The organism is Blastococcus sp. URHD0036 (assembly GCF_000701365.1).
In the GTDB taxonomy this organism is placed as follows: Bacteria; Actinomycetota; Actinomycetes; order Mycobacteriales; family Geodermatophilaceae; genus Trujillonella.
Window position 1 is genome coordinate 113,189 of the sequence record NZ_JNIK01000003.1, and the last position, 55,071, is coordinate 168,259.

60 protein-coding genes (2 of these 60 only partly in view) are annotated in these 55,071 nt (G+C 75.2%); 33 read left to right on the forward strand and 27 right to left on the reverse strand.

Annotation, left to right across the window (positions count from 1 at the left end; genetic code table 11):
• The 3 genes in view from N555_RS0103090 to N555_RS0103100 are tightly spaced (at most 9 nt apart) and all read left to right on the forward strand, a layout consistent with a single transcriptional unit that may run on beyond the window.
• Positions 1 to 661, forward strand: the 3' portion of a protein-coding gene (locus tag N555_RS0103090) for a prenyltransferase (RefSeq protein ID WP_231502576.1). It extends 446 nt beyond the left edge of the window; the window shows 661 of its 1,107 coding nt (coding positions 447–1,107); the start codon falls outside the window, past its left edge; its stop codon occupies positions 659 to 661.
• A gap of 9 nt (positions 662 to 670) precedes the next feature.
• Positions 671 to 1,519 (forward strand): glycosyltransferase family 2 protein, encoded by an 849-nt coding sequence (locus N555_RS0103095; protein WP_029430037.1) that lies wholly within the window; start codon positions 671 to 673, stop codon positions 1,517 to 1,519.
• Complete coding sequence (locus N555_RS0103100) at positions 1,516 to 2,415, forward strand: glycosyltransferase family 2 protein (protein WP_029430038.1); 900 nt, start codon at positions 1,516 to 1,518, stop codon at positions 2,413 to 2,415. The genes N555_RS0103095 and N555_RS0103100 overlap by 4 nt, the downstream gene beginning before the upstream one ends.
• A gap of 61 nt (positions 2,416 to 2,476) precedes the next feature.
• Here N555_RS0103100 and N555_RS0103105 read toward each other — a convergent pair whose 3' ends face one another.
• Genes N555_RS0103105 through N555_RS0103120 form a run of 4 tightly spaced genes read right to left on the reverse strand, consistent with a single transcriptional unit; the run spans position 2,477 to position 5,092 of the window.
• On the reverse strand, positions 2,477 to 2,806 hold the full coding sequence (locus N555_RS0103105; RefSeq protein ID WP_029430039.1) for a TraR/DksA family transcriptional regulator: 330 nt from the start codon (positions 2,804 to 2,806) through the stop codon (positions 2,477 to 2,479).
• A complete protein-coding gene (locus N555_RS0103110) occupies positions 2,796 to 3,419 on the reverse strand; it encodes a class I SAM-dependent methyltransferase (RefSeq protein WP_029430040.1) in 624 nt (207 codons plus the stop codon). The genes N555_RS0103105 and N555_RS0103110 overlap by 11 nt, the downstream gene beginning before the upstream one ends.
• Positions 3,416 to 4,717, reverse strand: a complete 1,302-nt coding sequence (locus N555_RS0103115; RefSeq protein ID WP_029430041.1) for a YibE/F family protein — start codon at positions 4,715 to 4,717, stop codon at positions 3,416 to 3,418. Before N555_RS0103115 ends, N555_RS0103110 begins: the two co-directional genes overlap by 4 nt.
• 9 nt (positions 4,718 to 4,726) lie before the next feature.
• Positions 4,727 to 5,092, reverse strand: a complete 366-nt coding sequence (locus tag N555_RS0103120; protein ID WP_051683664.1) for an anti-sigma factor antagonist — start codon at positions 5,090 to 5,092, stop codon at positions 4,727 to 4,729.
• Between the two features lie 192 nt (positions 5,093 to 5,284).
• Between N555_RS0103120 and N555_RS0103125 the strand changes: the two genes are divergently transcribed.
• The 7 genes from N555_RS0103125 to N555_RS0103155 all read left to right on the forward strand — a co-directional run bounded on the left by N555_RS0103125 (position 5,285) and on the right by N555_RS0103155 (position 10,866).
• Entirely contained in the window at positions 5,285 to 5,785 is a 501-nt protein-coding gene (locus N555_RS0103125) for an Hsp20/alpha crystallin family protein (protein WP_029430043.1), read from the forward strand.
• A 71-nt stretch (positions 5,786 to 5,856) separates the two neighbouring features.
• The gene (locus N555_RS0103130) at positions 5,857 to 6,216 is read left to right on the forward strand and encodes a helix-turn-helix domain-containing protein (RefSeq protein ID WP_231502577.1); all 360 of its coding nucleotides are present in this window, start codon (positions 5,857 to 5,859) and stop codon (positions 6,214 to 6,216) included.
• A 32-nt stretch (positions 6,217 to 6,248) separates the two neighbouring features.
• Complete coding sequence (locus N555_RS0103135; RefSeq protein WP_029430045.1) at positions 6,249 to 6,554, forward strand: metal-sensitive transcriptional regulator; 306 nt, start codon at positions 6,249 to 6,251, stop codon at positions 6,552 to 6,554.
• 48 nt (positions 6,555 to 6,602) lie between these two features.
• On the forward strand, positions 6,603 to 6,818 hold the full coding sequence (locus N555_RS0103140; RefSeq protein ID WP_029430046.1) for a heavy-metal-associated domain-containing protein: 216 nt from the start codon (positions 6,603 to 6,605) through the stop codon (positions 6,816 to 6,818).
• Between the two features lie 7 nt (positions 6,819 to 6,825).
• Entirely contained in the window at positions 6,826 to 7,695 is an 870-nt protein-coding gene (locus N555_RS0103145; protein WP_029430047.1) for a hypothetical protein, read from the forward strand.
• A gap of 34 nt (positions 7,696 to 7,729) precedes the next feature.
• Positions 7,730 to 9,976, forward strand: coding sequence for a heavy metal translocating P-type ATPase (locus N555_RS0103150; RefSeq protein ID WP_051683700.1), 2,247 nt, complete (start codon positions 7,730 to 7,732; stop codon positions 9,974 to 9,976).
• Complete coding sequence (locus N555_RS0103155; RefSeq protein ID WP_029430049.1) at positions 9,973 to 10,866, forward strand: oxidoreductase; 894 nt, start codon at positions 9,973 to 9,975, stop codon at positions 10,864 to 10,866. Before N555_RS0103150 ends, N555_RS0103155 begins: the two co-directional genes overlap by 4 nt.
• Positions 10,867 to 10,936: 70 nt before the next feature.
• On the opposite strand, the gene N555_RS0103160 is transcribed toward N555_RS0103155, so the two are convergent.
• From N555_RS0103160 to N555_RS0103170, 3 genes are all read right to left on the reverse strand, one after another.
• Positions 10,937 to 11,860: a TIGR03619 family F420-dependent LLM class oxidoreductase gene (locus N555_RS0103160; RefSeq protein WP_029430050.1), complete on the reverse strand. Its 924-nt coding sequence runs from the start codon at positions 11,858 to 11,860 to the stop codon at positions 10,937 to 10,939.
• A 77-nt stretch (positions 11,861 to 11,937) separates the two neighbouring features.
• Positions 11,938 to 12,870 (reverse strand): M56 family metallopeptidase, encoded by a 933-nt coding sequence (locus N555_RS0103165; protein ID WP_029430051.1) that lies wholly within the window; start codon positions 12,868 to 12,870, stop codon positions 11,938 to 11,940.
• A gap of 1 nt (position 12,871) precedes the next feature.
• Positions 12,872 to 13,231, reverse strand: a complete 360-nt coding sequence (locus N555_RS0103170) for a BlaI/MecI/CopY family transcriptional regulator (protein WP_029430052.1) — start codon at positions 13,229 to 13,231, stop codon at positions 12,872 to 12,874.
• A gap of 119 nt (positions 13,232 to 13,350) precedes the next feature.
• Here N555_RS0103170 and N555_RS0103175 point away from each other — a divergent pair, with 119 nt between their 5' ends.
• Genes N555_RS0103175 through cydC form a run of 3 tightly spaced genes read left to right on the forward strand, consistent with a single transcriptional unit; the run spans position 13,351 to position 19,327 of the window.
• The gene (locus N555_RS0103175) at positions 13,351 to 14,910 is read left to right on the forward strand and encodes a cytochrome ubiquinol oxidase subunit I (RefSeq protein ID WP_231502582.1); all 1,560 of its coding nucleotides are present in this window, start codon (positions 13,351 to 13,353) and stop codon (positions 14,908 to 14,910) included.
• A gap of 14 nt (positions 14,911 to 14,924) precedes the next feature.
• Positions 14,925 to 15,941: a cytochrome d ubiquinol oxidase subunit II gene (gene cydB / locus N555_RS0103180; RefSeq protein WP_029430054.1), complete on the forward strand. Its 1,017-nt coding sequence runs from the start codon at positions 14,925 to 14,927 to the stop codon at positions 15,939 to 15,941.
• On the forward strand, positions 15,938 to 19,327 hold the full coding sequence (gene cydC, locus N555_RS0103185; RefSeq protein ID WP_029430055.1) for a thiol reductant ABC exporter subunit CydC: 3,390 nt from the start codon (positions 15,938 to 15,940) through the stop codon (positions 19,325 to 19,327). The genes cydB and cydC overlap by 4 nt, the downstream gene beginning before the upstream one ends.
• Here cydC and N555_RS0103190 read toward each other — a convergent pair.
• The 3 genes from N555_RS0103190 to N555_RS0103200 all read right to left on the reverse strand — a co-directional run bounded on the left by N555_RS0103190 (position 19,324) and on the right by N555_RS0103200 (position 21,277).
• Positions 19,324 to 19,596 carry a hypothetical protein gene (locus N555_RS0103190; RefSeq protein WP_029430056.1) on the reverse strand — a complete coding sequence of 91 codons (273 nt, stop codon included), beginning with the start codon at positions 19,594 to 19,596 and terminating at the stop codon, positions 19,324 to 19,326. The two genes, cydC and N555_RS0103190, sit on opposite strands and share 4 nt — an antisense overlap.
• Before the next feature lie 136 nt (positions 19,597 to 19,732).
• The gene (locus tag N555_RS0103195) at positions 19,733 to 20,590 is read right to left on the reverse strand and encodes a hypothetical protein (protein WP_197028890.1); all 858 of its coding nucleotides are present in this window, start codon (positions 20,588 to 20,590) and stop codon (positions 19,733 to 19,735) included.
• 45 nt (positions 20,591 to 20,635) lie between these two features.
• Positions 20,636 to 21,277, reverse strand: coding sequence for a hypothetical protein (locus N555_RS0103200; protein WP_231502578.1), 642 nt, complete (start codon positions 21,275 to 21,277; stop codon positions 20,636 to 20,638).
• Positions 21,278 to 21,296: 19 nt separating this feature from the next.
• Between N555_RS0103200 and N555_RS0103205 the strand changes: the two genes are divergently transcribed.
• A complete protein-coding gene (locus N555_RS0103205) occupies positions 21,297 to 21,557 on the forward strand; it encodes a hypothetical protein (protein WP_029430059.1) in 261 nt (86 codons plus the stop codon).
• Between the two features lie 125 nt (positions 21,558 to 21,682).
• Positions 21,683 to 22,075 (forward strand): nuclear transport factor 2 family protein, encoded by a 393-nt coding sequence (locus tag N555_RS26555; RefSeq protein WP_051683666.1) that lies wholly within the window; start codon positions 21,683 to 21,685, stop codon positions 22,073 to 22,075.
• A gap of 6 nt (positions 22,076 to 22,081) precedes the next feature.
• On the opposite strand, the gene N555_RS28920 is transcribed toward N555_RS26555, so the two are convergent.
• Positions 22,082 to 22,213 (reverse strand): hypothetical protein, encoded by a 132-nt coding sequence (locus N555_RS28920; protein ID WP_255347332.1) that lies wholly within the window; start codon positions 22,211 to 22,213, stop codon positions 22,082 to 22,084.
• A 107-nt stretch (positions 22,214 to 22,320) separates the two neighbouring features.
• Here N555_RS28920 and N555_RS0103220 point away from each other — a divergent pair, with 107 nt between their 5' ends.
• Positions 22,321 to 22,713 carry a nuclear transport factor 2 family protein gene (locus tag N555_RS0103220; protein WP_051683668.1) on the forward strand — a complete coding sequence of 131 codons (393 nt, stop codon included), beginning with the start codon at positions 22,321 to 22,323 and terminating at the stop codon, positions 22,711 to 22,713.
• 2 nt (positions 22,714 to 22,715) lie between these two features.
• On the opposite strand, the gene eutC is transcribed toward N555_RS0103220, so the two are convergent.
• From eutC to eat, 3 genes are read right to left on the reverse strand one after another with little or no spacing between them, the layout of a single operon-like run.
• Positions 22,716 to 23,453: an ethanolamine ammonia-lyase subunit EutC gene (gene eutC, locus N555_RS0103225; RefSeq protein ID WP_029430062.1), complete on the reverse strand. Its 738-nt coding sequence runs from the start codon at positions 23,451 to 23,453 to the stop codon at positions 22,716 to 22,718.
• A complete protein-coding gene (locus N555_RS0103230) occupies positions 23,450 to 24,874 on the reverse strand; it encodes an ethanolamine ammonia-lyase subunit EutB (RefSeq protein WP_029430063.1) in 1,425 nt (474 codons plus the stop codon). Before N555_RS0103230 ends, eutC begins: the two co-directional genes overlap by 4 nt.
• Positions 24,871 to 26,310: an ethanolamine permease gene (gene eat / locus N555_RS0103235; protein WP_029430064.1), complete on the reverse strand. Its 1,440-nt coding sequence runs from the start codon at positions 26,308 to 26,310 to the stop codon at positions 24,871 to 24,873. Before eat ends, N555_RS0103230 begins: the two co-directional genes overlap by 4 nt.
• A 196-nt stretch (positions 26,311 to 26,506) precedes the next feature.
• Here eat and N555_RS0103240 point away from each other — a divergent pair, with 196 nt between their 5' ends.
• Positions 26,507 to 27,241: a GAF and ANTAR domain-containing protein gene (locus N555_RS0103240; protein WP_051683670.1), complete on the forward strand. Its 735-nt coding sequence runs from the start codon at positions 26,507 to 26,509 to the stop codon at positions 27,239 to 27,241.
• Between the two features lie 4 nt (positions 27,242 to 27,245).
• Here the strand turns inward: N555_RS0103240 and N555_RS0103245 are convergent, their stop codons facing one another.
• A complete protein-coding gene (locus N555_RS0103245) occupies positions 27,246 to 28,148 on the reverse strand; it encodes an SDR family NAD(P)-dependent oxidoreductase (RefSeq protein ID WP_029430066.1) in 903 nt (300 codons plus the stop codon).
• A gap of 10 nt (positions 28,149 to 28,158) precedes the next feature.
• A complete protein-coding gene (locus N555_RS0103250) occupies positions 28,159 to 28,560 on the reverse strand; it encodes a hypothetical protein (protein WP_029430067.1) in 402 nt (133 codons plus the stop codon).
• A 43-nt stretch (positions 28,561 to 28,603) separates the two neighbouring features.
• Here N555_RS0103250 and N555_RS0103255 point away from each other — a divergent pair, with 43 nt between their 5' ends.
• From N555_RS0103255 to N555_RS0103270, 4 genes are all read left to right on the forward strand, one after another.
• Complete coding sequence (locus N555_RS0103255) at positions 28,604 to 29,032, forward strand: DUF6157 family protein (protein WP_029430068.1); 429 nt, start codon at positions 28,604 to 28,606, stop codon at positions 29,030 to 29,032.
• A gap of 41 nt (positions 29,033 to 29,073) precedes the next feature.
• Positions 29,074 to 29,343, forward strand: a complete 270-nt coding sequence (locus tag N555_RS0103260; protein WP_029430069.1) for a DUF2277 domain-containing protein — start codon at positions 29,074 to 29,076, stop codon at positions 29,341 to 29,343.
• 81 nt (positions 29,344 to 29,424) lie between these two features.
• Positions 29,425 to 29,961, forward strand: a complete 537-nt coding sequence (locus tag N555_RS0103265) for a hypothetical protein (protein ID WP_029430070.1) — start codon at positions 29,425 to 29,427, stop codon at positions 29,959 to 29,961.
• Positions 29,962 to 29,986: 25 nt separating this feature from the next.
• Entirely contained in the window at positions 29,987 to 30,490 is a 504-nt protein-coding gene (locus N555_RS0103270) for a PGPGW domain-containing protein (protein WP_029430071.1), read from the forward strand.
• A gap of 45 nt (positions 30,491 to 30,535) precedes the next feature.
• On the opposite strand, the gene map is transcribed toward N555_RS0103270, so the two are convergent.
• Positions 30,536 to 31,318, reverse strand: a complete 783-nt coding sequence (gene map, locus N555_RS0103275; protein ID WP_231502579.1) for a type I methionyl aminopeptidase — start codon at positions 31,316 to 31,318, stop codon at positions 30,536 to 30,538.
• 161 nt (positions 31,319 to 31,479) lie between these two features.
• Between map and N555_RS0103280 the strand changes: the two genes are divergently transcribed.
• From N555_RS0103280 to N555_RS0103300, 5 genes are all read left to right on the forward strand, one after another.
• A complete protein-coding gene (locus N555_RS0103280) occupies positions 31,480 to 32,013 on the forward strand; it encodes a DUF6328 family protein (protein ID WP_197028891.1) in 534 nt (177 codons plus the stop codon).
• A 163-nt stretch (positions 32,014 to 32,176) separates the two neighbouring features.
• Positions 32,177 to 32,860, forward strand: a complete 684-nt coding sequence (locus tag N555_RS0103285) for an ATP-binding cassette domain-containing protein (RefSeq protein WP_051683672.1) — start codon at positions 32,177 to 32,179, stop codon at positions 32,858 to 32,860.
• Positions 32,861 to 32,904: 44 nt separating this feature from the next.
• On the forward strand, positions 32,905 to 33,345 hold the full coding sequence (locus N555_RS0103290) for a GNAT family N-acetyltransferase (protein WP_034508669.1): 441 nt from the start codon (positions 32,905 to 32,907) through the stop codon (positions 33,343 to 33,345).
• Between the two features lie 31 nt (positions 33,346 to 33,376).
• On the forward strand, positions 33,377 to 33,682 hold the full coding sequence (locus N555_RS0103295; RefSeq protein ID WP_029430076.1) for a hypothetical protein: 306 nt from the start codon (positions 33,377 to 33,379) through the stop codon (positions 33,680 to 33,682).
• A 32-nt stretch (positions 33,683 to 33,714) separates the two neighbouring features.
• Entirely contained in the window at positions 33,715 to 34,131 is a 417-nt protein-coding gene (locus N555_RS0103300; RefSeq protein WP_029430077.1) for a MarR family winged helix-turn-helix transcriptional regulator, read from the forward strand.
• A gap of 3 nt (positions 34,132 to 34,134) precedes the next feature.
• Here the strand turns inward: N555_RS0103300 and N555_RS0103305 are convergent, their stop codons facing one another.
• The gene (locus N555_RS0103305; protein ID WP_231502580.1) at positions 34,135 to 34,761 is read right to left on the reverse strand and encodes a DM13 domain-containing protein; all 627 of its coding nucleotides are present in this window, start codon (positions 34,759 to 34,761) and stop codon (positions 34,135 to 34,137) included.
• On the opposite strand from N555_RS0103305, the gene N555_RS0103310 reads away from it, so the two are divergent.
• Positions 34,748 to 35,131: a PaaI family thioesterase gene (locus N555_RS0103310; protein WP_029430079.1), complete on the forward strand. Its 384-nt coding sequence runs from the start codon at positions 34,748 to 34,750 to the stop codon at positions 35,129 to 35,131. The two genes, N555_RS0103305 and N555_RS0103310, sit on opposite strands and share 14 nt — an antisense overlap.
• Positions 35,132 to 35,196: 65 nt before the next feature.
• A complete protein-coding gene (locus N555_RS0103315; RefSeq protein WP_029430080.1) occupies positions 35,197 to 35,478 on the forward strand; it encodes a DUF427 domain-containing protein in 282 nt (93 codons plus the stop codon).
• Between the two features lie 5 nt (positions 35,479 to 35,483).
• On the opposite strand, the gene N555_RS0103320 is transcribed toward N555_RS0103315, so the two are convergent.
• On the reverse strand, positions 35,484 to 35,906 hold the full coding sequence (locus N555_RS0103320) for a hypothetical protein (protein ID WP_029430081.1): 423 nt from the start codon (positions 35,904 to 35,906) through the stop codon (positions 35,484 to 35,486).
• 109 nt (positions 35,907 to 36,015) lie between these two features.
• On the opposite strand from N555_RS0103320, the gene N555_RS0103325 reads away from it, so the two are divergent.
• Positions 36,016 to 36,480, forward strand: a complete 465-nt coding sequence (locus tag N555_RS0103325; protein WP_051683674.1) for a GtrA family protein — start codon at positions 36,016 to 36,018, stop codon at positions 36,478 to 36,480.
• A 67-nt stretch (positions 36,481 to 36,547) separates the two neighbouring features.
• Here N555_RS0103325 and N555_RS0103330 read toward each other — a convergent pair whose 3' ends face one another.
• Both N555_RS0103330 and N555_RS0103335 read right to left on the reverse strand, forming a co-directional pair.
• Positions 36,548 to 37,519: a hypothetical protein gene (locus N555_RS0103330; RefSeq protein ID WP_029430083.1), complete on the reverse strand. Its 972-nt coding sequence runs from the start codon at positions 37,517 to 37,519 to the stop codon at positions 36,548 to 36,550.
• 122 nt (positions 37,520 to 37,641) lie between these two features.
• Positions 37,642 to 38,382 carry a TetR/AcrR family transcriptional regulator gene (locus tag N555_RS0103335; protein ID WP_029430084.1) on the reverse strand — a complete coding sequence of 247 codons (741 nt, stop codon included), beginning with the start codon at positions 38,380 to 38,382 and terminating at the stop codon, positions 37,642 to 37,644.
• Positions 38,383 to 38,476: 94 nt separating this feature from the next.
• Here N555_RS0103335 and N555_RS0103340 point away from each other — a divergent pair, with 94 nt between their 5' ends.
• Entirely contained in the window at positions 38,477 to 40,690 is a 2,214-nt protein-coding gene (locus N555_RS0103340) for an MMPL family transporter (RefSeq protein ID WP_029430085.1), read from the forward strand.
• Between the two features lie 46 nt (positions 40,691 to 40,736).
• Here N555_RS0103340 and N555_RS27745 read toward each other — a convergent pair whose 3' ends face one another.
• The gene (locus N555_RS27745) at positions 40,737 to 40,883 is read right to left on the reverse strand and encodes a hypothetical protein (protein ID WP_156036135.1); all 147 of its coding nucleotides are present in this window, start codon (positions 40,881 to 40,883) and stop codon (positions 40,737 to 40,739) included.
• Positions 40,884 to 41,005: 122 nt separating this feature from the next.
• On the reverse strand, positions 41,006 to 41,467 hold the full coding sequence (locus N555_RS0103350) for an NUDIX hydrolase (protein WP_029430086.1): 462 nt from the start codon (positions 41,465 to 41,467) through the stop codon (positions 41,006 to 41,008).
• Positions 41,468 to 41,925: 458 nt separating this feature from the next.
• Here N555_RS0103350 and N555_RS0103355 point away from each other — a divergent pair, with 458 nt between their 5' ends.
• The 3 genes from N555_RS0103355 to N555_RS0103365 all read left to right on the forward strand — a co-directional run bounded on the left by N555_RS0103355 (position 41,926) and on the right by N555_RS0103365 (position 50,336).
• Complete coding sequence (locus N555_RS0103355) at positions 41,926 to 48,159, forward strand: DUF4011 domain-containing protein (RefSeq protein ID WP_081865953.1); 6,234 nt, start codon at positions 41,926 to 41,928, stop codon at positions 48,157 to 48,159.
• A 35-nt stretch (positions 48,160 to 48,194) separates the two neighbouring features.
• A complete protein-coding gene (gene ilvA, locus N555_RS0103360) occupies positions 48,195 to 49,439 on the forward strand; it encodes a threonine ammonia-lyase IlvA (protein WP_029430088.1) in 1,245 nt (414 codons plus the stop codon).
• A gap of 69 nt (positions 49,440 to 49,508) precedes the next feature.
• Positions 49,509 to 50,336, forward strand: a complete 828-nt coding sequence (locus N555_RS0103365) for an META domain-containing protein (RefSeq protein ID WP_029430089.1) — start codon at positions 49,509 to 49,511, stop codon at positions 50,334 to 50,336.
• Between the two features lie 6 nt (positions 50,337 to 50,342).
• Here the strand turns inward: N555_RS0103365 and N555_RS0103370 are convergent, their stop codons facing one another.
• The 4 genes from N555_RS0103370 to N555_RS0103385 all read right to left on the reverse strand — a co-directional run.
• Complete coding sequence (locus N555_RS0103370; RefSeq protein ID WP_051683677.1) at positions 50,343 to 52,568, reverse strand: SpoIIE family protein phosphatase; 2,226 nt, start codon at positions 52,566 to 52,568, stop codon at positions 50,343 to 50,345.
• Between the two features lie 29 nt (positions 52,569 to 52,597).
• Complete coding sequence (locus tag N555_RS0103375; RefSeq protein WP_051683679.1) at positions 52,598 to 52,948, reverse strand: STAS domain-containing protein; 351 nt, start codon at positions 52,946 to 52,948, stop codon at positions 52,598 to 52,600.
• 175 nt (positions 52,949 to 53,123) lie between these two features.
• Positions 53,124 to 54,530, reverse strand: a complete 1,407-nt coding sequence (locus N555_RS0103380; RefSeq protein ID WP_029430092.1) for a cytochrome P450 — start codon at positions 54,528 to 54,530, stop codon at positions 53,124 to 53,126.
• Between the two features lie 83 nt (positions 54,531 to 54,613).
• Positions 54,614 to 55,071, reverse strand: the 3' end of a protein-coding gene (locus N555_RS0103385) for a cytochrome P450 (RefSeq protein ID WP_029430093.1). The gene runs 943 nt beyond the window's last position; only the last 458 of its 1,401 coding nucleotides appear in the window; its start codon lies off the right edge, out of view; the stop codon is at positions 54,614 to 54,616.

Genomic DNA, 55,071 nt, shown 5'->3' on the forward strand with positions numbered 1-55,071 from the left:
CATGCAGCTGCCCGGCGGGACCATCGGCTGGGCGCTGCAGCCGGACGGCACCCCGGACGACACCGCGCTGCTGACCGGCAACGCCAGTCTCTTCCAGGCGCTGCGCTGCGGAGTCGCCCTCGCGGACCTGCGGGGCGAGCCGCAGCCGGACTGGGAACTGGCCGCCGTCGACCTGGGCGCCGCGCTGCGCACCCGCCCGGAGGCCTTCGCCGACCGCTCGCGGTACTCGATGGACTGGTACTACCCGGTGCTCGCCGGCGCCCTGACCGGCGCCGCGGCGGAGGACCGGCTGGCCTGGGGCTGGGAGACCTTCGTGGTCCCGGGGCTCGGGATCCGCTGCGTGTCCGACCGGCCGTGGGCGACCGGCGCCGAGACGTGCGAGCTGGCGCTGGCGCTGAGCGCCGCGGGCCGTCCGGACGACGCGCTGGAGCAGGTGGCCGCCATGCAGCACCTGCGCGACGACGACGGCTCCTACTGGACCGGCCTGGTGTTCGCCGACGGGAAGCGCTGGCCGATCGAGCGCACGACGTGGACCGCCGCCGCCGTCGTCCTGGCCGCCGACGCGCTGTCCGGCGCCACCGGTGCCTGCGGTCTGTTCGCCGACCCCGCCGCCCTCCCGCCGGTGGGCGCGGACGAGGAGTTCCAGCCCCGTCCTGGGTAGGGAGGGGTCATGACCGGAACCGCAGACGTCACCGTCGTCGTCATGAGCCGCGACCGCCGGGAGGACCTCCTGGCCAGCATGCCCCGCCACGAGGCCGCGGTCGTCTTCGTCGACAACGGCTCGACGGACGGGTCGGTCGAGGCCGTCCGGGCGGTGCACCCGGACGTGACCGTGCTCCCGCTCGCCGAGAACGTCGGCGCGCGGGCCCGCACCATCGGGGCGGAGCGGGCCGGCACCCCCTTCGTCGCCTTCGCCGACGACGACTCCTGGTGGGCGCCGGGCGACCTGGCCCGCGCGGCCGGGATCATGCGCGGGCACCCCCGCCTCGCCGTCCTCAACGCGCGGATCCTCGTCGGCCCCGAGGAGCGCCTCGACCCGGTCTGCGCGGAGATGGCCGGCAGCCCGCTGGGCACCGAGCCCGACCTGCCCGGCCCCTCGCTGCTGGGCTTCGTCGCCTGCGGGGCGATGGTGCGCACCGAGGCCTTCCTCGCCGTCGGCGGCTTCGACGCCGTCGTGCGCTTCCCCGGCGAGGAGGAGCGGCTGAGCCTCGACCTCGCCGCGGCCGGCTGGGGACTGGCCTACGTCGACGCGGTGACCGTGCACCACCACCCGTCGGTCCGCCGGTCGGACCCCGCCGCCCGCCGCACGGCGATCTGGCGCTCGCGGGTGCTGACCGCGGTGATGCGGCTGCCGGCGGCAGACGTCGGCCGGGTCGCCGGAGCGGCGCTGCGGGCCGGCGCGGACGGGCGACGGGGACTGGCCCGGGCGCTGCGCGACCTGCCGCGGGCGCTGCGCTGCCGGCGCAGGCTCCCCGATGCCGTGCTGGCCCAGCGACGGCTGCTGGAGGGACGGCCGTGACGGAGGACCCGAGGATCGCCGTCGTCGTCATCACCCACCAGCGGCGCGACGAGGTCCTGGCGGCACTGGAGCGGCTGCTCGCCCTCCCGGAGCGACCGCACGTCGTGGTGGTCGACAACGGGTCGACCGACGGCACGGCCGCGGCGATCCGGTCGCGGTTCCCCTCCGTCGAGCTCGTGGCGAGTCCGACCAACCTCGGCGCGATCGGCCGCAACGTCGGCGTCGCCCGGCTGGACACCCCCTACGTCGCCTTCTGCGACGACGACACGTGGTGGGAGCCCGGGTCGCTGGCGACCGCGGCGGACGTCCTCGACGCCCATCCGCGACTGGCCGTGGTGACCGCGCGCATCCTCGTGGAGCCCGGCGGCCGCGAGGACCCGATCGTGCCGGAGCTGCGGGACTCCCCCGTGCCGGGTGCGGACTGGCTGCCCGGACCGGCGCTGGGGTCGTTCCTCGCCGGTGCGTCGGTCGTCCGCCGGGAGGCGTTCGACGAGGTCGGCGGCTTCTCCGAGCGGCTGTGGCTCGGCGGCGAGGAGGAGCTGATGGCCGGCGACCTGGCCGCCGCGGGCTGGGAGTTGTGCTACCTGCCGCAGCTGACCGTGCACCACCGGGCCAGCCGGGCCCGCGACGCGCACAAGCGCCGCCGGGACGGCATCCGCAACACGCTGTGGACGACCTGGCTGCGCCGTCCGCTGGTCCCGGCGCTGCGCCGGACCGCGCACCTGCTGCACACCCTGCCGCGCGACCGGGTCACCGCGGAGGGGCTGCTGGCCGCCGCGCGCGGGATCCCGTGGGTCGTGCGCGAGCGCCGGGTGCTGCCGCCGCACGCCGAGGCGAGGTTCGCCGCCCTCGACGACGTCCAGCGCCGCTCGACGGCCCGCCGCTACGTCAGCTAGGAGCGTTTCGCGCGCGAATGCCCCCCGGCGCCAGGGGACTCTCGCGCGCGAAAGGCTCCGTTCAGCGGGCGCAGGTGATGCAGGTGCGGGCCGCCGGACGGGCGGCCAGCCGCTCGGCCCCGATGGCCGAGCCGCAGCTCTCGCAGACGCCGTAGGAGCCGTCGTCGCGGCGGGCCAGCGCCGCCTCCGCGTCGGTCAGCCTCCGGCGGGCGGCCTCCAGCAGGGCGGCGACCTGCTGGCGCTCGAAGGCGATGGTGGCGCCCTCGGGGTCGTGCTCGTCGTCGGCGTTGGAGGCCTTCGACGCGGCGACGACGGCGTCGAACTCCCCGGTCAGCGCGGCGATCGAGGCGAGCGCCGCGTCCCGCTCGGCGACGAGCGGGTCAGCGGACACGCTTCAGCAGCCGCAGCGAGCCGGTGGCCGAGAGCTCCGCGAAGTCCCCGGAGGCGACGACCCGCTGGTAGACCCCGAACGGGGCCTGGCCACCGTCGGCCGGGTCGGGGAACACGTCGTGGATGGCCAGCGTCCCGCCGACGGCGAGCTTGGCGACCCAGGCGTCCTGGTCGCGGCGCGCGGACTCCTCGGTGTGGCTGCCGTCGAGGAACAGCAGCGCCAGCGGCGCGGTCCACAGCGGCGCGAGGATCTCCGACCGCGTCACGATGGCGATCACGACGTCCTCGGCGCCGGCCTCGGCGATCTGCCGGCGGAACCGCGGCAGGGTGTCCACCAGCCCCACGTGCGGGTCGACCAGCGCCGGGTCGTGGTACTCCCAGCCCGGCTGGTGCTCCTCCGAGCCGCGGTGGTGGTCGACGGTGACGACCTGCCGGCCGGTCTCCCGGGCCGCGGCGGCGAGGTAGAGCGCCGACTTGCCCATCCAGCTGCCCACCTCGAGCAGCGGTCCGGGCACGCCCACGGTGCGGGCGGCCTCGTACAGCGCCCGCCCCTCGTCGGCCGGCATGAACCCCTCGGCCGCCTCCGCGGCCGCGAGCAGGTCCGTGGCGGTCATCGGGCGAGCCGCGACCGCAGGGCGCCCAGCGCCTTGGTGGGGCCCGTCGTGCTCATGGATCCGGTCTCCGTTCCCGAGGCCGTGGCGAAGAACGCCCCGACGGCTGTCGTCACCGGCACCGCCAGGACCAGCGCGATGCCGCCGACCAGCGTACGGACGACCTCCTCGGCCAGGACCGAGCTGGTCAGCGTGGTGCCGGCCGGCCGGGCGTAGAGCTCGAAGAGCAGCAGGAGCGGGAGCGCGGCACCGGCGTAGGCGAAGACGACGGTGTAGACGGTCGAGGCGATGTGGTCGCGGCCGACGGACATGCCGCGCCGGTACAGCTGCCGCCAGCCCATCGACGGGTCGACCTCGTGCAGCTGCCAGATCGCCGAGGCCTGGGTGATCGTGACGTCGTTGAGGATGCCCAGCCCCGCCACGACGACCGCGGCGATCACCAGCCCCGAGAAGTCCAGGGACGGGTCGAACGTCTGCAGCTGCACGGTCTCCTCGGTGGTCAGCCCGGTGAGCCGGGCCGCGGAGACCCCGATCGCCCCGAGCACCGTCACCAGGGCCAGGCCGAACAGGGTGCCGACCAGCGCCGTCGTCGTCCGGGCGGAGAAGCCGTGGGCCAGATAGAGGACGACGAACATGATCGCCGCGGAGCCGACGAGGGTGACCAGCGTCGGCGAGGACCCCGACAGCAGACCGGGGAGCACGAACTCCAGCAGCACGAGGAACGCGAAGCCGAGCCCCAGCAGGGCCGCCAGGCCCCGCAGCCGGGCCACCGCGCCCACCACGATCGCGAACGCGATGGCGAAGAGGACCAGCGGCGTGGTCCGCTCGTAGTCGGAGAACGCGTAGGTGGGTCCGCCCTCGGCGCCGGGGTCGCGGCTCAGCACCAGGACGTCGTCGACCTCGACGCCGGCGGCGTAGATCTCCGCGGGCAGTTCTAGCTGCTGGTACTCCCCCGCGCCCTCGCCCTCCAGCACCTCCACGACCACGGAGGCGCAGGTGAGCTCCTGGACCGCGCCGGAGGCGTCGGCGATCGAGCAGTCGAACGGGTCGACGGACACCACCCGGCCGTCGGGATAGGTCGTGCCGGCGGGCAGCTGCACCTCGGCGGCCTCCTGCGCGCGGCTGGGCTCCCCGGAGGGCCACAGGACGATCAGCCCGATCACGGTGGCCAGGCCGACCGGGACCAGGAGGAAGAGCATGAGCCGCACCGCCTGGCGCCGGCGGGCGAGCACCTCCGGCGTCGGCGGCGGCGCATCGGGATCGGGCCCGTGCGCGTGGTCGTGCGAGTGGCTGGGCGGCACCCGGCCAGGCTAGGTGCCCGGCTCCTCCGAGACCGTGAAGCGGTGCCAGAGCCCCGACAGCTGCAGCGGCCGGGCGACGACGGGGCGCGGGCGCACGAGGACGACCTCCACACCCCGCGACGCCGTCATCTTCTGCACCTGCACGAGCACGGCCGTGCCCGCGGAGTTCATGAACGTCACGTCGCCGAGCACCAACTCCAGCCGGCGCAGCGTGGGCATCTCGAGCAGCGCCTCGGTCACGGCGCGGACCAGCGGCCGGCGGGCGGCCTCGGTCAGCTCTCCGGCGAGGGTGAGCGTGCAGGTGTCGCCGTCCCGGTGCTCTTGGACGTCCAGGACCTCGTTCCCGGCGGCTGCTGTGCTGGGGGTCTCCTCCACGCCCACCTCCTGCCCCGGCCGGGGTCATCCGGAACCTCTCCGCACCGCCGTCCCGGCCCGTCAGGGCGACGGGAACATCTCCGGCAGAGGGACGTTTACATCGGTGCACGACCGAGGTAATCTCCAGTTGCCACTAGAGGTACTACCTCGGGCAGCGAACACACCACCGCACGACCAGGAGGTCGACCAGCCATGATGCTGACCGCCTACGACCCGTTCGCCGCCACGTCCGCCGCCTTCCGGGCGCTGGACCAGCTGACCGGCCGCGCGGGTCCGGCCACCGCCCGACCGCTGTCGGGCATGCCGATGGACGCCTACCGCGTGGGTGACAACTTCGTCGCCCACTTCGACCTGCCGGGCGTCGACCCGGGGTCGATCGACCTGTCGATCGAGGGCACCACGCTGACGATCAGCGCGGAGCGCTCGGTACCGCAGCTCGAGGGCGCGGAGTGGACGGTCGCCGAGCGGCCGTTCGGGAGCTACACCCGCCAGCTGGTGCTCGGCCGGAGCCTGGACACCGACCGGCTGGACGCCAGCTACCACGACGGCGTGCTCACGCTGAGCATCCCGGTGGCCGAGAAGGCCAAGGCCCGCAAGATCACGGTGAGCCGGGCCGACGCGCCGGCCGCCGTCGAGGCGCGCACCATCGAGGGCGAGCACGCGGAGTCCCAGCCGCAGGCCGTCGAGAGCTGATCGGCGCCGATCGACGACGGGGGCCGGACCGCGAGGTCCGGCCCTCCGTCGTCTCCGAGGAGAGGAACACCGTGGCCGCATCGACGGGGACCGGCGGCGATCCGCTGCGCCGACTGGACGACCCGGACTACCCCGCGCTCACGATGAGCCAGGCGGCCGACCTCCTCGGCGTCCAGGCCGCGTTCCTCCGCAGCCTCGACGGCTCCGGGGCGCTGCAGCCGCACCGCTCCCCCGGCGGCCACCGCCGCTACTCCCGCGCCCAGCTCGCCCAGGCCGCCCGGCTGCGCACACTGCTCGACCAGGGGCACAGCCTCGCCTCGGCCGGGGTCATCGCCGGCCTGCAGGACGAGCTCGCCTCCGCCCGCGAGGACACCGCCCGGCTCCAGGGCGCCGTCGAGCGGCTGCGCGCGGAGCAGGACCCGCAGGGCTGACAGGCATACCCAACGGGGGTATGGTCTTCGGCATGGACGACGGCACGACGCACGCCCCGCACGGGTACATCTCCCGCAAGGACGACTACCTCAAGCGGCTGCGTCGCATCGAGGGCCAGGCCCGCGGCCTGCAGCGGATGGTCGAGGACGAGAAGTACTGCATCGACATCCTCACCCAGGTCTCGGCGATGACCAGCGCGCTCCAGTCGGTGGCCCTCGGGCTGCTCGAGGAGCACATGTCGCACTGCGTCGTCGCCGCCGCGCAGGCCGGTGGCCCCGAGGCGCAGGAGAAGGTCCGCGAGGCCTCGGCCGCCATCGCCCGGCTCGTCCGCAGCTGATCCCGCACCGAGCAACCGACCCACCCACCACCCCCGGAGCCACCCCTCATGAGCACCAGCACCAGCACCTACACCGTCACCGGCATGACCTGCGGCCACTGCGTCTCCGCGGTGTCCGAGGAGGTCGGCGCGCTGCCGGGCGTCACCGAGGTGCACGTCGACCTGCCCACCGGCGCCGTCACCGTCACCAGCGAGACCCGGCTCGACGACGCGGCCGTGGCCGCCGCCGTCGAGGAGGCCGGGTACGAGCTGGCCGGGCGCTGACACCCCCGTGAACACCCCCGCCAAGGTCGCCACCTTCGCCCTCGGGCTGGCCGCCGCGTTCGGCGCCGCCCTGGGCGTCGGCGCGGCGGTGGGGCCGGTCGACGACCCCGCCCCGGCGATGGCCGGCCACGGCGGGGACGCGCACGGAGAAGAGACGACGTCCGCCGAGGCGCTCCTCCCCGCCGGGCTCGCCGTCTCCACGGACGGCTTCACCCTGGCGCTCGACTCGGCCGAGGCGCCGGCCGGTCCGGCGACGCCGGTGTCGTTCCGGGTCCTCGACGCGGACGGTTCCGCAGTCACCGACTTCGCGGTCGCCCACGAGCAGCGACTGCACCTGATCGCCGTCCGCCGCGACCTCTCGGGCTACCAGCACGTGCACCCCACCCTGGCCGCCGACGGCACCTGGACGACGTCGCTGTCGCTGACCCCCGGCAGCTGGCGGCTGATCGCCGACTCCGAGCCCGAAGGCGCGGAGGGCAGCGTCGTCCTCGGCGCCGACCTCGCCGTCCCCGGCGAGCACTCCCCCGTCCCGCTGCCCGCACCGGCCCACACCGCGGAGGTCGACGGGTACACGGTCGCCCTGAGCGGGGACCTCACCGCCGGGCAGGAGACGGAGCTGACGCTGACCGTGAGCCGCGACGGCGTCCCGGTGACCGACCTGCAGCCCTACCTCGGTGCGGCCGGCCACCTCGTCGTGCTGCGCGCCGGGGACCTCGGCTACCTGCACGTCCACCCGGTGGACGAGGGCGCCTCCGGTCCGGACGTCGCCTTCGCCACCACGGCCCCGGCCGCGGGCACCTACCGGCTGTTCCTCGACTTCCGGCACGGCGACGTCGTCCGCACCGCCGAGTTCACCGTGGAGGCGACCCGTGGCTGACTCCCCCGCCCAGGTCGAGCTGCTGATCGGCGGCATGACCTGCGCCTCCTGCGCCGCCCGGGTCGAGAAGAAGCTCAACCGGATGGACGGCGTCACCGCCACCGTCAACTACGCCACCGAGAAGGCCCGGGTGACCGTCGAGGGCGGCGTCACGCCCGAGGACTTGATCGCCACTGTCGAGAAGACCGGGTACACGGCCGCGCTGCCCAGGCCGGAACCCGAGGCGCCGGCCGAGGAGGACCCCGACACGGCCCTGCGGACCCGACTGCTGGTGTCGGTCGCACTGAGCGTGCCGGTCGTCGCGATGGCGATGGTCCCGGCGCTGCAGGTCGAGTACTGGCAGTGGCTCTCGCTGACCCTGGCCGCGCCGGTCGTCGTGTGGGGCGGCCTGCCGTTCCACCGCGCCGCGTGGACCAATCTGCGGCACGGCGCCGCGACCATGGACACGCTGGTCTCCCTCGGCACCCTGGCCGCCTTCGCCTGGTCGCTCTACGCCCTGTTCTGGGGCACCGCCGGGACGCCGGGCATGACCCACCCCTTCTCGTTCACCGTGGAGCGCGGCGAGGGCAGCGGGAACATCTACCTCGAGGCCGCCGCCGGCGTGACGGCGTTCCTGCTCGCCGGCCGCTACGCCGAGGCGCGGTCCAAGCGGCGGTCCGGCGCGGCGCTGCGGGCCCTGCTGGAGCTCGGCGCCAAGGAGGTGTCGGTCCTCCGCGACGGGGTCGAGCGTCGGGTGCCCGCCGCGCAGCTCGGCGCCGGGGACCTCTTCGTCGTCCGTCCCGGGGAGAAGATCGCGACCGACGGCGTGGTGACCGAGGGCAGCTCCGCCGTCGACGCCTCGATGCTCACCGGCGAGCCGGTGCCCGTCGAGGTCGGGGCCGGCGACGCGGTCACCGGCGGTACCGTCAACGCCGGCGGCCGGCTCGTCGTCCGGGCGACCCGGGTCGGCGCGGACACCCAGCTCGCCCAGATGGCCCGGCTGGTCGAGGACGCGCAGAACGGCAAGGCCGACGTCCAGCGTCTGGCCGACCGCATCTCCGCGGTCTTCGTCCCGATCGTGCTCACCCTCGCGGTGGCCACCCTCGGTTTCTGGATCGGCGCCGGGGCCGGCCTGCCCGCCGCCTTCACCGCCGCGGTCGCCGTCCTGATCATCGCCTGCCCGTGCGCGCTGGGGCTGGCCACGCCGACGGCGCTGATGGTCGGCACCGGCCGCGGGGCACAGCTGGGCATCCTGGTGAAGGGCCCGGAGGTCCTGGAGTCCACCCGCCGGGTCGACACCGTCGTCCTCGACAAGACCGGCACGGTGACGACGGGGCGGATGACCGTGCACGACGTCGTCGCGGCCGACGGGGAGGACGCCGCGACCGTGCTCCGGATCGCCGGGGCGCTGGAGGCCGCATCCGAGCACCCGATCGCGCAGGCCGTGGCCCGGGCCGCGGCCGACCGGGGTCCGCTGCCCTCCGTCGCGGACTTCGCCAACGTGGCGGGCCTGGGCGTCACCGGGACCGTCGACGGGCACGCCGTCGTCGTCGGCCGGCCCCGGCTGCTCGCCGACTGGTCGGTGGCCCTGCCCGACGAGCTGGGCGCGGCCCGCGCCGCCGCGGAGGCAGCCGGCCGCACCGCCGTGGCCGTCGCCTGGGACGGCGCCGCCCGCGGGCTGGTCGTCGTCGCGGACACGGTGAAGCCGACGTCGGCCGCCGCCGTCCGTCAGCTGCGCGACCTGGGGCTGCGACCGGTCCTGCTGACCGGCGACAACGAGCGCGCCGCCCGCGCCGTCGCCGCCGAGGTGGGCATCGACGAGGTGGTCGCCGAGGTGCTGCCGCAGGACAAGGTCGACGTCGTCCGGCGGCTGCAGGACGAGGGTCGGGTCGTCGCCATGGTCGGCGACGGCGTCAACGACGCCGCCGCCCTGGCCCAGGCCGACCTCGGCCTGGCGATGGGCACCGGCACCGACGTCGCGATCGAGGCGAGCGACCTGACCCTGGTCCGCGGGGACCTGCGCGCCGCCGCCGACGGGATCCGGCTGGCCCGCCGCACGCTCGCCGTCATCAAGGGCAACCTGTTCTGGGCGTTCGCCTACAACGTGGCCGCCATCCCGCTCGCGGTGGCCGGTCTGCTCAACCCGATGATCGCCGGTGCCGCGATGGCGTTCAGCTCGGTGTTCGTGGTGACCAACAGCCTCCGGCTGCGCGGCTTCGCGCCGCTGGCGGAGAACCGGGACGCCGCCCTGCCGCTGCCCGGGGGCCGCCCGGCCGACCCCGCCTACGCTCGGTCGGCATGACGAGCTCCTGGACTCCCCGCGACATCCCCTCGCAGGCCGGCCGCACCGCGGTCGTGACCGGCGCGAACAGCGGACTGGGCCTGGAGACCGCCCGGGCGCTGGCCGCCGCCGGGGCGCACGTGGTGCTGGCGGTCCGCGACGTCGCGAAGGGCGAGACGGCCGCCGCCGCGCTGCCGGGCTCGACGGAGGTCCGGCGCCTCGACCTGGCCGACCTCGCCTCGGTGCGCGAGTTCGCCGCGGGGTGGAGCGGCCCGCTCGACGTGCTGGTCAACAACGCCGGCGTGATGTGGGTGCCGGCCGGCGAGACCGTCGACGGCTTCGAGAGCCACCTGGGCACCAACCACCTCGGCCCGTTCGCGCTGACCAACCTGCTGCTGCCGCACCTCACCGATCGCGTCGTCACCGTCTCCTCGGCCACCCACCTGACCGGCCGGATCGACCTGGCCGACCTGCACTGGCGCACCCGCTCCTACTCCCCCACCGCCGCGTACGCGGCCTCGAAGCTGGCGAACCTGCTGTTCACCCTCGAGCTGCAGCGCCGGCTGACCGCCTCGGGCTCGACGCTCCGGGCGCTGGCCGCCCACCCCGGCTACTCGGCCACGAACCTGCAGAGCCACACCGGCAGCGCCGCCTGGAACGCGGTGATGTCCGTGGCCAACCGGGTGGTCGCCACGAGCGCCGCCGAGGGCGCGCTGCCCACGCTGTTCGCCGCGACGCTGGAGCTCCCCGGCGGGGGCTACGCCGGGCCGAGCAAGCTGGGCGGGACCCGGGGCCGGCCCACGCTGGTCGGCCGCAGCCCCGCCGCGAGCGACCCCGACCTGGCCGCCGGGCTGTGGACCGCGTCGGCGGAGCTCACCGGCGTCGACTTCCCCGCCGCCCTCCCCGTCTAGGAGCGTTTCGCGCGCGAAAGTCCCTGCACTTTCGCGCGCGAAATGCTCCTCAGGGGACGGCGGGACCGCCTCAGGCGATCGCGGGCATGATCTCCTCGGCGACCCACTGGGTGTGGTCGAGGTACTCCTGCACGGAGGCGACCTCCGCCGGCATCGGGACGCCACTGATCGTGACACCCAGCCCGGCCAGCCAGCCGAGCTGGTCGATCAACTCCTCCTTGGACATCCCGTCGTGGACGTAGGGGTTGTCCTCGACCGTGTGCCCGTCCCCGACGGACCGGGTGCTGACCGAGTAGAAGACCTCGTCCAGCCGGCCGTTGTAGTCCGGCTGCGACCGGATGTAGTCGAGCTTCTCCGGGATCTGCTCCGGCGGGGTGAGGAAGGGCCACCAGCCCGACGCGTGGCGCGCCGTGCGGCGCAGTACCGCATCCGCGTCGCCGCCGAACCAGATCGGCAGATGCGGCTGCTGCACCGGCCGCGGGGCGAAGGCGACGTCGCGGAAGGACACGTACCTCCCCTCGAACGCCGGCTTCTCCTCCGTCCAGAGCGCGATGATCGCCTGGACGTACTCCTCCGCCCGCGCACCCCGCTCGCCGAACGGAACGCCCAGGAGGTCGAACTCCTCCTTCAGCCACCCCACCCCGAAGGTGACCGTGACCCGGCCGCCGGACAGGAAGTCGATGCTCGACAGTGCCTTCGCGGTGACGATCGGGTGCTGCAGCGGCAGGAGCGCGATGGAGGAGTTGACCCGGATCCGCTCGGTCGCCCCCGCCAGGTACCCCATGCTCGAGTAGGCGCTGAAGTAGTGCTCGCCCGAGAGCTCGACGTGGTCGGCCGGGATGACGTGGTGCTCGGGCACGGAGATCATCTCGTAGCCCAGGGAGTCCGCCCAGCGGGCCAGGCGGGTCTGGTCGGCGCCGGTGACCCCGTACTCCCACGGCCGGGTCAGGGCCTTGAGCTGGATGAGGTTGGGCAGGCCGAAGGCGAGCTTCACGAGACATCTCCAAGATCCGGCAACGGGGCCCGGACCCTAGTGACCTCCCTCACCTCCGTGGCCCGCCTCGGCCGGTCCTAGGCCAGAGCGGGGAGGAGCAGCAGCGCGGTCGGGACGGCGAGCAGCAGCCCGGCCGCGGTCAGGACGGCGGCGCGGACGGCGTCCGGCAGCGGCGCCGGCGGCTCCAGCAGCCTGCGCACCCGCGCGGCGACGGCGCTGCCGGCGGCCGCCAGCGCTCCCGACGGCACTGCCGTTCCACCCGCGGTCCCGGCGGCCACGATCGCCCGGGCCAACGTCCTCCGCGGATCGCGCCCCGGGAGCGCGGCGAGGGCGACGTCGTCGGCCCGCATCTCCACCAGGGTCCGCACCGCCGCGTGGGCCCGCCCGGCCGCCGGCAGGACCGGCAGCGCCGCCTCCCAGGCGAGGAACGGCAGCAGGTAGAGGTGGTGGTGCTCGCGCAGGTGCGCCCGCTCGTGGGCGACGACGGCGGCGAGCTGGTCGTCGTCGAGCTCGGCGACCATGCCCGCCGACAGCACCAGCAGCGGGCGGGCGCCCGGGATGCAGAACGCCACCGGCGCGGGGGTGTCCAGCAGCCGGGCGTCGGGCACCGTGGCGGCCGGCCGGACGACGACCTCGAGCAGCTCCCGGTGCCGGCGGCGGGTCCGCGCGGTCCGCCACCACGACAGCGCCAGCACCCCGAGCAGCTCGACCACGAGGACCCCGGCGAGGGTCAGCGCCACCCAGTGGTCGCCGCGCACCTCCCCGCTCGCCGGGACCCCGGTGACCACGTGCCACGCCGCCTCCGGCAGCGAGTGGCCCCAGGGCGCCAGGCCGTGCACCAGCAGCGCGCCGACGATCGACAGCCCACCGGCCAGGCCGATCGCCTGCCAGCAGATCAGCGCGGCCAGCGGGTCGCGGGCCGGCCAGCGCGCCCGGCCGAGCAGCGCCGGCACCGGCCACGCCAGCAGTGCGGCGAGCACCGCGAGGGCGACCGCCGTGGCGGGCAGCACGTCAGGCCGGGGTGGGGTCCGTGCCGGCCAGAAGCCGGCGCAGGAGAGCGGCCTCCTCGGCGTCCACGCTGCCGACGAACCGGGCCAGCACCGCCTGCCGGTCCCCGGCCTGCCCCAGCACCTCGTGCATCAGCTCGGCCGCGTGCTGCTCGCGGGTGGCGGTGGGCCGGAAGCGGCGTGGGCGGGCCTCGTCGTGGGCGACGAAGCCCTTCTGCTCCAGCCGACCCAGGACGGTGTGCACGGTGGTGAGCGCCAGCCCGCGGTCGGCGAGGGCATCGCGCAGGTCGGTCGCGGCCAGCGGCCCGGCGGCACCCCACAGGTGCTCCATGACCGTGCGCTCGAGGTCGCCCAGCGAGGCCATCGGCTCCTCCTGTCCGCCGGATCACACCAGCAATTTCTACGGCGTGTAGAACTCGACTTCTACGCGGCGTAGAAATAGTACGTCGGATCGCAACGGACGAGGAGACCCCGGTGGACCTGATGGGGATGGACACCCTGGACGTGGCCCGCTGGCAGTTCGGGATCACGACCGTCTACCACTTCCTGATGGTCCCGCTGACCATCGGGCTCGGCGTCCTGGTCGCGGTCATGCACACGATGTGGGTGCGCACCGGCAGGCCCGAGTGGCTGCGGATGACCCGCTTCTGGGGCCGGATCTACCTCATCAACTTCGCGCTCGGCGTGGCCACCGGCCTGGTCCAGGAGTTCCAGTTCGGCCTCGCCTGGAGCGAGTACTCGCGCTTCGTCGGCGACGTGTTCGGCTCGCTGCTGGCGCTGGAGGCCCTGCTGGCCTTCTTCCTCGAGTCGACCTTCCTCGGCCTGTGGATCTTCGGCTGGGGCCGGATCCCGAAGAAGCTGCACCTGGCGGCGCTCTGGGCCGCGGTGATCGGCTCGATCGTGAGCGCGTACTTCATCATCGCGGCCAACTCGTGGATGCAGCACCCGGTCGGCGTCGAGGTCGGCGACGACGGACGCCCCGTGCAGGTCGACTTCGGCGCGGTCCTGACCAACAACACCGCGCTGGCCGCCTTCAGCCACGCGATCGTCGCCGCGCTGATGGTCGCCGGCGCCCTGCTCGTCGGCATCGGCCTGTGGCACCTGCGGAAGCGCAAGCTCGCCGAGCGGCCGACCACGGACGTCGACCACTCCGTGTGGCGGAAGTCGGTCCGGCTCGGCGGGTTCGTGTCGCTGGCCGCCTTCGTGCTCGTCGCCGTCACCGGTGACTGGCAGGGCAAGCTCATGTACCAGCAGCAGCCGCTGAAGATGAGCTCGGCCGAGGCGCTCTGCGAGACCGAGGCGCCCGCGTCGTTCTCGGTCTTCGCCTTCGGCAAGGCCGGCTCCAACGAGTGCGACGACGTCCACTCGTTCACCGTCCCCTACCTGCTCAGCTACCTCGCCCACGGCGACTTCTCCACCGCCGTGCCGGGCGTGAACGAGCTGCAGGAGGAGTACGCCGCCGTCTACGGCGAGAACTACCCCGACGACCCCTCGTTCGGCGACCGCGCCGGCCGGCCGATCGACTACACCCCGCTGCTCGCGGTCACCTACTGGAGCTTCCGGCTGATGATCGGCATGGGGGCGGTCTCGGCCGGGGTCGCGGCCTACGCCCTGTGGGCGACCCGGAAGGGCCGGGTGCCCACCTCGCGGATCGGTGTCTACGGCTCGCTGCTCGCCGTCGCCGCACCGTTCGTCGCCAACGCGACCGGCTGGATCTTCACCGAGATGGGCCGCCAGCCCTTCGTCGTCTACCCGAACCCCGACGTCCCGGTCGGCGAGCAGGTGTACTTCTTCACCGCCCAGGCCGTGAGCCCCGGAGTCAGCACCGGCGAGGTGTGGACCTCGCTGATCGGGCTGACGCTCGTCTACGGCGCACTGGCGGTCGTCGAGCTGTGGCTGATCACCCGCTTCGTCCGCCGCGGGATCACGACCGGCGACGGCGCCCCGGTGCCGGGCTCGCCGCCGGAGGGCCCGCCGGACGACGACGTCCCCGGCGGCCGCGACTCCCGCGCCGACGACGACGTCCTCTCCTTCGCGTACTGATCGGGGATCCCACCATGGACCTGCAGACCGTCTGGTTCGCCGCCGTCGCCCTGCTGTGGACCGGCTTCCTCCTGCTGGAGGGCTTCGACTTCGGCGTCGCGGCCCTGCTCCCGGTGCTCGGCCGCCGGACCGCCGACCGGCACGTGATGCTGCGCAGCATCGGCCCGCTCTGGGACGGCAACGAGGTCTGGCTGATCACCGCCGTCGGCGCGGTGTTCGCCGCCTTCCCCGGCTGGTACGCCACCTGGCTGCCCGCGCTGTACCTGCCGTTCGTGCTGGTGCTGTTCGGGCTGATCATCCGGGCGGTCGCCTTCGAGTGGCGGCACTCGCACCACACCGAGGCCTGGGACGCGACGTGGACCCGGGTCATCACCGCCGGCTCGCTGATCGCCGCCCTCGGCATCGGTGCCGCGCTCGGGGCCACCACCCTGGGCCTGCCGATCGACGTCGACGGCACCCGGGTCGGCGGTCCCTTCGCCGGCCTCGGCTGGCCGGCCCTCCTCGGCGCGGTGGCGGTGCTCGGCTACTCGCTGGTGCACGGCGCGGTGTTCCTCGCGCTCAAGACCGACGGCCCGATCCGGGCGGCGGCGCACGCCTTCGCGCTGCGCTGGGCGCCGGTCGCGGCCGTGCCGCTGCTCGCGTGGGCCGGCCTGGTGCACCTGCGGTACGGCACGACCGCCACCGCGGTGCTCTGGCTGGTCGCCGCGCTGTCGGTCGTCGTCGCCTGGACGCGGCTGCGGGTCGGCCGCGAGGGGCAGGCCTTCGCCGCCTGGGGCGCGATGCTGGTCGCGGCCGCCGCGACGATCTTCGGCGCGGCCTACCCCGTGGTCGTCCCGTCGACGGTCGACGCCGCCTTCGACGTCACGGTCGCGAGCGCCTCGGTCAGCGACTACACGCTCACGGTGATGACCTGGGCCGCCGGGATCGGGCTGCCGGTGGTGCTCGGTTACCAGGCCTGGACCTACTGGGTGTTCCGGAAGCGGCTGACCGCCGAGCCGCAGCACACCGCCGACGCCGAGGTGCCCGCGTGAGGAGCGTTTCGCGCGCGAAAGGCTCTTCTCGGGGACCGCTGGCGGCGCTCGACGGCGTCCCCGGGGTGCGCGGCACGCTGGTCCGCTCGGCGCTGGCGGCACTGGCGCAGACGGCGGGTTTCGTGCTGCTGGCGACCGGCCTCGCCCATGCCGTCGCCCGGGCGGCGGGGTTCGCCGACGGCGGTGTGCTGCCGCCGCTGGTCCTCGCCGCCGCCGGTGCGGCGCTGCGGGCGGGCGCCGGGGCGGTCGGCGAGCTGCTGGCCGCCCGTGACGCCCGCCGCGCCGAGCAGGAGCTGCGCGCGCGGCTGCTGACGCGGCTGGCCGGCTCCCCCGCCGCCGTCGAGGCCGCGGGCGGCGCCGGACCGGCCGCGGTCCTCGCCACCACCCGGCTGGCCGACCTCGCCCCGGGCCTGACCACCTACCTGCCGGCGCTGGCCCAGACCCTCGTCGTGCCCCCGGCCCTGCTGGCCGTGCTCGCCGCGACCGACCTGCTGTCGGCGGCGCTCGTGGCGGTCACCCTCCCCCTGGTGCCGCTGTTCATGGTCCTGGTCGGGCTGACCACCCGCGACGGGACGACGGCCTCGGCACGGGCGCTGGACCGCATCGCCGCACACGTCGCCGAGCTGGTCCGCGGCCTGCCGGTGCTGGTCGGGCTCGGCCGCGCCGCCGACCAGGTGACCGCGCTGGCCGAGCTGGGCGAGGCCGCCCGGCGCCGGACCCTGGCCACGCTGCGGCTGGCGTTCCTCTCCTCGCTCGTCCTGGAGCTGATCGCCACGCTGTCGGTGGCGCTGGTCGCGGTCACGGCGGGCATCCGGCTGGTCGACGGTTCCCTCCCGCTGACCGTGGCCCTGACCGCGCTGCTGCTCGCGCCCGAGGCGTTCGCCCCGCTGCGCGCGCTGGGCTCGGCGCACCACGCCACCGAGGCCGCCACGCTCGCCGCCGCGGAGGCCCGGGCAGTGCTCGCGGCCGACGACGGGGAGTCCGTGCCCGCTCCCGCCGGACCCGACGACGACCCGCGCGGCGCCGACGTCGCGGTCCGCGGGCTGACCGTCCGCTTCCCCGGCCGCGGGGTCCCCGCCTTGCCGCCCGCCGACCTCGACGTGCGACCGGGCGAGCTCGTCGCGCTCCGCGGCCCCAGCGGCTCGGGCAAGTCGACGCTGCTCGCGGCGCTGGCCGGGGTGCTGCCGCCGTCCGCCGACGTCGCGGGAACGGTGGCCGGGGTGCCCGCCGACGCCGTCGCCTGGGTCCCCCAGCACCCGCGCACCACCGCGGCCACGGTCGCCGACGAACTGCGCCGCCACGCGGGCGCCGAGCCGGGGATCGACGAGGTCGTCGCCGAGGCACACGTCATCGAGGCGCTGGCCCGGGTGGACGCCACCCCGCTGGCCGGCCGGGCGTGCGAGACCCTCTCCCCCGGCGAGCTGCAGCGGGTCGCGCTCGCCCGCGCCCTGGTGCGGGTCCGCCGCGGCGCCCGGCTGCTCCTCCTCGACGAGCCGACGGCGCACCTCGACGCCGCCGCCACCGAGCGGGTCGCCGCCGTGCTCGCCGCGCTGCGGGGCACCGTCACGGTCGTCCTGGTGACCCACGACCCCGTCCTGGCCGCGCTCGCCGACCGCACGGTGGAGCTGTCGTCCCCCGCCGGCGCGCCCGCTGCTGCCCCGGCCGTCCCCTCGACGAGATCTGCACAGTCGTCGGCATCAGCCCCTCATGACGACGAGAGTGCAGATCTCGTCGAGGAGACCGGGCGGGACCAGAGCGGTGGATGGCCGCGGACGGCGCTGCTGCGCGCAGTGCTCGCCGGGACGGCATCGGCCGGCGCGGGCGTCGCGCTGACCGCGGTGTCGGGCTACCTCATCGTCCGGGCGGCCGGCATGCCGCCGATCCTCACGCTGATGGTGGCGATCGTCGGCGTCCGCCTGTTCGGCATCGGGCGCGCCGTGCTGCGCTGGCTGGAGCGGATGACGGCGCACGACGCCGCGCTCCGCCAGGCCGCCGACCTGCGGGTGCGGATCTGGCGGGCACTCGCGGCTCAGGGCATCGCCGCGGAGCGGACGCCGGGCACCGCCCTGGCCCGCGTCGTCGGGGACGTCGGACTGGTCCAGGACCTCACCGTTCGGGTGCTGCCCCCGGCGCTGGTCGCCGGCACGGTCACCGCCGGCACCGTCGCCGCCCTGGCGCTGCTCTCCCCTCCCGCCGCGGTCGTCGTGGCAGCGGTCGTGGGGATGACGGTGGTGGGGGTGCTGCTGGCGCACCGCCGGGTGGACGCCGGCGCGGCCCGCGAGGAGGGCGACCTGCGGGTGGCGGCCCTGCGCGAGGCGACGACGGTGCTGGTCGGCGCCCCCGACCTCCGGGCCCACGGCCTCGCCGCCCGGACCGCGGCCGACCTCGGCGCCCTCGACCTCCGGCGCGGACGGGTGTCGGCCACCGCGGCCCGCGCGGCCGCGCTCGGCACCGCCCTGGTGGGCCTCGGCACCGGCGGCGCCGCCGTCGCCGCCGCCGCGGTCGCGGCCGCGCAGGGGGTCGCCGGACCTGCCCTCGCCGTCCTCGCCCTGGCTCCACTCGCTCTGGCCGAGCCGCTGTCGGGCCTGGTCGGGGCACTGCAGCGGCGCGGCGCCCTCGCCGACGCCCACCGCCGCCTCGACGCGGTGCTGACCGCACCGGTACCCACCGACCCCGCCGATCCGGCTCCTGCCCCGGCGCGGCCGCGGGACCTCGTCGTCGACGAGCTGCGCGCGGCTTGGCCGGGCGGCCCCGACGTCCTGCGCGACCTCGACGCCCGCGCCGGGACCGACGGCTGGCTGGTCGTCCGCGGACCGTCGGGCTCGGGCAAGTCGACCCTGCTCGCCGTCCTCATGGCGGCGCTGCGCCCCCGCAGCGGGCGGTACGCGCTCGGCGGCGCCGACACCGCCGGCCTCGCGGGGGACGACGTGCGGTCCTCGATGGCCTGGCTGCCGCAGGAGGCGCACGTGTTCGCCTCCTCGATCCGCGCCAACCTCGCGCTCGCCGCGCCGCGCGGGGAGCTGACCGGCTCGGCCGGCGAGGCCCGGATGCGCGCCGCCCTGACCGCGGCGGGCCTCGGCGGGCTCCTGGCGACGCTCCCCGACGGGCTCGACACCCCGGTCGGCGCCGGCGGGACGGCGCTGTCCGGCGGGGAACGGCGGCGGCTGGCCGCGGCCCGGGCGCTGCTGGCCGAGCGGGACGTGGTCCTGCTGGACGAGCCGACCGCACACCTCGACCCGCCGACCGCTGCCGCGCTGGTCGCCGACCTGCGGACCGCGCTGGCCGGCCAGGTCGTGGTGTGCGTGACCCACGACGACGCGGTGACCGGGCCGGACGACCGGGTGGTCCACCTCGGGGAGCCGGCGCTCGTCCGGCCCCGGCTCTAGGCGGCGGTGGCCCCCGGCCGGGCGCGGACGACCTCGAAGCCCGGGGCCTCCGGGAGTGCGGGGTCCACGACCACCGGCACGCCCGGCCAGGCGCCGATGAGGTGCCGGTCGGCCACCGTCGGCCGGATCCCCGGCGGCAGCTGGGCGACCATCCGCGCGTAGAGCTCGGGCCGGATGCGGATCTCCCGGGGGGCCGCGGCGCCGGTGGTGTACGCGACGGCGACCAGGTCACCGGCGATGTCGGGACCGAACCAGTGGACGCTGCTCATGGCGACCTCCCGCGGTGCTCCTGCCGCACTCTGGTCAACGCCGGGAGGAGCCTCGATGTGCCGTACCCCTGCAGGACGAGACTGGCACCCGGGTACGACGATTTCCCCACCCCGTGCGGAGGATCGCGGCCCCGGCCTAGGCCCGCGCGGGAGCCAGGACGAACGCGGCCGAGGTGACCGCACGGTCGCCGTTGCCCTCGTCGTGCAGGGTGAGCTGGACGCCGATGCGGTCGCTGCCGTCGCCGCCGCGCGACGTCGTGCCGTCCACCCGGAACGGGCCCACCTTGCCGCGGGCCAGGTGCATGACCGTCTTGCTCCAGACCTGCAGCCGGTCGGTGCCGGCGGCCTGTGCCGCGAGGTCCACGGCGGCCGCCTCGAGGATCACGTGCTGGGGGCCGATGTGCAGGGCCGCGTCGGGTGAGGCCAGTTCGACGGTGAGCTCGCCGAGGACCCAGTGCCCGTCGGCGCGGCGGCTGCCGCCGAAGACCTGCCACAGCGGCGGCAGGTCGGGCGAGTCCTCGATGTGGTCGACCGGGTCGTCGTCGAAGCGGCCCAGCCCGGCCGGCACGTCGCCGATCGAGGCGCCCTGCGACTCGATGAGCGCGATCACCCGGTCGCGGTCGTCGGCGTCCACGATCTTGGTCCGCGAGTACCCCATGCGGCGGCCCTCGTGCAGGCTCACCGAGTCGACGACGAGCACCCGCCGCACGTCGCGGGCGTCGTCGAGGACCTGCATCGAGTGGATGACCGGGTTCGGCACCGCCTCCAGGTCGCTGCGGGCGATCCCGCCCGGCGCGCAGATCGACAGCGGCGCGGTCGCGATCCCGCCCGCGGCGTTGCGCATGTCGGACCGGACGGCGACCGACGGGTCGGCGATGTTCGTGTTCATCGACGCGAACTGGGCGCCGATGTAGCGGTAGCTGAGCAGCCCGCCCCACCGCCGGCGCAGCTCGTCCCAGTACTCCTCGGCCGGCACCTCGCGGATGTCACGCATGCCGGACATCTCTAGGGCATGGCGCGGGCCGCGTCCAGAGCGGCGTCAGGGAGCGGCGGGGACGTCGACCGGGATCTCCGGCCCCAGGGTCGCGCCCTGCAGCAGCGGCAGGTCGTCGCCGGACCAGAAGCTGCCCGGGTCGTACCAGTTGCGCGGGCGGTCGGCCGGCAGGAGCCCCATGGCGGTGTAGGTCGAGGCCACCAGCTCGGCGCAGAAGACCGTCTCGGCCGCCGTGCCGCGGCGCACCCGGCCGTTGAGCCAGCCGGTGACCAGGCCGCGGGTCGTGGGGAACGGCCGGCCGTCGAAGCGGGCGACCGTGCGCAGGACGGCGTCCTCCATCTCCGCGGTCACCCCGCCGTCGTCGGCCGGGCCGACGAGCTGGCGCAGCCACGCCGACTGGCCGTAGCGCTGCCGCCAGGTGCGGACGGCGTCGGCGAGGTCGTGCAACTGGACGCCGCGCTGGTGCTGCCCGGTCCACACGTCCGGCAGCGACCGGCCGAGCTCGGCGTGCCACAGCAGCGGCGGCAGGTCCTCGAGCACCACCGCCATGCCCACGTGGTTGACCGGCGCGTTGGTGACGGCGCGGATCGCACGGTCGGCGATCGAGGCACCGCGGAAGACCCACACGTCGCCGGTGCGGGTCAGCTCGACGGCCTCGGCGAACGGCAGCGCGCGGGGCGAGGTCACGCGGCTACGTTAGGCGACCGTGGCCCCTGCGAAGCGGAACCGGAAACCCGTCTGGAAGCTCCTCGGACTCGCCGGCCTGGCCGGAGTCGCGGCGACCGGGGCGGTCCTGGCCCGCAACGAGCGCCAGCGCCGGGCCTACACGCCCGACGACGTCCGTAACCGGCTGCACGAGCGGCACGCCACCCTGGCCGCCGACCCGGAGCCCGCCGACCCGCCGCTCGCGTCGCCGTCCCGCCCGGGTGCCGTCGGCCGCCTGCGGCAGCTCCTGCGCCGACGCTGACCGCCCGCCCACGGGCACGGACGCTCGGCCACCGCCACACCGGCGGGAGTCCTCCGGCGCTTCCCGGCCCCCACGGCGAGGTCGACGCTGACGCGCGCCACGGGGGACGTCCCCAGGAGGCAGTCATGTCCGAGCACCCCAACGTCGCACGGCTCCGCGGTGGCTACGAGGCCTTCGGCAAGGGCGACTTCGCCGCCCTCGACGACCTCTTCGCCGAGGACATCCGGTGGACGATCCCGGGCCGGAGCCAGCTGTCGGGCACGTTCGAGGGCCGCCAGGCCGTCTACAACATGTTCGGCCGGCTCTTCGAGGTCACGGAGGGCAGCTTCCGCGTCGAGCCGCGGAAGATCTTCGCCGACGACACGGACGCGGTGGTGGTCGCGACGTCCACCGCGCACCGCGGGCAGACCTCGCTGGAGGTCCTCGTCGCCCACGTCTGCCGGCTGCGGGACGGCCGGATCGTGGAGTTCCAGGAGGCGTCCACCGACCAGCAGGCGATGGACGACCTCATCGGCTGAGGGCCGTCACCCGGCACCGGCCGGGAGCGCCGGCCCCTCGTCCTCGAGCACCACCCCCGAGGCGCCCAGTTCCCGGGCGGCGCCGAGCAGCCCGACCAGCGTGGCGGCGGCCGCCGCTGACCGCCCGCCCGCGGGCACGGACGCTCGGCCACCGCCACACCGGCGGGAGTCCTCCGGCGCTTCCCGGCCACCACCGCGAGGTCGACGCTGACGCGCGCCACGGGGGACGTCCCGAGGAGGCACCCATGTCCGAGCACCCCAACCTCCAGCGCATGCGCATGGCGTACGAGGCCTTCGACAAGGGTGATCTCGCCGCGCTGGACGACTTCTGGCAGCCCGACGTCCGCTGGCACGAGCCGGGTGACAACGAGCTGTCCGGCACCTACGAGGGGCGTGATGCCGTCCTGGGCCTGTTCGCCCGCACGATGGAGCTCACCGAGGGGAGCTTTAGCGTGGAACTCCTGCAGGCCTGCGCCGACGACGAGCACGGACTCGCGCTCGTCCGGCTGACCGGCCATCGCGGGGACCGCCACTTGTCAACGCTCAGCGCCCACATCGTGCGCTACTCCGATGGAAAGGTCGCGGAGTTCTGGGAGGCGCCGACTGACCAGGCGGCCGGGGACGCGTTCTTCGGCTGAGCTCAGCCTCCGGCGGCCGGGAGCGCCGGCCCCTCGTCCTTGAGCACCACCCCCGAGGCGCCCAGCTCCCGGGCGGCTCCGAGCAACGCGACCAGCGTGGCGGCGGCCTCGGCGTACCCGAGCCCGTGCGGGGGCCGCACGTTGGAGATGCAGTTGCGCTCGCTGTCCGCGCGACCCGGCTGCGGATCCCAGGTGAGGTAGAGGCCCAGGCTGTCGGCGCTGGACAGCCCGGGCCGCTCGCCGATGGCGACGACGACGATCCGGGCGCCGAGGGCCGCGCCGATCGGGTCGCCCAGCGCCACCCGGGCCTGGGTGGCGAGCACGAGCGGGCCCACCGTCCAGCCGCCGAGCCGGTCCAGCACCGCGGTGACCAGACCCGGGCCGTGGTCGTGCACCGCCCGGGGGGAGAGCCCGTCGGCGAGGACGATCGCCACGTCGCACTCCCCCGCCGGCAGCTCGGTCCCCTCGGCGAGCCGGCGGCCGAGGTCCGGGCGCTGCAGGTAGGTGCTGCGGTCGGGCGCAGCCGAGTGCACCTCGAGCAGCTCGTGACCGGGCAGCGCCGCGCGCAGGGCGGCGGGGTCCAGCGGCGTGTGGACGGCGTCGCGCGCGGCGGCGTGCGCCGCCTTGAACTCCAGCAGCCGGGCGGTGGGCAGCCCGTCCCCCGCGCGCCCCAGTGCCACCCGCGCCCGGGTCGCCGACCGCAGCACCGCCCACGGGTCGCCGCCGGGGACGACGCTCATCGGGGCGCCCCCACCGCGGCCGCCAGGAGTGCCTTCGCCTGCGGTGCGTCCGGCGTCAGCTCGCGGACCCGGCCGGCGTCGTCCACCAGGTCCATCCGCTGCAGCCACGCCTCGAACTCCGGCGCCGGTCGCAGGTCCAGCACCTGCCGGGCGGTGAGCACGTCCTGGAACGACAGCGACTGGTAGTGCAGCATCACGTCGTCCGAGCCCGGGACGGCGATCACGAACGAACAGCCCGCGGCCCCGAGCAGCAGGGTGAGGGTGTCGGTGTCGTCGCCGTCGACGTCGGTGTGGTTCGTGTAGCAGACGTCGACGCCCATGGGCAGGCCGAGCAGCTTGCCGCAGAAGTGGTCCTCCAGGCCGGCGCGGATCACCTGCTTGCCGTCGTAGAGGTACTCCGGGCCGATGAAGCCCACCACGGTGTTGACCAGCAGCGGGTCGAACGCCCGGGCCACCCCGTACGCCCGGCACTCCAGCGTCTGCTGGTCGACCGGCGCGCCGCCGATCCCGCGGTGGGCGTCGGCCGACAGCGCCGAGCCCTGCCCGGTCTCGAAGTAGGTGACGTTGCTCCCCACCGTCCCCCGGCCCAGCTCGAGCGCTCCCGCACGGGCCTCGCGCAGCTGGTCCAGGGTGACGCCGAAGCCCTCGTTGCCGCCCTGGGTGCCGGCCACCGACTGGAACACCAGGTCGACCGGCGCCCCGGCGTCCAGCGCGCGCAGGGTCGTGGTCACGTGCGCGAGGACGCACGACTGCGTGGGGATCTCGTACCGGGCGATGACCGCGTCGACCAGTTCGAGCAGGGCGACGGTCTGCGCCGGCGAGTCGGTCGCCGGGTTGATCCCGATGACCGCGTCGCCGCAGCCGTGCAGCAGCCCGTCGAGGATCGAGGCGGTCACCCCGACGGCGTCGTCCGTGGGGTGGTTGGGCTGCAGCCGGGAGGCCAGCCGGCCCGGCAGGCCCAGCGTGGAGCGCAGGCCCGTGACCACCCGGGTCCGCCGGCCGACGGCGACCAGGTCGGCGTTGCGCATGAGCTTGGAGACGGCGGCCACCATCTCGGGGGTGAGCCCGCGGGCCAGGCCGGAGATCGCGGCCTCGTCGCCCTCCGCGGCGCGGACCAGCAGCCACTCGCGGAACGCCCCGACCGTCAGCGCGGCGACCGGGGCGAAGGCGGCCGGGTCGTGGGTGTCGAGGACCAGCCGGGTGACGTCGTCCTCGTCGTAGCCGACGACCTGCTCGTCGAGGAACGTCGCCAGCGGGAGGTCGGCCAGCACCGTCTGCGCGGCCACCCGCTCGGCCTCCGACTCCGCCGCGCACCCGGCGAGCACGTCACCGGAGCGCGCGGGCGTGGCCTTCGCCATGAGCTCGACCAGGGACGGGAACTCGTACGTGTGCCCGGCCAGGGTCGCCCGGCGGGCGGTCACCGCAGGTCCTCCTCGGCTGCTGCCAGCGCCGCGAACTCCTCCTCCGGTGCCGCGGCGACGAGGTGGTGGCGGCTGTAGAGCGCGAAGTAGGCGAGGAACAGCGCGTACGCCCCCAGCGTCAGGACGGCGGCCAGCGGGTCGACGAGGAAGGTCGCGACCACGGCCAGAGCGGCCAGCACGAGCGCCACCGTCGTCGTCGCCGTCCCGCCCGGGGTGCGGTAGGGCCGGTCGAGGCCGGGCTCCCGACGGCGCAGCACGATGTGGCTGACCATCATGAGGACATAGGACACGGTCGCGCCGAAGACCGCCATGTTGAGCAGCACCGCCCCCTGCCCGGTGAGGGTGAGCAGGAAGCCGATCGCGCCGGGCACGACCAGGGCGAGCACCGGCGCCTTGCGGGCGTTGGTCACCGACAGCGCCCGCGGCAGGTAGCCGGCCCGCGAGAGGGCGAAGGTCTGCCGGCTGTAGGCGTAGACGATGGAGAAGAAGCTCGCGACCAGGCCGACGAGCCCCATGTAGTTGACGACGGTCCGCAGGCCCCCCTCCTGCAGGGCGTCCACCGGCGGGTTCGCGCTCTCCGAGATCACCTGCGCACCGCCGGCGCCGGTCGTGACCACCAGCATCAGGATCGCCAGCACACCCAGCACGCCCATCGCCGCCACGATGCCGCGCGGCATCGACCGGGCCGGGTCCTTGGCCTCCTCGGCGGCCAGCGGCACGCACTCGACGGCGAGGAAGAACCAGATCGCGAAGGGGAAGGCCGCCCAGATGCCGAGCACCCCGAACGGCAGGAACTCCGACGCCCCGGCGGCGTCGGTGGGCGCGATGTCGGTGAGGTTGGCGCCGTCGACGTCCCCCACGGCACCGACGAGGAACAGCACCAGGCCGACGACGGCGACCGCCGCGATCGCCAGCATCACCTTGAGCGCCTCCCCCACGCCCATCAGGTGGATGCCGATGAAGAGGGCGTAGACCGCGAGGTACACCCACCAGCCGTCGGTGATCCCGAACAGTCCGAGGGACTCCACGTAGCCGCCGATGAAGGTGGCGATCGCCGCGGGGGCGATCGCGTACTCGATGAGGACGGCGACACCGGCGGCGTACCCGCCCCAGGGACCCAGGGCGCGGCGGGCGAAGGTGTAGCCCCCGCCGGCGGTGGGCAACGCGGCGCCCAGCTCGGCGAGCCCGAGCACCATCGCCGTGTACATCACCCCCATCAGCACCGTGGCGATGAGCAGTCCGCCGAAGCCGCCCTCGGCCAGCCCGAAGTTCCAGCCCGCGTAGTCGCCGGAGATCACCGCGGCGACGCCCAACCCGGCCAGCAGCACCCAGCCGGCGGTCCCCGACCGCAGCTGCCGCGCGGCGAGGTAGCCGGGATCGACCGCCCCGCCGCCCGTGGCGGGCGGGGTGGTGCGGGCGTGCGGTTCCGCGGTCATGGCGGCCTCCGGGATCGGGCCCCCGGGCCCGGGAGGAGCCAGCGTGTCGCCGGCCGGGAAGGGGGTCAACGGGCGGCGACGGAACGGAACACGCTGTTCACACCCGCAGCCCCGGCGTCGCGAGAACGTCGTAAACTCCCCGGCGGTCCAAGGGTGGGCCGCCTCAGCACCGTTCCGATCAGGAGCAGTACGACCCGTGGTGGACACCCTCGGGGACAGCTCCGTCCCCGATGACGCCGACCTCCTCGCCCTCCTCGCAGCAGCGGGCGACCTCAACGCCTTCCTGGCCGACCTTGTCCGGCTCGCCGCGCGGCAGACGCCCAGCGCCGACGCCTGCGGCCTCACCCTCTCCCGCAGGTCGGGTGCGGTCACCGTGGCCTGCACCGACGAGCTCGCCGAGCGCGCCGACGAGCGCCAGTACGAGCTGGACGACGGCCCGTGCCTGCAGGCGATGCGCGAGAGCGTCGTCGTCCGGGTGGCGGACATGGCCGCCGACGACCGCTGGGGGCCCTACCCCTCGCTGGCCGCGCAGGTCGGGGTCCGGTCCTCCCTGTCCCTGCCGCTGGTAGTCGAGGAGCGCAGCCGCGGTGCGCTCAACTTCTACTCGACCGAGCCGGGGTCCTTCACCGACCGGGACGAGGAGGTCGCCACGCGGTGGGCCGCCCAGGCGACCGGCGCCCTCGCCGTGGCGCTGCGGATCGCCGACGGCGACGACCGCGCCGAGCAGCTGCTCGGTGGGCTGGACTCCCGCACCACGATCGGCCAGGCCATCGGACTGCTCATGGCGCAGGAGCGGTGCCGCGCCGAGGAGGCGTTCCGGCTGCTGACGCTGGCCTCCCAGCGGCGGAACGTGAAGCTGCGCGAGGTCGCCGCCGGGATCGTCGAGGGCTTCGAGGCCGCCCTCCCCGAGGGGGGTGCAGGCCGCTGGTGAGCGGTCAGAAGCCGCGCCAGCGACCGTCGGTGGCGTTGGCGCGGGGCTGGGAGCGGAGCACGTTGCCCTCGGTCGGCCCCCGCTCGTCGTCCGACGCCAGAGCGAACACCCGCAGCAGCGGACCCACCAGGGCGTCGTACACCGCGGGGAACAGCCGGAAGCCGGCGACCACCACCGGGTTGGCGATCCCCGACTGCACGAGCCGGCGGGGCCGCTCCAGGCGGGCCAGCACCGCGCGCGCCACCCGGTCGGCGGAGTAGACCGGGATGGGCGGGCGGCCGGCCCGGCCGGCGTAGGTGGCGCCCTGGTAGTAGATCGGGGTGTTCACGCCGCCCGGCGAGACCGCGGAGACGTGCACGCCGGGCAGGTCCCGGGTCTCCTGCTGCAGCGTGCGGACCAGGCCGAGCTGGCCCCACTTGGCCGCCACGTAGCTGCCCATCAGCGGAGCGGTCACCTCGGCCAGCAGCGAGCTGATGACGATCAGGTGCCCGGCCCGCTGCTCGCGGAAGACCGGCAGGACGGTGCGGGCGAGGTTGGCGGTGCCGTGCAGCGCGGTGTCGACGACGGCCTCGTAGATCTCCCCCGGCACGTCCTCGACCCGCCCGTAGGCCATGACCTGGGCGGCGTGCACGACGACGTCCAGCCGGCCGAAGCGTGCGACCGCCGTCTGCACCGCGTTCTCCACCGCGTCGGCGTCGGTGACGTCGGCCGGGCAGACCAGCACCTGCGCGGCGCCGGCCTCCCGCGCCTCGCGGGCGGTCTCCTCCAGCGCCTCGCGGCCCCGTGCGACGAGGAGCAGGGAGCTGCCGCGGCGGGCGAACCGCTGGACGGTTGCGCGGCCGATGCCGCTGGAGGCTCCGGTGACGAGCACGGACAGGGGTGCGGTGCGGTCCGCGGGGCCGGTCATGGGTCGTGCCCTACCCGGTCGTGGACGTCTCACTCGGCAGCACCCCGAGCAACCAGCCCGGCCCGGCGACCCCGGCGTCCGCCGGCAGCCGGGCGCGCAGCCCCCGGTCGGCGGTGACCACCAGCAGCGGCTCCGCGGCCGCCCGGGCGTACTCGGCCAGGGCGTCGTCCCCGCTCCCGGTCGCCCGGACCAGCCGTACGCCGGGCGGTTCGGCGACCCCGCGCGCCGCCCCCTCGACGACGGCGACCACGGCGGTGCAGGGCAGCGGTGCACCGTCCGGTCCGGCCAGCGTGCACCCGGGCAGGCCGGCGAACCGGGCCAGCAGCCGTGCCGTCGCGCCGGCCCGGTCGCGCCACCACCCGTCGGGCCGCGAGCCGAGCACGTTGGCGACGTCGACCAGCAGCACCGTCACCACACCCTCCGATCCGTCGTCCCCTGCCCCTACCCTCCCCGGCGTGGAGAAGGTGGACTACACGGACACGTTCATCGCGGTCGCCGAGGACTGCCCGGCCGAGGCCGGCACGGTGCCCCCGGACACGGCGAAGCCGTCGGTCGCCGCGGTGACCCACCGGCTGCTGGCCGTCCGGCCGTACGAGCTCACCTCGGCAGACGTCCTCTTCACCGTCCACGCGGAGCGGCACGGCATCCCCGAGGAGGAGCGCCCCGCCGCCCGGCAGGCGTTCTTCGCGAAGGACCAGGCCTGCCTGCGGGCATCGCCGCTCGGCAAGCGGTACGGCTGGGGCCTGCACGCCGACGCCGAGGGGCGGCTGGCGCTGGTCGGCCGGGAGACCCCGGAATACGCCGAGTTCGCCGGCGGGCGGGTCCCGGACGCGGGGACGCCGGTCACCGTGGTCCGGGCGATGCGCAGCAGCCGGGCGCGCTGACCCCCTGCCGTTCGTCGGACGGCGCTCCTAGAGTCCGCGGCATGTGCCGCAACATCCGCCCGCTGTCGAACTTCGCGCCTCCCGCGACCGACGAGGAGGTCGCGGCGGCCGCGCTGCAGTACGTCCGCAAGATCAGCGGGACGACGAAGCCCGCGCGGGTCAACGCCGAGGCCTTCGACCGCGCCGTGGCGGAGGTGGCCGAGGCCTCCGCGCGACTGCTGGAGGCGCTGGTCAGCACCGCACCGCCGAAGGACCGGGAGGTCGAGGCGGCCAAGGCGAAGGCCCGGGCCGCGATCCGCTACGGCACCTGAGGCATTGATCGGTTGCGCGCAACGGGCGTGAGCGCGGGGCCCGGCGGGTAGGTGGAGGGCTCCCCACTCTTGGAGTTCCCCATGGCGCGCAACACGCTCTCCCGCTCCCTGCACGACCTCGGACTGGCTGCCTGGTTCGGCGGCACGCTCGCCAACGCCGTCGCCCTGAACCCAGCTGCGGGCGAGGCCGGTGGCGGCAGCACCGGCGCCGTCGCCAACGCCGGCTGGAACCGCTGGACCCCGGTCAACGCCGCCGCCATCGGCGCCCACATCGTCGGCAGCGTGGGCCAGCTGGCCGGCAACAACGGCCGGGTCGCCCAGCAGCAGGGCGTGGCCGGCATGTCGGTGCTCAAGACCGCCCTGACCGTCGCCGCGCTCGGCGTCACCGCCTACAGCCGCGGCCTCGGTCAGATCGTGAACAGCGGCGGCGCGAGCCCCGCGAGGTCCGGCACCAAGCCCAGCAAGCGCACGCGCGCCGACGTCGCCGCGGCCCAGGAACAGCTCGACCGGCTGCAGTGGGTGATCCCGGCTCTGACCGGCGCGCTCGTGGCCGTGAGCTCCTACGCCGGCGAGCAGCAGCGGCCCAGCGAGGTCGCGCGCGGCATCGCCGCCCGCTGACCGCACCACCACGGGGAGGAACTCCATGACCCACAGCACCGACACCCGCGCCGTCACGTTCTCCGGCAACACGGCGGACGAGCACGTCTCCCACCAGGGCCGGGGCGCGAGCGTCTGCCCCGACTGCTCCGACGGCCTGGGCAAGCCGCGGCCGGTGGAGCCCGGTTCGTTCCGCGACAAGCTGCAGCGCAACCGGCCGGCGTACCTGGCCTGGCGGATCGGCGTCTTCGTCGCCGGCCTGCTCTTCGTGCTGCTGGGCATCGCGCTGTCCGCGCTGCCCGGTCCGCTGACGATCCCGCCGGTCCTGCTGGGCCTGTGGGTCTGGTCGACGGAGTTCGACTGGGCCCGGCGGCTGTTCGCCACGTTCCGTCGCAAGGCGTCCGACGCGTGGAAGCACGCCAAGCAGCACCCGGTGAGCTCGACGGTCGTGACCGTCGGCGGCCTCGTGCTGGCCGGCGTCGCCTTCTGGGCGGTCGGGCACTTCCACCTGGTCGCCGAGGCCAAGAGCGCGCTCGGCATCGGCAGCTGACGTCGGAGTGCGGGAGTGCAGGATTCCTGCACTCCCGCCCTCCGGTCAGACGGTGGTGAGGACCACCGGGCCGTCGTCGGTCACCGCGACGGTGTGCTCGACGTGCGCGGCCCGCCGGCCGTCGGCCGTGACCACCGCCCAGCCGTCCTTCTTGTGCTTGTAGCGCTCCTCGCCGGCGAGCAGCATCGGCTCGATCGCCAGCGTGCTGCCCGCCTGGAGCCGCACCCGGTCCAGCCCCGTCATCGGCTTGTTCGGCACGAACGGCGGCTCGTGCATCGACCGGCCGATCCCGTGGCCCCCGTGGTCGGGCAGGTGGGCGAACCCGTACCTGCGGGCCACCGAGTCGATCGCCGTCGCCACGTCGAGCAGCGTCGCCCCGGGGACCGACGCGGCGATGCCCGCGGCCAGTGCCTCCTCCGTGGCCCGGACCAGCCGTGCGTCGTCCTCACTCGTCTGCTCGCCCACCAGCAGCGTGATCGCCGCGTCGCCGTTCCAGCCGTCGACGATCGCGCCGCAGTCGATGCTCAGCACGTCGCCCTCGTGCAGCCGCCGGCCGCTGGGCCGGCCGTGCACGACGACCTCGTTGGGCGACAGGCACAGCGCGCCGTTGTAGGCGGTCGGGGCCCACGCCGGCTTGTAGCCCAGGAACGACGACGTGGCGCCGGCCTCGCGGATGCAGGTCTGCGCCAGGTCGTCGAGGTCGCGCAGCTTCACGCCCGGGACGGTCGCCGCACGCACCGCCGCCAGGGTCTCGGCGACCACCCGGCCGGCGTCGCGCATGGCGTCCAGCTCGAGGGTCGTGCGCGGGGGCAGGGTCGTCGTCTCCACGCTCCCACGGTACGAGGCGGGTGCAGTCGCCCCCGGAGGGATGGACCGCGGTGGACGTCCCAGGGTCCGGCGTCCGGAACGGTGAGTCGGCGCCGGATAGCGGGCATAAACCGGCCCCGGACCGGTGGCGGCCGCGGGAACGGGGACGGAGAGGAGTGGCGATGACGGCGACGGACACCGGACGCGGGACCCAGGACCGGGACGGCGGGGGCCACGACGACAGCCCCGCCGGGCGGGACGAGAGCCGTGCCGAGCGGATCGACCGCGAGCTCATGGAACTGCTCAACGAGCTGCGGGTCGCGCTCCCCGGCGTCCAGTTCCTCTTCGCGTTCCTGCTCGTCGTGCCGTTCCAGCAGGGCGGGTCGCGGATGACCGACTTCCAGCGCGACGTCTACTTCGTGACCCTCATGGCCGCCGTCGTGGCCACCGCCCTGCTGATCGCCCCGGCCGCGCAGCACCGGGCACTGTTCCGCCAGCACGACAAGGAGGGCCTGCTGCGGCGGAGCAACCGCAACGCGTTCCTCGGGCTGACCGTGCTGGCGCTGGCCCTCGCGTCCGCCGTCCTGCTCGTTACTGACGTGCTCTTCAGCCTGCCGCAGGCGGTCGTCGCCGCGGCCGTCGTCGCGGTCCTGGTCGGCTGGATGTGGATCGGCAGCCCGATCGTGCAGCGCATGCGCGACGGGCGCGGCCGCTAGCCCGCCACCGCGATGCGGGTGTTCCGCTCCCGTTGCGGGTCCTGCAGGACCGCCAGAGGACGAGGAACACCCGCACAGGGAGCCGCGACCGATGAGTCCGCTCCTCCCCGGGCGTCTGCCTGTCGAACCCGGGGCGCGGCCGGGCGCACCCCGGAGGTGGCTGGTGGCGGTGGACGTCCCGGAGCCGGCCGTCGAGGTCGAACGACTCGTCGTGGTCGTCGACGGCGTCCGGGTCCTCGACGGGCTGGAGCTGCACGTCCCGGCCGGCCGCATCCACGCCGTCTGCGGACCCGGCGGGGCCGGGAAGACGACGCTGCTCCGGGTCCTGTCGACCCTGCTCGTGCCCACCAGCGGGACGGCGCGGGTGCTCGGCGCCGACGTCGTCACCCAGGCCGCCGAGGTGCGTTCCCGCGTGGGCAGCACCGGGCGCTCGGCCGGGTTCGACCCGCAGGTGAGCGGCGGCGCGAACCTGCTGCAGCTCGCCCGGCTGCTCGGCTACTCGCGGCCGGCGGCCCTGCAGCGCACCCACCAGCTGCTCGCTGGGTTCGGGCTCTCCGACGCGGCCGGCCGGTCGATGGCCACGTACACGCCGGCCATGCGCCGGCGCCTCGACCTGGCCGCCAGCATCGTCGTCCGCCCCGACCTGGTGCTCCTCGACGAGCCGACGCAGGACCTGGACCCGCACTGCCGGGCCGAGGTGTCGGCGGTGCTGCGCGCCCTCGTCCGCGCCGGGACGACGGTGCTGCTCGCCACCCGGGACCCCGACGAGGCCTGCCGCCTCGCCGACCGCGTGTCGGTCCTGGTGGCCGGTCGCGTCGTCGTCGAGGGGACGCCGGCCGCCCGGTGACGGCCGGACGGCCGGGCCCGTAGGAGGTGGGCTACAACGGGACGGTGTCGACTCCCCTGCTCCGCACCGCCCGTTTCGCCGAGCTGACCCCGTTCGAGGTCTACGCGCTCTGCCGGCTGCGGGTCGACGTCTTCGTCGTCGAGCAGGAGTGCCCCTACCCCGAGCTCGACGGGCGGGACGTCGAGCCGGCCACGCTGCACCTGTGGGCCGAGGTCGACGGTGCGGTGGCGGCGACCATCCGGGTGCTGGACGACGGCGCGACGCGGGCGATCGGCCGGGTGGCAACCGCCGCGGGGCACCGCGGCGCCGGCCTGGCCGCGCAACTGATCGAGGCAGGCATCGAGCTGTGCGACGGGTTCCCCATCACGCTGGGGGCCCAGGCCCACCTCGAGGGCTGGTACGAGCGCTTCGGCTTCCGGCGCAGCGGCCCCGGCTACGACGAGGACGGCATCCCGCACGTCCCGATGCGCCGCGAGCCTGCCTGACCACCGGCCCGGTCGCGGGCACCATCCGCCCGTGAACGCTGCCGAGCTGCTGCACGCCGCCGCCGACCGGCTGGAACTCCTCGCCGCCCGGACGACGCCCGGCGACTGGCGGCTCACCGGACTCCTGGCCAGCCGGCCCGAGGTCGTGGCCCTCCGCCCGGACGGCAGCACCGAGCACGTCGCCGAGGCCCGCGCCGCCTCCGGCGCCTGGATCGCCGCCCTCTCCCCCGCCGTGGCGGCGCCGCTCGCGGCCGCGCTCCGGGCCGCCGCCGAGGAGCCGGCCGGCACCGCACACCTCACTGACCTGGCCCGACTCCTCCTCGCGCGGCTCCCTTAGACGTCGAACCCTGAGACGTCTAAGCTCGGACCGTGAGTCCACAGCCCGTCTCCGACCTGCTGTTCCGGACGGCGAAGGCACTGGCGCGGGCCCTGGACGACGCACTCGTCGCCGCCGGGGGCAGCACCTCGACCTGGCAGGTGCTGCGCGCCGTCCGCACCGCCGAGTCGGGCAGCCAGGCCGAGCTGGCCGACGTCGTGGGGGTCCGACAGCCCACGCTCACCCACCACCTCGACGGGCTGGAGCGGGCCGGGCTGGTGACGAGATGGCGGGACCCGGACAACCGGCGCGTGCAGCGGGTGCTGCTGACCGCGGCCGGGGAGGACCTCTTCGTCCGGCTCCGCCGCGCCGCCGCGGCGTTCGAGGGCGCACTGACCGCCGACCTCGAGGACGGCGACGTGGCGACGCTGCGCCGGCTGCTGGGGGTCCTGGCCGACGGCGGCGCCTAGGCCTCAGGCCGCGACGGGGGCCAGGTCCGCGGCGCCGAACGCGGCGTCGAACCGGTCGCACCAGATGACGACGCTGGTGAACGCGACGGCGTCCACACCCGGAGGGACGACGTAGTTCTGGTCGCCGACGTTGCCCTTGAGCGCGCCGAGGTCGACGAACTCGTCGTCGAAGGCCGCCTCGGTGCCGTCGGCCGGGTTCTGCGACAGGTACACGTACAGCGCCGGCCCGTTCGAGGTCTCGAACCCCTCCAGCCGCACGATCACCTGCCCGTCGGGCAGTTGCACGACGCGGGCGGTGCCGACCGTGTCGTGCTCGCGGGAGACGAAGCTCCCGGTGGCCAGGTCGACCGGCTCCGCGGGCGCGGCGGGCGCGGACGGCGCGGACGACGCCGTGGCCGGCACGCTGACCGAGGGCAGCGCCTCGGACACCTCGTCGTCGATGAACAGCTTCTGCGGCTGGAACCAGACCAGCACGAAGGCCGCCAGCGCTCCGACCACGAGCGCCGCTGTCAGCCACAGCCAGGTCCTCCGCCGCATCGCCACGGCCGCGCACCCTAGAGCGGTCGGCGACCCCTCGGGCGAGTTCGCGACGCGGTAGCCGGGGTAGGGCCCGCCGATGGCGAACGACACGACGCCCGGCGGCTTCGCCGGCTCGCTGGGCATCCGGGTGGACGACACCGACGACGGCGGCGCCCGGCTGACCCTCGAGGTCACCGGCGAGCACCTCAACCCGGCCGGCACCCTGCACGGCGGCGTGCTCGCCACCCTCGTCGACACCGCGATGGGGCAGGCCGTGCGCACGGTCAGCTGCGAGGGCGACGTCCCGGCGACCAGCCAGCTGACGGTGACCTACCTGCGGCCCGGGAAGCCGGGGACGGTGTCGGTGCGCGCCTCGGTCCGCACCCGGGGCGAGCACCTCACCGTCTGCGAGGCCGACGTGGAGCAGGACGGCACGGCGATCGCCCACGCCGTCGCCACGTTCGCCCTGCTGCACTCCTGACGCCGGCGGGCGGCCCTCCTGAGCGGGCCGCGGCGCGACGCCGCCGACTGGGGGACGATCGGTCCATGACCACCGCCACCTGGAACGGAACCGTCATCGCCGAGTCCGACGACATCGTCACCGTCGAGGGCAACGCCTACTTCCCGCGCGCCTCGGTCCGGGATGACGTGCTGCGCCCCTCGGGCACCCACACCACCTGCCCCTGGAAGGGCGAGGCGTCCTACTTCACCCTCGAGGTCGACGGTCAGACCAACGCCGACGCGGCGTGGTTCTACCCGGAGCCGAAGCCGGCCGCGGCGGAGATCACCGACCGCGTCGCCTTCTGGAAGGGCGTCGAGGTCCGCTAGCGCAGTCAGTTCGGGCGGGACCCGGCGAGGTCGCGGGCAGAGGCCGCCGCCGCCGGGTCCAGCGTCCGCGACCGCTCCTGCCGCTCGATCAGCCCGTGGTAGGCCGCCCAGGCCTCCGCCGGCGGGACGTCGAGAGCCGCCGCGATCTGCTCCCAGGTGGCGCCACCGCGCAGCGCCGCCCGGAAGCCGACCAGCTGGCTGTCGTGGGCCTTGCGCGCGATCACCTCGCCGAGCGCGAGCAGCTCGAGGGACTCGGGGACGTCGAGCGTGGTCTCGGCGTCCCGGAAGGAGCTCCAGTCGTCGGGATCGTCGCTGGCGACGGTGTTCAGGGTCGTGGCCCCGCTGTCGCGACGGCTGAGGAAGTCCAGGCGGGTGGCGGCGGTGGTGAGGGAGAACTCCCGCTCGAGTTCCTCGGGGGTGATGTGCATGGCCTCCACCATGCCCCGGCGTCCCGTCCCGCGGCGACCCGGAGGGCATGCGACAGCGGACACGCTGACCGGGCACGACCCTCCGTCGTCACCTCCTAGGCTGCGCGGCGTGCCGAGCTCCCGGAGGTCGCTCCCCCGGCTTCCGGGCGCCGGGCGCCGGCTGATCCGCGAGCTGTCGGCGTTTGGCGTGGTCGGCGGGATCTGCTTCGTCCTCGACCTGCTGCTGTTCCAGCTGCTGTACGCGCAGGCCGGTGTGCCACCGGTCGCGGCCAAGGCGATCGCCACGCTCGGCTCGTCCACCGTCGCCTTCGCCGGCCACCGGCTCGTCACCTACCGCCGCCGGCCGCGCACCTCGGTCCGCCGCGGCTATCCCCTGTTCGCGCTGGTCAACGGGACGACGCTGCTGCTGGGGCTCGGCATCATCGCGTTCGTGCGGTACGTGCTCGGCCAGGAGGACGCACTGGTCCTGCAGGCCGCGAACGTCTTCTCGATCGCACTCGGGACCGCGCTGCGCTTCGTGGCCTACCGCCGATGGGTGTTCCCCGAGACGGCGGCCGGAGCCGTTCCGCGGTAGACCCGCAGACGGCGGGAGGCCCGCACCCCGGTGCGGGGTGCGGGCCTCCGGGCGGGAGAGCGGGGCGTCAGCTCTCGACGCCCACGGCCTCCTTGGCCACCGCGGCCAGGGCGACCTGGGCCGCGCTGACGACGCTCGACCGGTTCTTGTGCGTCTCCTCGTACCGGATCACGACGTTGATGTCGTGCGGCGAGCGGAGCGCCTTGGCGGCCTTCGCCGCGTCGGCGGTCGCGAGCGAGTCGAAGCCCTTGATCGGGAGCTCGTCGGCGGTGACGTCGCCGAGCTCCTCGCGGGCGGCTTTGGCGGCGTCGGCCGCGTCGCGGTTGCCCTCGCGACGGGCGATCCGCTCGGCGCGGCGCAGCGCGGCGGCCCGGCCGACGGTCAGCGTCTCACGGACGGCACCGGTGAACGAGCTGGCCTTGCCGGCCACCTCGCCCAGCTTGTCGCCGGCCTCGTCACGCACCTGCTGGGCGCTGTCGAACACCTCGTTGACCCGGTTGGCGACGAACCGCACCGGGGCGTTGGCGGCGCGGGCGGCCGTTCCGGCGACGCGCTGCAGCGGGGTCGGCACCAGGGCGGCGGGGCCGCCCAGGGCCTCCTCGGCCAGGACCACGGTCAGCCACTCGACGGTGGCCTTGTGCGCCGTGATCAGCCGCTCGGCCAGGTGCTCGACCCGCGGCAGCTCGGCCTTGGCGGCCAGCACCTTGACGTAGGTGGCGCGGTCGAGCAGCTGGTGCTCGAGCTGCAGGTCGGTCAGCAGGGCCTCCTCCAGCGGAGCGGACTGCTCGAAGGTGGCCTTGAGGACGGCGGAGAGCCGGCCCAGCGCCGGGGTGACGACGTCGGGGACGCCACCCAGCGCGCGCAGCTGCTCGGTGATGAGGCGGGTCCGCTCGGCAGCGTGGTCGGCGTTCTGCACCAGCTCACGCCGCACGGCGTCGGTGCGCGCCTGCGACACGCGGGTGCGGGCGACCTGCTCCTCGGTCTGCGTGAGCAGCACGAGGGCGCGGAGCTGGTTGACGATCTTGGTGTTGTCGGTCATAGGGGAACTCCAGACATCGGGGATGACCTGACGTCTCGTGGGTGCCCCTCCCACGCCGAGCGCTAACTTCTGCAAGCGGATTGCTAGCAGTGACGTCGGCCACGTCGGGTCGACATGTCGACTCAGGACGGCGCCGCAGCGTCCGCGATGCCCAGCTGGCGGGCCACCCGGCGCAGCTCCGACTCGAACATCGGCTCAGGGTCGTCCAGCGCGAACCGCAGGTGCCCGAAGACCTCCATGCAGACCATGCCGTAGAGGGTGATCCAGCAGGACAGGAACACCGACATGACGCCGAGCGGCAGCGCGACGGGCAGCTTCGCGCACCAGGTCTGCAGCTGCCGGCGCAGTTCCGGCGTCAGCTCGTCCTCCCCCGGCACCGGGAACGGCTGCTCCACGTAGATCTGCGCCATCAGGGCGGCGAAGACGCCGCCGAACCGCCGGCCGGCCAGCTCGGCGGGACCTTCCCCCGCCTCGTCGGGCACGACCCCTTGGGCGGCGCTGCCGAACAGCAGGCCGAACTCGACGCGGTGGGTGATGGCCCAGTGCCGGAACGCACGGGCGGCGGCCAGCAGCTGCACGCCCGGACGGGCGGGGACGACGGCGTCCCGGGCGGCCTCGAGGTGGTCGCTGAGCTCGTCGTAGAGATCGGCGACCAGCTGCTCGACGAGGTCCTCGCGGCTGGGGAAGTAGCGGTAGAGCGCGGGAGCGGACAGGCCCATCTCGCGCGCGATGGCCCGGAGCGCCAGACCGTCCGGTCCCGACGCGACGAGCACCTGGCGGGCGGTCGCCCGGATCTCGCGGAGAGTGTCGGCCCGGGCCCGCTCGCGCCGGGTGCCGGCCTCGGGGGGCATGTGGTCGGACATCAGACCCCCTTGACGCAAGTGAACGGTGTATGCAGAGTTATCGGCGTTAGCTAACGCTGTTCACTCACTCTACCGGCCGCTCCGGGAGGACACCGTGTTCGAGACCCTCGGCCGAGTGATGTACCGGCGCCGCCGGGCCGTCGTCGTCCTCGCCCTGCTGTTCCTCGTGGTGGCCGGTGTCTGGGGGACCGGGGTCTTCGGCAAGCTGACCGGCGCCGGGTTCGAGGACCCCGGCAGCGAGAGCTCGCAGGCCGCCGACGTGGCCGAGCAGGAGCTGGGTCGCGACGCCGCGGACGTCGTCGTCCTCTACCGGAGCGACGCGCTGACCGTCGACGACCCGGCCTTCCGCACCGCGGTCGAGGACTCCCTCGCCGACCTCCCGCAGGACCTGCTCGCCCGGACCACGACCTACTGGGGCACCGGCGCCGACGCGCTGGTCAGCGACGACCGGCAGGGCACTTACGCCGTCCTCCAGCTCGCCGACGGGACCGAGGACGACGAGGCCGTCGCCGCGATCGAGGACGACCTCGCGGCGGACGGCCTGACCACCTCCCTGGGCGGGGACGCGGTGGTCAACCGGGACATCACCGAGCGCGTAGGCGCCGACATTGCGCGCGCGGAGACCATCTCGCTGCCGGTGCTGGCGGTGCTGCTGGTGGTCATCTTCGGCAGCCTCGCCGCGGCCGCCCTCCCCCTGGCCATCGGCGGGACGGCGATCCTCGGCGCCTTCACCGCCCTGCACGTGGTCAGCGGCTTCACCGACGTCTCGGTGTTCGCCGTCAACGTCGTCACGATCCTCGGCCTGGGCCTGGCCATCGACTACGGCCTGTTCGTCGTCAGCCGGTTCCGCGAGGAGATGGCCCGGCAGCCGACCGTCGAGGACGCCGTCGCCAGGACGATGGCGACGGCCGGCCGGACGGTCGCCGTCTCGGGCGCCACGGTCGCGATCTCCCTCGCCGGGCTGATCATCTTCCCGCAGGTGTTCCTGCGCTCCATGGGCTTCGGCGGGATGAGCGCCGTCCTGGTCGCGATGCTGGCCGCACTGACCCTGCTGCCGGCCCTGCTCGGGATGCTCGGCCCGCGGGTCGAGGCGCTGTCGGTCCGCCCGTTCCTGCGCCGGCTGACCCGCCGTCCACCGCCGGTGCCCGGCGCGGTCGTCGCCGACGAGCGCGGCACCTGGTACCGGGTCGCACGCAGCGTCATGCGCCGGCCGCTGGTCTACGCCGTCGCGGTGGTCACGCTGCTCCTGGTGCTGGCGCTGCCCTTCCTCCGTGTGCAGTTCGGCGCCATCGACGTCCGCGTGCTGGCGGCGGGCACCGAGAGCCGGGTGGTCTCCGAGACGCTCGACGCCGACTTCCCGGCCGGTCCCGACACCCCGATCACGGCGATCGTCTCGCTCCCCGACCCGGTCGACTCCCCCGCCGGGGAGGCCGCGCTCCAGGAGTACGTGGCCGCGGTGGCGGCGGTCCCCGGGGTGGACGGCGCCACGGTCACCGGCGCCGAGGGCGACACGGCGCGGGTCGCGGTCGCCTACGGCGGCGACCCGGTCGACGCCGACGCCCGCGCGCTGGTCGAGGCCGTCCGGGACGTGCCGGTGCCCGACGGCGGCACGGCGCTGATCGGCGGTCAGAGCGCGGTCATGACCGACCTGCTGGACAGCCTCGCCTCGCTGCTGCCGTGGATGGCCCTGCTGGTGGTCAGCACGACCCTGGTGCTGCTCTTCCTCGCGTTCGGCTCGGTGGTGCTGCCGGTCAAGGCCGTGCTCATGAACGTGCTGTCCCTCGGCGCCTCGTTCGGGGCGCTCGTGTGGATCTTCCAGGAGGGCCACCTCTCGGGGTTCCTGGACTTCACGCCCACCGGCTTCGTCGAGGCGACCCAGCCGATCCTGGTCCTGGCCATCGTCTTCGGCCTGTCCATGGACTACGAGGTCTTCCTGATGTCCCGGATCCGGGAGCAGTACGACCTCACCGGCGACAACACCGCCGCCGTCGCCACGGGGCTGCAGCGCACCGGCGGGATCATCACCAGCGCGGCGCTGCTGCTCGTCGTGGTGATCGCCGCGTTCTCGCTGTCGGGGATCACGTTCATCAAGATGATCGGCGTCGCGATGCTCATCGCGATCCTCGTCGACGCGACGGTGGTCCGGCTGCTGCTGGTGCCGGCCACGATGCGGCTGCTGGGTGCGGCCAACTGGTGGGCGCCGCGACCGCTGCGCCGGGTCTACGCCCGGTACGGCATCCGCGAGGGCAACGGCGCGGGCCCGCCGGCCCCGGAGCCGGCTCCTCCCGCGCTCGCGCCCGTCCCCTGACGGCTCCGTCCGGACGCGCCGCTGCCCGGGCGCGCCCGGCCGGGGGTCAGCGGGTGCGCGCCGGTGCGGGGACGGCGGGCTTGCGGCGGGTCTCCAGCCGGAGGACGGGCTGGGTCAGGGAGAGCAGCTCGACGCCGCAGGAGGTGCAGTAGGCGCCACGCTGGTCGTGGGTGCCGCAGGTGGGGCAGGACACGGGGTCTCCTCCGCTCGGGAGTCCGTCGGGACTCGGCCGCGAACCATGACACGCCCGCCGGCCCGCGCCGTATCGGGTGGGACCCGTGGGACGACTCGTCGACGAACCGTCATCCAGGGCCGTCAGCCCGCGAGCAGCGCCGCCAGCCGGTCGAGGAACGGCACCTGCCCCTTCACCAGCTTGACCCGTGCCGCGGCGAGGTCGAACCAGGCGGCCCGGTCGATCTCCGGGAACTCCTGCATCCGCCCGGACCGGGGCGGCCACTCCAGGGAGAAGGTGTTGCTGCGGCAGGCGGTCGCGTCGAGGTCGCCCTCCACGGTCCACACCGCGAGCACCTTGCCGGAGGCGCGGAGCTCGCCGAGCGGCACGAGGTCCCCCGCCGGCACCGGGCTGCCCAGTTCCTCGGCGAACTCCCGCCGCGCCGCGGCCTCGGGATCCTCCTCCGCGGCGTACTCCCCCTTGGGGATCGACCAGGCGCCGTCGTCCTTGCGCGCCCAGAACGGCCCGCCCATGTGGCCCAGCAGCACCTCGGCGCCGGCCGGCCCGCGCCGGTGCAGCAGGATCCCCGCACTCCGCCTCGGCACGCCGTCAGCCTGACACGGCGGCCAGCGGCCGGCGGTCAGCGGTCAGCGGTCAGCCGGTCCGGGCGCCGCTCCGGGTGGGGCGCGTCCAGCTGGAGCGCACGCGGACGATGGTCGCGGCGCGCGCCCGGTCGCAGGCGGCGCAGCGTCGGGTGGGCGTGCAGGTCGGGCAGGACATCACGGCCTCCGGGAAGTGGGGTGCCGCAGACCGTGGCAGCGCCCCGCCCGCTCCCCGGCGGCCGACGCGCGGGTGGGACCAGACGTCATCTGCGCGACATCCGCCGCTCGCCTGCGCCGACGACCGTCGCCCGTGCGCAGATCGGCAGGGCGCGCCCCGTGCTGCACCGGTGGAGGTCAACGGGACGCATCTCACCGTCACGCCGGTTTCCTCCGTCACAGCCGTCCCACCCTCGGTCGTGGCCTGACCGGACCGGTCCGTCCGGACCGGTAGACAGGACGCCATGAGCACCACTCCGGTCCGCCCGGCACCCGCCGCCGGGAGCGCGCGGCCGAGCGTGGCGATCACGGCGACGAGCACGCCGGTGCTGTCCTACGCGCTGGCGCACAACCGGGTGCCGGTGGTGTCCCGGCTGACGCTGACCAACCACGGGGGCCCCGCACGGGCGGCCACCGTCCGCCTGCAGGTGCTCGACGCCGAGGGGCCGATCGGGAGCGCGGTCGAGCGGCTGGTCGACCTGGACGCCGGCCGGACGACGGTGCTCGGCGACGTCGGCCTGGTGATGGACCCCGCCGCGATGCTGCAGATCGAGGAGCAGCGCCCCGGTTCCATCGAGATCGACGTCCTGGTCGACGGCGAGGACGTCGGCGGGACCGCGCTGCCCGTGCAGGTCCTCGCCGCCAGCCAGTGGCTGGCCACCCCCGCGCCGCTGGCCCTGGAGATGCTCGCCGCCCACGTGCTGCCCAACCACCCGGCGGTCGGCCACCTCCTCGACGAGGCCGCGGCGCTGCTGGCCGAGCGCACCGGCGACCCGTCGGTGCAGGGCTACCAGGCCGGCCCCGAGCGGGTCGACCAGATCGTCTCCGCCCTCGCCGACGCGATGGCCGCTCGGGACATCCGCTACAGCGAGCCCCCCGCCAGCTGGGCCGACGTCGGCCAGAAGGTCCGCTCCCCCGGCGACGTCCTCGACGGGCGGGTCGGCACCTGCCTGGACACCGTGGTGGTGCTGGCCGCGGCGCTGGAGCACGCCGGCATCCGGCCGCTGCTGTGGATCGCCGAGGGGCATTCGTTCCTCGGCTACTGGCGCGAGGAGCGCAGCGCGGAGAGCGCCGCCACCACGGACGTCGCGCCGCTGGTCAACCTCGTGGACCTGGGCTACGTCCGGCTCGTGGAGACCACGCTGCTCACCCACCGCGGCGACGGGACCCCGGCCCGCACCGCCGAGGAGCTGCACTCCGCCGCCTACGCGGCCTGGCTGACCGGCGGACCGGGCCGGGGCCCCGAGGGGCTGGACCGGATCGTCGGCGTGACCGACGTGTACCGGGCCCGGCGGGACGGGATCATCCCGCTCCCCGCCCGCACCCGGGGCACCGACGGCACGGTGCACGTCATCGAGTACCGGCCGCCGGTGCACGGCGCCGCTCCCCGGCCGGCCGGCACGAGCGGGGGCGACGACCGGCCGGCCCGCCGGCACGGCCGGCCCGAGGCCCCGGCGCGGGTGCAGCAGTGGAAGAACGCGCTGCTCGACCTCTCCCTGCGCAACCGGCTGATCAACTACACGGAGCGGTCCGGACTGCCGCTGACCGTGCCGGCCGGGGCCCTGGCCGCGCTGGAGGACCTGCTCACCGGCGGCACCGCCGTCTCCCTCGTCCCCTCCGACCGGCTCGCCGCCGTGCACCGGGAGCGCGGCGCGGCCAGCGCCCGCGAGCTGCCCGAGGAGCTGCTGGCCGAGACGCTGACCGAGCGCAGGACCGTGCACGCCGAGGTCACCGAGGGGGGCTACCTCCCCCGGCTGCGCGGGCTGGCCTACAAGGCCAAGACCCTGCGCGAGGAGACCGGCGCCAACAACCTGTACCTCGCCCTGGGCAGCCTGGTGTGGGAGCTGGACGGCCGGCCGCTGCGCTCCCCGCTGGTCCTGGTCCCGGTGGTGCTCACTGCCGCCTCGCGCGGCGGCGGCTACCGGCTGACCCTCGACGACACCGGCACCAGCACGCCCAACTACTGCCTGCTGGAGAAGCTGCGCCAGGTGCACGGCCTGGTCGTGCCCGGCCTGGCCGAGCCGGAGGGCGACGGCGCCGGCATCGCGCTGGACCGCGCGCTCGACGCGATGCGGACGGCGCTGGCCGACGCCGGGCTCCCCCACCGAGTCGAGCCGACCGCCGACGTCGCGGTCCTGCAGTTCGCCAAGTACCGGCTGTGGCGCGACCTGGACGAGCACTGGGCCGACTTCGCCGAGAACCCGCTGGTCTCCCACCTGCTGCACGAGCCGACCGAGGCGTTCGCCGACCCGGCGCCCGACACCGCCGGCGGGGTCGACCTGGACGAGCTGGCCGCGCGGTGCCCCGTCCCGGCCGACGCCTCCCAGCTGCGCGCGATCGCCGAGGCCGGCGCCGGCCGCACCTTCGTGCTGGAGGGCCCGCCCGGGACCGGCAAGTCGCAGACCATCACGAACCTCCTCACCCGAGCCGTGGCCGACGGCAAGCGGGTGCTGTTCGTGGCCGAGAAGCGGGCCGCGCTCGACGTGGTGGCCCGCCGGCTCGACGCCGTGGGCATGGGGCCGTTCGCGCTCGACCTGCACGACAAGGGCAGCAAGCCCGCCGGCGTCCGGGCGCAGGTGAAGGCGGCGCTGGAGCACGCCGTCGCCGTCGACCAGCAGGGACTGCGCGCCGACGCCGACGACCTGCACGCCGCCCGCCGCACGCTGGCCCGGTACGCCGAGCGGCTGCACGCGCCCAACGCCGCCGGGCTGTCGGCCTACTCGGCCCGGACGGCGCTGCTGGCCGTCGACGACGACACCCCGGTGCTGCCCGTCCCGGCGCCGGTCGTCGCGGCCGCGGCCGACGCCGACCTCGCCGCCGTCCGGCACGCCCTGGCGCTGCTGCCCGACGTCGCGGACCTGACCCGGCCCTCTCCCAAGCACGCGTGGGCGTTCGTCGACACCCCGGCGGTCGACCTGCTCGCCGCCCAGCAGGCCGCGGCGGCCGTCGACGCCGCGATCCGCGCGCTGCCCGCCGAGGAGCACCTGGCCCGCGCGCTGCGGGAGGTGTGCTCGCCGGCCGACCTCGACGGGCTGGCCCACCTGCTCTCCGGGCCCCCCACCACGCTGGACGTGCTCGACGAGGTCCCGACCGGCCGCTGGACGGCGGCGACCACGCAGGTGCTCGCCGAGGTCGCGGCCTTTGCCACGGGCGTGCACCCCGGCCTCGACGTCGCCACCCCCGAGGCGCTCGGGCTGCCGCTGGCCGACCTGTACGTGGAGGCCCAGACCGCCCAGGCCGCGACCTGGCTCGCCCGCCGGCGCGGCCTGGCCGCGGTCCGCGAGAAGCTGGCGCCGGTGCTCCGGCCGGACGTGAAGCTCCGGCTGCGCGACGTCCCCGACCTCGCCGCGGCGCTGTGGCGGCTGCAGAGCGCCGCGGCCCAGCTGGCCGCGCGGGCCGCGGTGATCCCCGGCCTGTCGGTGCCGCCGGACTGGAACCCCTTCCTGGCGCCGGACGTGCTCGAGGGTCAGGTCGCCTGGCTGCGCCGGTCCGGGACCCTGGTGGACGACGCCAGCGGTTTCGCGGTGCAGCTGCGCCGCTACGTCGTCGCCGGTCCGGGACCGGACGCCTCCGCCGCGGAGGCGGTCGTCCGGCTGCGGGACACCCTGACCACCCTGCTCTCCGTCTGCGGCAGCGACGCCCGCCGGCTGGCCGCCTGGTGCGGCGACGACGGCCTGGTCTTCCGCTGGACCATGACCCGGCCCGAGCGCGGGGTCGAGCACACCGGCCTCATGTCGCTGCGCCGCTGGGCGTCGTTCCTGGACACCCTCGAGCCGCTGCGCACGGTGGGCCTCACCGAGGCCCGGACCGTCCTGGTGCGGGGCGAGCTGCCCGCCGACGACGCGCTGCGCGCCTTCGAGCACGGGGTGGCGGTCACCTCGGTCGCCGAGCGCCGCGACGCCTCGGGTCTGGACACCTTCGACGCGCAGGCGCACGAGAAGGCGATCGGCCGGTTCGCCGCCGCCTCCCGCGCGGTCCGCCGTCACCTGACCGCGGCGCTGCCCGCCGGGCTGCTCGCCGCCCGCCCCTTCGACGCGCACTCCGGCGACGGCCGGGTGGGCGCGCTGCAGCGGGAGCTCGCGAAGTCGCGCCGGGGCCTCGGCGTGCGGGGTCTGCTCGAGAAGTACGCCGACCTGGTCACCGCCGTCACGCCCTGCGTCCTGGTCAGCCCCGACTCCGTGGCCCGCTTCTTCCCGGCCCGGGCCGGGCTGTTCGACCTCGTCGTCTTCGACGAGGCGTCGCAGATCCGGGTGGCGGACGCGGTCGGTGCCCTCGGGCGCGCCCGCGCCGCCGTCGTCGTCGGGGACAGCCGGCAGATGCCGCCCACCTCGTTCGCCGAGCCCGCCGGCGGGAGCGACGACGACCCGGCCGACCTGCTGGGCACGACGGTCGAGGACGAGGAGTCGATCCTCTCCGAGTGCGTGCAGGCCCGGGTGCCGCGGCAGTGGCTGTCCTGGCACTACCGCAGCCAGGACGAGTCGCTCATCGCCTTCAGCAACACCAACTACTACGAGAACCGGCTGTCGTCCTTCCCGGCGCCCACGCACGGGCGGGCCTCCGCGGAGCCGGACGGGCGGGGCGTCTCCCTGGTGCGGGTCGAGGGCACGTTCCACCGCTCCGGCGCGGGGCGGCTGCTGCGCACCAACCCCATGGAGGCCAAGGCCGTCGTCGCCGAGATCCGCCGGCGGTTCGACCTCTCGGCGGACGCCGTCCCCTCGATCGGCGTCGTCACGTTCAACGCCCAGCAGCGGGCCTACATCGAGGGGCTGCTCCGCGACGCCGACGACGACCGGCTGGCCGAGGCACTGGACCGCACCGACGGCGAGGGCCTGTTCGTCAAGAACCTGGAGAACGTGCAGGGCGACGAGCGTGACGTCGTCTTCTTCTCCACCGGGTTCAGCCCCGACGACCGCGGCGTGCTGCCGCTGAACTTCGGCCCGCTCAACCGGGTGGGCGGTGAGCGCCGGCTCAACGTCGCGATCACCCGCGCCCGCCGCCAGGTCGTCGTCTTCTCCTCGTTCGACCCCGCCCAGCTGCGTGCCGAGCAGACCTCGTCGGTGGGCGTGAAACACCTCCGGGCCTACCTCGACCTGGCCGCGACGGGCCCCGACGCCCTGCCGCGCGACGCCCGCCCGCTGACCACGCTCGACCGGCACCGCGAGGAGATCGCCGACGCGCTGCGCGGGCGCGGCCTGGACGTGCGTACCGACGTCGGCCTGTCGGAGTTCCGGATCGACCTGTCGGTCAGCGCACCGGAGGCACCCGACGCCCCGGTCGTGGCCGTGCTCCTCGACGGGCCGGCGTGGGCCCGGCGGCGGACGGTCGGCGACCGCGACGGCCTGCCCGTCGAGGTGCTCGGCGGGATGCTGCGGTGGCCGGCGGTGGAGCGCATCTGGCTGCCCTCCTGGCTGCGCGACCGCGAGGCGGTGCTCGACCGGCTGGTCGCCGTGACCCGGGCGGCCGCGCCGTCGCCGCTGACCTCCCCCGCGCCACCTGCTGACACCCCGCCGGCCGCGGAGCCGGCCTCGCCGAGCCTGCCGCCGGTGCGACCGGTCCTGGCCGTCGTCGACGACGCACCGGCCGCGCCGCCGGCCCCGCCTGCTCCGCCCTCGGCTCCGCCGATGGCCGTGCTGCGGTCCTCCGCCGCGCTGCCCTCCCCCGGGGTGGACCCCGGTCCCGCGCCGGTCCGCGCCGAGCTGACGGTGATCAGCTCCGAGCCGACGCCCCAGGTCGTACCCGAGCCCGAGCCCGAGGTCGTGCCCGAGGCCGAGGCCGCTCCGGCGCGGCCGGCCCGCCGGCCCGCCGCCCGCCGGGCGGAGGCCCCTGCGCTGGAGGGCGAGCAGCCCTTCACGGCGTGGACCCCGAAGCCGGCCGGGGAGCGCAAGGTGCTCGACCAGCTCGCCGACCCCCGCACCGCCCGCGCCGTCCGCCGGGTGCTGCTGGCCGGCGTGAAGGCCGAGGGCCCGGTGCACCGGGACCGGCTGACCCGCCTGGCGGCCGGCGCCTACGGGCTCTCCCGGGTGACCGAGGTCCGGCGCGACGCGCTGCTCGGGCTGCTGCCCCCGGAGACGCTGGCCGGCGAGGTCGTCTGGCCCGAGGGGCTGGACCGCGCGAGCTGGACGGCGTTCCGCCGCCAGGCCGCGGGCACCGACCGCCCGCTGGAGCACGTGGCCCCCGAGGAGATCGGCAACGCGATGGTGGCGCTGTGCCGGGCCGCGGCCGGCATGACGCGCGACGAGCTGGTCGTGCGCACCGCGGAGGTCTTCGGCTACCGCCGCCGCACCCCGTCGCTGACCCCGCTCCTCGACCGTGCGCTGGACCTCGCGCTGACCGCCGGTCGCCTGGTCCGCACCGACGACGGCACGCTCGTCGCCTCCCCGGCGCCGGGCACCGACTGCCCCACCCCGGACGCTCGTGCTCTGCCCACTCCCACGGGGCAGAGCACAGGGACGCCGGGAGACGTGTCCCCCGCCCGGTGACGAGCGCCGGCCGGGTGCTCGGCGAGGATGAGCCGGTGAGCTTCTCCGCCGACGTCGCCGACGCGGTCGCCCGGCTGGCCGGCGTCGCCGACCGGACCCCGCTGCAACGCAACGCCCGACTGTCGGCCGCGACCGGCGCCGAGGTCTGGCTCAAGCGCGAGGACCTGCAGGTCGGCCGGTCCTACAAGGTGCGCGGCGCCTACACGACCATCAGCCGGCTCGACGACGCCGCCCGCGCCGCCGGGGTGGTCTGCGCCAGCGCCGGCAACCACGGACAGGGCGTGGCCCACGCCTGCGCCGTCCTGGGCGTCCGGGGCTACGTCTTCGTGCCCGGCACCACCCCGCGGCAGAAGCGGCAGCGGATCACCGCCCTCGGCAGGGGCCGGGTCGAGCTGGTCGTCTCGGGCGACACCTACGACGACGCGGCCGCCGCCGCGGCCCGGCACGCCGCCGCCACCGGGGCGACCCTGGTGCCCGCCTTCGACGCACCCGGCACCATCGCCGGCCAGGCCACGGTCGCCGTCGAGCTGCTGGAGCAACTGGCGCAGCGGCCGGACGTCGTCGTCCTCCCGGTCGGCGGCGGAGGCCTGCTCGCCGGTGCCGGCACCTGGTTGCGGGAGCACTGCCCGGACACCCGGCTGGTCGGCGTCGAGCCGGCCGGCGCAGCGAACATGACCGCCGCCCTGGCCGCCGGGCACCCGGTCGAGCTGCCGGAGATCGACACCTTCGTCGACGGCGCCGCCGTCCGCCGGGCCGGCGACCTGACCTTCCCCATGGTCCGGGACAGCGGGGCCGAGCTCGTCGCCGTCCCCGAGGGGCAGATCTGCACCGAGATGCTCGACCTCTACCAGGTCGACGGTGTCATCGCCGAGCCCGCGGGGGCGCTGGCGACCGCGGCCCTGGCCGGCGGTCAGGTGACCGTCGGGCCCGGGCAGACGGTCGTGTGCCTGCTCTCCGGCGGCAACAACGACGTCAGCCGCTACGCGGAGGTGGTCGAGCGGTCGCTGGTGCACCGCGGGCTGAAGCACTACTTCCTGGTCGAGTTCCCGCAGGAGCCCGGAGCGCTGCGCCGCTTCCTCGACGAGGTCCTCGGCCCCGACGACGACATCGTGCTGTTCGAGTACGTCAAGCGCGACAACCGGGAGACCGGGGCCGCGCTCACCGGCATCGAGGTCGGCAACGCCACGGACCTGACGGCCCTGCTGGCCCGCATCGAGACGAGCCCGCTGCGCATCCAGCACCTCGCCCCCGGGACGACGGCCTACCGCTTCCTCGTCTGAGCGGCCCCTGCCCGCGTCTCCTTCGCCGCGGGTGAGGCAGCTCCGGCCCGCCCCGACGACGATGCCGCCATGGGTCAGGGACCGCGGGTCGCGGCACGCACGCACGTCGCCCTGCTCGCCGGCGCCGTCCTCGTCGCCGGACTCCTGCTGGCCGCCTGCGGCTCCGACGACGTCGACCCCGCCGCCGCCACGGCCGGGCTGCCCGACCTCGGGCAGTCGCTCGCGGCCCAGCAGTGGCTGCTCGACGCCGGCGACAGCTCGGTGACCGGCACGACGGGCCCGGTGACCCTCGAGATCGACGGCGGCACCGCGTCGGGGACCGCCCCGTGCAACACCTACCGGGGGCCGGTCGCCCTCGACGGCGACAGCGGCGTGCGCATCGGCCCGCTGGCCACCACCCTCATGGGCTGCGAGCCCGCCGTGATGACGGCCGAGCGCGAGTACCTCGACGCGCTCGAGCGGGTCCGCACCGCCGACGTCCCCGACCAGGACCGGCTGGTCCTCACCGCCGACGGCGTGCGGCTGTCGTACACGGCCATCGACGCGCAGGACCTGCTCGTCGGCACCTGGGAGCTCACCGGCGTGCGGACCCCCGGCGCGATCCAGAGCATGCTCGTCGGCACCGAGCCGACCGCCCGGTTCGCCGACGACGGCACGCTCGCCGTCGAGACCGGCTGCAACACGCTCGGGACCACGTGGACCCTCGACGGGCGCTCGATCACGGTGGAGCCGCCGGCCGGGACGCTTCGGATCTGCCCGGAGCCGGCGGGGGTGATGGAGCAGGAGGCGGCCATCGCCGCCGCCCTGCCCGACGCCGCGACCGTCGAGGTCACCCCGGTCGCGCTGACCCTCCTCGACGCCGACGGCCTCATCGTGCTGACCGCCCAGCGGGCCTGACCGGGGTCAGGAGGTCCGGCCGAGGCCCAGCACGGTGACGTCGTCGGTACCCGGCGGGTCGAGAGCGGCGAGCACGGCGTCGAGCACGGCCGACACGTCGGCGCCGCCGACCGCCGCGGCCGCCTCCAGTGCGGCCAGCCCGTCGTCCACCGGCTCGCCGCGGCGCTCCACCAGGCCGTCGCTGAACAGCAGCAGCCGCTCGTCGCCGGTCAGCCGCACCCGCTCCTGGGGGTAGACGGCGTCGTCGAGGATGCCCAGGGCGGGGCCCCGGCCGGCCCGCAGGAGCCCGATCGCGGTGGAGAGGACCGGCAGGTGCCCGGCGCTGGCGACGTCGACCTCGCCGGTCGCCGGGTCCAGCTCCGCGACCACCACGGTCGCCATCTCCCCCGGCAGGAGCGCGGTGAGCAGCCGGTTCAGCTCCGCCAGCGCCGCGCCGGGCCCGAGGTCGCGCAGCAGCATCGCGCGCAGGGCGTGCCGGAGCTGGGCGGTGACGGCGGCGGCGGACAGCCCGTGTCCGGCGACGTCGCCCAGCACCAGCGACACCCGGCCGCTGGGCAGCGGGACGAGGTCGTACCAGTCCCCGCCCACGACGTCGTCGGCGCTGGGCAGGTAGCGGGCGGCGAGGTCCACGCCGGGCACCTTGGGCAGTTCGTCGAGCAGCAGGGTCCGCTGGAGCGCCGCGGCCATCCGGTTCTCCTGCTCCGCGCGGGCCCGCCCGGCGACGGCGACCTGCTCGCCCAGCGACCGGGCCGCCGCGACCTCGTGCGCCTGCCACGGCCGCGCGGTGCCGCGCACGATCTCGGTCCACGCCGCGAACGAGCGCCGGGGGGACAGCCGGCCGCTCGCGGCGATCTCCGTCTTGTGCGGGTTGCCGCCCCACGTCACCTCGCGCGGCGTCTCCGGCCGGAACCAGGCGAGGAAGTCCCCGCCGTCCAGCCCGACGGCGAGCACCCCGCTGGCCGTGCCGGCGAGGTCGGCGGCCTCCGGCAGCACCTGGGGCATCGCGTCGGTGACCGGCGCTCCGGCCGCCAGCAGCGCCGCCACCAGGGGGCCCACCCGCTCGGCCGGCGGGGTCTCCCCCAGCAGGCGGAGCCGCCCGTCCAGGCGGACGGCCGCCCCCGCCGCGGGGAACAGCTCCAGCACCGTGGGCCGTCCGCTGCCGTCGTCGTCGGTGAGGGTGGGCAGGAGCGTCCGGCCGGCCCGGCCGACGGCGGCGACGAGGTCCGCGGAGCGCTGCGCGACGCCGACGACGTCCCCCTGCTCCCCCGCCGCGACCGTGGTGTGCAGCAGCAGCGAGGCGGTGCGGCCGAGGAACTCGGCGGCGACCCGGTCGGGATAGCTCGGCCGGCGGGGCCCGTCGTAGTGGTGGCAGGCGATGAGCCCCCACAGCCGGCCGCGGTCGATGAGCGACACCGACATCGAGGCGACGACGCCCATGTTGGCCAGGTACTCCAGGTGCACCGGCGAGACGCTGCGCAGCACGGAGCCGGAGAGGTCCAGCGGCCGCCCGGTGCCGGGCACGGCCGCGGGCTCGAGCGGTACCCGGGTGTAGCGGGCGTCGGGGATCAGCCGCAGCCAGTTCGTCGCGTACAGCGCCCGCGCCTGGGCCGGGATGTCGCTGGCCGGGTACCAGAGGCCGAGGAAGGGCTCGAGGTCCGCCCGCCGGTCCTCGGCGACCACCTCGCCGTTCCACTCACGGTCGAAGCGGTAGACCATGACCCGGTCGAAGCCGGTGAGCGCCCGGACGTCGCGGGCGAGCACGGCGGTGAGCTCCTCGAGCGTGGCCGCGCCCGACAACCGCTGCAGCACCGAGGGCAGCCGCCGGTGCCACGTGGGGCCGGCTTCCGCGGCGCCCTCGAGGAGCTCCCACTCGGTGACCAGCAGCCCGTCGGTGCGGTGCACGACCAGGTCCACCTCGCCGCCCGGCAGCGTCAGCCGCAGCGGGTTCAGGTCGGCCAGGTCCCCGGCCAGGCCGGCGCGCAGCCGCTCCAGGCCCCCGGGGGGCAGCAGGTCGGCGAGCGACCGGCCGGCCACCTGACCGCCGAACACGGTGTCGGCGTTCGCCGAGGCCCCCACCACCGCCAGGTCGGGCTCGGTCACGGCCAGGAGCGCCCCGTGCGGCTGCACGGCGCCGGGGACGGCGATCGGCTCGTCCGCGCAGCGCAGCAGCGCCTCGGACAGCAGCGCCTCGGAGAGCACGGCGTCGGGCAGGGAGCTGTCGGCCGGAGTCACCGGCCGACCCTACGAGCCGGTGCCCGACCTCACGAGCCGACGCCCCCGCCCGCGAAGCCGGCCTTCTCCACGATCGGCACCGCCTGCTGCAGGTCGAGCAGGTCGAGGACCAGCCGGACCGGGCGGTTGCCGGTCGGGCAGACCACCTGGAGGGCGACGCCGAGCCGGTCGGCCGCGCGCGCGGTGCGGACCAGCTGTCGCGCGCCGGAGGAGTCGAGGAAGGTGGTCTCGGTCAGGTCGACCACCAGCGAGGCCGGCCCGGCCTCCAGGACACCGGTCACCGCCTCCGCCAGCTGCGGGGCCGTCGCGATGTCGAGCTCCCCGCGCACCCGCAGGGCCGGCCGTCCGTGGACGGTCGTGCGCTGGACTTCGAACAGCACGGACCTCAGCCTCTCGCCGGTTCGCGGCCGCACCGACCGGACCGCGGACACACCGGAGAACACCCTATTTCGCCACCCTCGCCCTGTCGCCACCGGTTCCCCGGAAGCGTGCCGCGGCGCAGGGACGCGCAGGCGCCGGGTCCGCCACTCGGACCCGGCGCCTGACGCAGGGGGACTACTCGGAGATGCGGGCGGTCTCCCGGCGGACGGTGACCGGCTCGGCCAGGCGCTGCTCGTCGACCACCTTCTGCAGCTTGGCGACGGTCTCCACCAGGCCCGGGCCGAGGCGCTTGCCGGGCGTGAACGTCGCCGGCAGGTGCTTGAGACCGTTGATGACGCCGACGGTGTCGTAGTGCACGGCGCCGTCGGGGTCGCAGACGAAGTCCGGCATCCGGTCCAGGACCGCCTTGAGCATCGTCTTGAAGGTCGCCCGCGCCACGTTCGAACCGATGCACCGGTGCACGCCCAGGCCGAAGCTGGCGTGCCGGTTGCCCTTGCGGTCCAGCTGGATCTCGTGCGGGTTCTCGAAGACCTTCTCGTCGCGGTTGGCCATCGCCCACGACAGCCAGAGCCGGTCGCCCTCGCGGAACTGGACGCCGTGGATCTCCTCGTCCTTGGCCACCGTGCGCCCGTCGCCGGGGGCCGGGGTGTAGAAGCGCAGGAACTCCTCCGTGGCGCTGTCGCGCAGCTCCTCCCACTCCGCGATCAGCCGGGAGCGCTGGTCGGGGTGCTCCGACAGCCACTCCAGCGAGTGGGCGGTCAGCGCCGTCGTGGTGTCGAAGCCGCCACCGATGAGCAGGCCGACGGCGCCCATGACGGCCATGTCGTCGGGGTTGGTGCCGCCGATGTCGGCCTTGATCAGGGCGTCGACCAGGCCGGGACGCGGGTTGGCGCGGATGCCGGCGATGTAGCCGAACGACCGCATCCCCATCTCCTGCTGCTTCTGCTGCACGATCACGGCCTCGGGGGTGCCGGGCTTGGTGTAGACGGCGGCGTGGATGGGCTCGACGTAGGTCTCGTAGTCGTCCATCGGGAAGCCGAGCATCGCCATCGTCAGCACGGCCGGGACGATGTTGGCGAGGTCGTCGACGAAGTCGATCCGGCCGGTCTCGATGACCTCGTCCAGGGAGGCGCGGGTGATCTCGTCGATGACCGGCTGCCAGCGCGCCACGGCCGCCGGCGACAGGTAGGGGTTGAGCGCGTTGCGGTAGTGCCGCTGGGCCGGCGGGTCCATGCCGAGGAACATGCCGCCGAGCCGCCCGGGCCCGCCGTACTGCAGCTGACGCATCTCCAGCGGCGGCGGCGGGATCGAGATGCCCGTGTACCGCTCACCACCGCGCTCGTTGTAGGGGTCGTCGTCGTTGGACAGCACGTCGGCCCGGCGGGCGGTGTCGAACAGCTCCTGGTTGCCGGTGACGAACCAGTAGCCGCCGTGGGTGTCGTTCCAGGCGATCGGCTTGGTGGCGTGGAGCTCGTCGGCCAGCCGCTCGAACTCGGTCCGGTACTGGTCCCCGTGCCGGTCGAGCTCGATCCGCAGCGCGCTGCGGTCCTCGCCGGATCGGATGGTGTCGTCGACGGTCATGCAGGTACTCCCGGGTGATGGGTCGGTGCCGGAGGGGTGGAGGTCGGGCCGCGGTCGCTCCGGGACGGCGGCCTGGGGGATGGTCAGGTGAGGCGCGCGGCCTCGCGCTGGACGGTGACGGGCTCGGCGAGCCGCTGCTCGTCGACCACCGTCTGCAGCCGCTGCACGGTCTCCTCGATGCCCGGGCCGAGGCGCGTGCCGGGGGTGAAGGTGGCCGGCAGGTGCTTCATGCCGTTGATGACGCCGACGGTGTCGTAGTGCACCGCGCCCTCGGGGTCGCAGACGAAGTCGGGCATCCGGTCGAGGACCGCCTTGAGCATCGTCTTGAAGGTGGCCCGGGCGACGTTGGAGCCGATGCACCGGTGGACGCCGAGGCCGAAGCTGGCGTGCCGGTTGCCCTTGCGGTCCAGCTTGACCTCGTGCGGGTCCTCGAAGACGGTGGCGTCGCGGTTGGCCATCGCCCACGACAGCCAGAGGCGCTCGCCCTCCTTGAACTCCACACCGTGGATCTCCGCGTCGATCGCGATCGTCCGCCCGTCGC

What these genes read in the sequence shown, in the direction of transcription:
- N555_RS0103095 (WP_029430037.1), top strand. Translation starts at nt 671, where the DNA reads ATGACCGGAACCGCAGACGTCACCGTCGTCGTCATGAGCCGCGACCGC.
- N555_RS0103110 (WP_029430040.1), bottom strand. Translation starts at nt 3,419, where the DNA reads ATGACCGCCACGGACCTGCTCGCGGCCGCGGAGGCGGCCGAGGGGTTC.
- N555_RS0103125 (WP_029430043.1), top strand. Translation starts at nt 5,285, where the DNA reads ATGATGCTGACCGCCTACGACCCGTTCGCCGCCACGTCCGCCGCCTTC.
- N555_RS0103135 (WP_029430045.1), top strand. Translation starts at nt 6,249, where the DNA reads ATGGACGACGGCACGACGCACGCCCCGCACGGGTACATCTCCCGCAAG.
- N555_RS0103140 (WP_029430046.1), top strand. Translation starts at nt 6,603, where the DNA reads ATGAGCACCAGCACCAGCACCTACACCGTCACCGGCATGACCTGCGGC.
- N555_RS0103150 (WP_051683700.1), top strand. Translation starts at nt 7,730, where the DNA reads ATGACCTGCGCCTCCTGCGCCGCCCGGGTCGAGAAGAAGCTCAACCGG.
- N555_RS0103155 (WP_029430049.1), top strand. Translation starts at nt 9,973, where the DNA reads ATGACGAGCTCCTGGACTCCCCGCGACATCCCCTCGCAGGCCGGCCGC.
- N555_RS0103170 (WP_029430052.1), bottom strand. Translation starts at nt 13,231, where the DNA reads ATGGCCTCGCTGGGCGACCTCGAGCGCACGGTCATGGAGCACCTGTGG.
- N555_RS0103175 (WP_231502582.1), top strand. Translation starts at nt 13,351, where the DNA reads ATGGGGATGGACACCCTGGACGTGGCCCGCTGGCAGTTCGGGATCACG.
- cydB (WP_029430054.1), top strand. Translation starts at nt 14,925, where the DNA reads ATGGACCTGCAGACCGTCTGGTTCGCCGCCGTCGCCCTGCTGTGGACC.
- N555_RS0103190 (WP_029430056.1), bottom strand. Translation starts at nt 19,596, where the DNA reads ATGAGCAGCGTCCACTGGTTCGGTCCCGACATCGCCGGTGACCTGGTC.
- N555_RS0103195 (WP_197028890.1), bottom strand. Translation starts at nt 20,590, where the DNA reads ATGCGTGACATCCGCGAGGTGCCGGCCGAGGAGTACTGGGACGAGCTG.
- N555_RS26555 (WP_051683666.1), top strand. Translation starts at nt 21,683, where the DNA reads ATGTCCGAGCACCCCAACGTCGCACGGCTCCGCGGTGGCTACGAGGCC.
- N555_RS0103220 (WP_051683668.1), top strand. Translation starts at nt 22,321, where the DNA reads ATGTCCGAGCACCCCAACCTCCAGCGCATGCGCATGGCGTACGAGGCC.
- eutC (WP_029430062.1), bottom strand. Translation starts at nt 23,453, where the DNA reads ATGAGCGTCGTCCCCGGCGGCGACCCGTGGGCGGTGCTGCGGTCGGCG.
- eat (WP_029430064.1), bottom strand. Translation starts at nt 26,310, where the DNA reads ATGACCGCGGAACCGCACGCCCGCACCACCCCGCCCGCCACGGGCGGC.
- N555_RS0103245 (WP_029430066.1), bottom strand. Translation starts at nt 28,148, where the DNA reads ATGACCGGCCCCGCGGACCGCACCGCACCCCTGTCCGTGCTCGTCACC.
- N555_RS0103260 (WP_029430069.1), top strand. Translation starts at nt 29,074, where the DNA reads ATGTGCCGCAACATCCGCCCGCTGTCGAACTTCGCGCCTCCCGCGACC.
- N555_RS0103265 (WP_029430070.1), top strand. Translation starts at nt 29,425, where the DNA reads ATGGCGCGCAACACGCTCTCCCGCTCCCTGCACGACCTCGGACTGGCT.
- N555_RS0103270 (WP_029430071.1), top strand. Translation starts at nt 29,987, where the DNA reads ATGACCCACAGCACCGACACCCGCGCCGTCACGTTCTCCGGCAACACG.
- N555_RS0103280 (WP_197028891.1), top strand. Translation starts at nt 31,480, where the DNA reads ATGACGGCGACGGACACCGGACGCGGGACCCAGGACCGGGACGGCGGG.
- N555_RS0103310 (WP_029430079.1), top strand. Translation starts at nt 34,748, where the DNA reads ATGGCGAACGACACGACGCCCGGCGGCTTCGCCGGCTCGCTGGGCATC.
- N555_RS0103315 (WP_029430080.1), top strand. Translation starts at nt 35,197, where the DNA reads ATGACCACCGCCACCTGGAACGGAACCGTCATCGCCGAGTCCGACGAC.
- N555_RS0103320 (WP_029430081.1), bottom strand. Translation starts at nt 35,906, where the DNA reads ATGCACATCACCCCCGAGGAACTCGAGCGGGAGTTCTCCCTCACCACC.
- N555_RS0103330 (WP_029430083.1), bottom strand. Translation starts at nt 37,519, where the DNA reads ATGACCGACAACACCAAGATCGTCAACCAGCTCCGCGCCCTCGTGCTG.
- N555_RS0103335 (WP_029430084.1), bottom strand. Translation starts at nt 38,382, where the DNA reads ATGTCCGACCACATGCCCCCCGAGGCCGGCACCCGGCGCGAGCGGGCC.
- N555_RS0103355 (WP_081865953.1), top strand. Translation starts at nt 41,926, where the DNA reads ATGAGCACCACTCCGGTCCGCCCGGCACCCGCCGCCGGGAGCGCGCGG.
- N555_RS0103365 (WP_029430089.1), top strand. Translation starts at nt 49,509, where the DNA reads ATGGGTCAGGGACCGCGGGTCGCGGCACGCACGCACGTCGCCCTGCTC.
- N555_RS0103380 (WP_029430092.1), bottom strand. Translation starts at nt 54,530, where the DNA reads ATGACCGTCGACGACACCATCCGATCCGGCGAGGACCGCAGCGCGCTG.